Source organism: Nitrospirota bacterium (genome assembly GCA_016235245.1).
Taxonomy (GTDB): domain Bacteria; phylum Nitrospirota; class Thermodesulfovibrionia; order Thermodesulfovibrionales; family UBA6898; genus UBA6898.
Genome location: JACRLO010000009.1, coordinates 1 through 57,671, shown reverse-complemented (window position 1 = coordinate 57,671; position 57,671 = coordinate 1). Strand labels below are relative to the sequence as shown.

General features: G+C 46.1%; 51 protein-coding genes and 1 pseudogene (1 of these 52 running past the window's edge). 19 read left to right on the top strand and 33 right to left on the bottom strand.

All coding sequences use genetic code 11. The annotated features are described in order from the left end of the window. The 7 genes and pseudogenes from HZB31_04550 to HZB31_04520 form a co-directional block, all read right to left on the bottom strand. Positions 1–4,671, bottom strand: the start of a protein-coding gene (locus tag HZB31_04550) for an Ig-like domain-containing protein (protein ID MBI5847209.1). 5,601 nt of this gene lie to the left of the window's left edge; 4,671 of the gene's 10,272 nt are visible here — the first part of the coding sequence; it begins with the start codon at positions 4,669–4,671; the stop codon falls past the left edge of the window. 169 nt (positions 4,672–4,840) lie between these two features. Further along, positions 4,841–5,020, bottom strand: a pseudogene (locus HZB31_04545) (IS3 family transposase). A 329-nt stretch (positions 5,021–5,349) separates the two neighbouring features. Further along, positions 5,350–6,444 (bottom strand): site-specific integrase, encoded by a 1,095-nt coding sequence (locus tag HZB31_04540; GenBank protein MBI5847208.1) that lies wholly within the window; start codon positions 6,442–6,444, stop codon positions 5,350–5,352. Positions 6,445–6,446: 2 nt separating this feature from the next. Then, complete coding sequence (locus HZB31_04535) at positions 6,447–6,677, bottom strand: helix-turn-helix domain-containing protein (GenBank protein MBI5847207.1); 231 nt, start codon at positions 6,675–6,677, stop codon at positions 6,447–6,449. Positions 6,678–6,751: 74 nt separating this feature from the next. Then, positions 6,752–9,673 carry a hypothetical protein gene (locus HZB31_04530; GenBank protein MBI5847206.1) on the bottom strand — a complete coding sequence of 974 codons (2,922 nt, stop codon included), beginning with the start codon at positions 9,671–9,673 and terminating at the stop codon, positions 6,752–6,754. Between the two features lie 719 nt (positions 9,674–10,392). After that, positions 10,393–11,295 (bottom strand): hypothetical protein, encoded by a 903-nt coding sequence (locus HZB31_04525; protein MBI5847205.1) that lies wholly within the window; start codon positions 11,293–11,295, stop codon positions 10,393–10,395. A gap of 12 nt (positions 11,296–11,307) precedes the next feature. Further along, on the bottom strand, positions 11,308–13,131 hold the full coding sequence (locus tag HZB31_04520; GenBank protein MBI5847204.1) for a hypothetical protein: 1,824 nt from the start codon (positions 13,129–13,131) through the stop codon (positions 11,308–11,310). Positions 13,132–13,548: 417 nt separating this feature from the next. On the opposite strand from HZB31_04520, the gene HZB31_04515 reads away from it, so the two are divergent. The 6 genes from HZB31_04515 to HZB31_04490 all read left to right on the top strand — a co-directional run bounded on the left by HZB31_04515 (position 13,549) and on the right by HZB31_04490 (position 18,227). After that, entirely contained in the window at positions 13,549–14,280 is a 732-nt protein-coding gene (locus HZB31_04515; protein ID MBI5847203.1) for a helix-turn-helix domain-containing protein, read from the top strand. Between the two features lie 530 nt (positions 14,281–14,810). Next, positions 14,811–15,005 (top strand): hypothetical protein, encoded by a 195-nt coding sequence (locus HZB31_04510; GenBank protein ID MBI5847202.1) that lies wholly within the window; start codon positions 14,811–14,813, stop codon positions 15,003–15,005. Continuing rightward, positions 15,002–15,232 carry a hypothetical protein gene (locus HZB31_04505; GenBank protein ID MBI5847201.1) on the top strand — a complete coding sequence of 77 codons (231 nt, stop codon included), beginning with the start codon at positions 15,002–15,004 and terminating at the stop codon, positions 15,230–15,232. The genes HZB31_04510 and HZB31_04505 overlap by 4 nt, the downstream gene beginning before the upstream one ends. Before the next feature lie 117 nt (positions 15,233–15,349). Then, entirely contained in the window at positions 15,350–16,672 is a 1,323-nt protein-coding gene (locus HZB31_04500) for an ATP-binding protein (GenBank protein MBI5847200.1), read from the top strand. 52 nt (positions 16,673–16,724) lie between these two features. Next, complete coding sequence (locus tag HZB31_04495; protein ID MBI5847199.1) at positions 16,725–17,120, top strand: DUF3010 family protein; 396 nt, start codon at positions 16,725–16,727, stop codon at positions 17,118–17,120. Between the two features lie 3 nt (positions 17,121–17,123). Continuing rightward, complete coding sequence (locus tag HZB31_04490) at positions 17,124–18,227, top strand: protein kinase (GenBank protein MBI5847198.1); 1,104 nt, start codon at positions 17,124–17,126, stop codon at positions 18,225–18,227. A 39-nt stretch (positions 18,228–18,266) separates the two neighbouring features. On the opposite strand, the gene HZB31_04485 is transcribed toward HZB31_04490, so the two are convergent. The 8 genes from HZB31_04485 to HZB31_04450 all read right to left on the bottom strand — a co-directional run bounded on the left by HZB31_04485 (position 18,267) and on the right by HZB31_04450 (position 33,236). Beyond that, entirely contained in the window at positions 18,267–19,238 is a 972-nt protein-coding gene (locus tag HZB31_04485; protein ID MBI5847197.1) for a DUF3883 domain-containing protein, read from the bottom strand. A 74-nt stretch (positions 19,239–19,312) separates the two neighbouring features. Continuing rightward, positions 19,313–21,070, bottom strand: coding sequence for an AIPR family protein (locus HZB31_04480; protein MBI5847196.1), 1,758 nt, complete (start codon positions 21,068–21,070; stop codon positions 19,313–19,315). Between the two features lie 85 nt (positions 21,071–21,155). After that, positions 21,156–22,751, bottom strand: coding sequence for a hypothetical protein (locus HZB31_04475; GenBank protein MBI5847195.1), 1,596 nt, complete (start codon positions 22,749–22,751; stop codon positions 21,156–21,158). After that, positions 22,744–26,640: an N-6 DNA methylase gene (locus HZB31_04470; protein ID MBI5847194.1), complete on the bottom strand. Its 3,897-nt coding sequence runs from the start codon at positions 26,638–26,640 to the stop codon at positions 22,744–22,746. Before HZB31_04470 ends, HZB31_04475 begins: the two co-directional genes overlap by 8 nt. A 5-nt stretch (positions 26,641–26,645) precedes the next feature. Beyond that, a complete protein-coding gene (locus tag HZB31_04465) occupies positions 26,646–27,803 on the bottom strand; it encodes a restriction endonuclease subunit S (protein MBI5847193.1) in 1,158 nt (385 codons plus the stop codon). Next, a complete protein-coding gene (locus tag HZB31_04460) occupies positions 27,800–29,278 on the bottom strand; it encodes an SAM-dependent DNA methyltransferase (GenBank protein MBI5847192.1) in 1,479 nt (492 codons plus the stop codon). Before HZB31_04460 ends, HZB31_04465 begins: the two co-directional genes overlap by 4 nt. 19 nt (positions 29,279–29,297) lie before the next feature. Next, positions 29,298–31,670 (bottom strand): DEAD/DEAH box helicase family protein, encoded by a 2,373-nt coding sequence (locus HZB31_04455; GenBank protein MBI5847191.1) that lies wholly within the window; start codon positions 31,668–31,670, stop codon positions 29,298–29,300. Between the two features lie 48 nt (positions 31,671–31,718). After that, positions 31,719–33,236, bottom strand: a complete 1,518-nt coding sequence (locus tag HZB31_04450) for a sigma 54-interacting transcriptional regulator (protein ID MBI5847190.1) — start codon at positions 33,234–33,236, stop codon at positions 31,719–31,721. Between the two features lie 427 nt (positions 33,237–33,663). On the opposite strand from HZB31_04450, the gene HZB31_04445 reads away from it, so the two are divergent. The 13 genes from HZB31_04445 (at position 33,664) to HZB31_04385 (ending at position 41,864) form a co-directional block, all read left to right on the top strand. Then, complete coding sequence (locus tag HZB31_04445; GenBank protein MBI5847189.1) at positions 33,664–33,894, top strand: hypothetical protein; 231 nt, start codon at positions 33,664–33,666, stop codon at positions 33,892–33,894. Positions 33,895–33,907: 13 nt separating this feature from the next. After that, positions 33,908–35,170 (top strand): DUF2130 domain-containing protein, encoded by a 1,263-nt coding sequence (locus HZB31_04440; protein MBI5847188.1) that lies wholly within the window; start codon positions 33,908–33,910, stop codon positions 35,168–35,170. 18 nt (positions 35,171–35,188) lie between these two features. After that, a complete protein-coding gene (locus HZB31_04435) occupies positions 35,189–35,362 on the top strand; it encodes a hypothetical protein (protein ID MBI5847187.1) in 174 nt (57 codons plus the stop codon). Positions 35,363–35,579: 217 nt separating this feature from the next. After that, positions 35,580–35,981 carry a hypothetical protein gene (locus tag HZB31_04430; protein MBI5847186.1) on the top strand — a complete coding sequence of 134 codons (402 nt, stop codon included), beginning with the start codon at positions 35,580–35,582 and terminating at the stop codon, positions 35,979–35,981. Between the two features lie 312 nt (positions 35,982–36,293). After that, positions 36,294–36,461 (top strand): hypothetical protein, encoded by a 168-nt coding sequence (locus tag HZB31_04425; protein ID MBI5847185.1) that lies wholly within the window; start codon positions 36,294–36,296, stop codon positions 36,459–36,461. A gap of 8 nt (positions 36,462–36,469) precedes the next feature. Further along, on the top strand, positions 36,470–36,943 hold the full coding sequence (radC, locus tag HZB31_04420) for a DNA repair protein RadC (protein MBI5847184.1): 474 nt from the start codon (positions 36,470–36,472) through the stop codon (positions 36,941–36,943). A gap of 150 nt (positions 36,944–37,093) precedes the next feature. Further along, entirely contained in the window at positions 37,094–37,339 is a 246-nt protein-coding gene (locus tag HZB31_04415; GenBank protein ID MBI5847183.1) for a hypothetical protein, read from the top strand. Between the two features lie 15 nt (positions 37,340–37,354). Then, positions 37,355–38,068, top strand: a complete 714-nt coding sequence (locus HZB31_04410; protein MBI5847182.1) for a DUF932 domain-containing protein — start codon at positions 37,355–37,357, stop codon at positions 38,066–38,068. A gap of 7 nt (positions 38,069–38,075) precedes the next feature. Then, a complete protein-coding gene (locus HZB31_04405) occupies positions 38,076–38,291 on the top strand; it encodes a hypothetical protein (protein MBI5847181.1) in 216 nt (71 codons plus the stop codon). A gap of 9 nt (positions 38,292–38,300) precedes the next feature. Then, positions 38,301–38,468, top strand: coding sequence for a hypothetical protein (locus HZB31_04400; protein MBI5847180.1), 168 nt, complete (start codon positions 38,301–38,303; stop codon positions 38,466–38,468). 346 nt (positions 38,469–38,814) lie between these two features. Further along, on the top strand, positions 38,815–39,321 hold the full coding sequence (locus tag HZB31_04395) for a hypothetical protein (GenBank protein MBI5847179.1): 507 nt from the start codon (positions 38,815–38,817) through the stop codon (positions 39,319–39,321). Between the two features lie 433 nt (positions 39,322–39,754). After that, a complete protein-coding gene (locus tag HZB31_04390) occupies positions 39,755–40,534 on the top strand; it encodes a hypothetical protein (protein MBI5847178.1) in 780 nt (259 codons plus the stop codon). 61 nt (positions 40,535–40,595) lie between these two features. Further along, positions 40,596–41,864, top strand: coding sequence for a type IV secretion system DNA-binding domain-containing protein (locus tag HZB31_04385; GenBank protein MBI5847177.1), 1,269 nt, complete (start codon positions 40,596–40,598; stop codon positions 41,862–41,864). A 49-nt stretch (positions 41,865–41,913) separates the two neighbouring features. On the opposite strand, the gene HZB31_04380 is transcribed toward HZB31_04385, so the two are convergent. The 18 genes from HZB31_04380 to HZB31_04295 all read right to left on the bottom strand — a co-directional run bounded on the left by HZB31_04380 (position 41,914) and on the right by HZB31_04295 (position 57,549). Continuing rightward, positions 41,914–42,438, bottom strand: a complete 525-nt coding sequence (locus HZB31_04380) for a hypothetical protein (protein MBI5847176.1) — start codon at positions 42,436–42,438, stop codon at positions 41,914–41,916. 53 nt (positions 42,439–42,491) lie between these two features. Then, positions 42,492–42,863 (bottom strand): hypothetical protein, encoded by a 372-nt coding sequence (locus tag HZB31_04375; protein ID MBI5847175.1) that lies wholly within the window; start codon positions 42,861–42,863, stop codon positions 42,492–42,494. 93 nt (positions 42,864–42,956) lie between these two features. Then, a complete protein-coding gene (locus HZB31_04370) occupies positions 42,957–43,265 on the bottom strand; it encodes a hypothetical protein (GenBank protein MBI5847174.1) in 309 nt (102 codons plus the stop codon). A gap of 11 nt (positions 43,266–43,276) precedes the next feature. After that, positions 43,277–44,308, bottom strand: coding sequence for a hypothetical protein (locus HZB31_04365; protein MBI5847173.1), 1,032 nt, complete (start codon positions 44,306–44,308; stop codon positions 43,277–43,279). A 364-nt stretch (positions 44,309–44,672) separates the two neighbouring features. Continuing rightward, positions 44,673–45,080 (bottom strand): hypothetical protein, encoded by a 408-nt coding sequence (locus tag HZB31_04360; protein MBI5847172.1) that lies wholly within the window; start codon positions 45,078–45,080, stop codon positions 44,673–44,675. Then, positions 45,077–45,526 (bottom strand): hypothetical protein, encoded by a 450-nt coding sequence (locus HZB31_04355; protein ID MBI5847171.1) that lies wholly within the window; start codon positions 45,524–45,526, stop codon positions 45,077–45,079. The genes HZB31_04360 and HZB31_04355 overlap by 4 nt, the downstream gene beginning before the upstream one ends. 173 nt (positions 45,527–45,699) lie before the next feature. Then, a complete protein-coding gene (locus tag HZB31_04350; protein ID MBI5847170.1) occupies positions 45,700–46,509 on the bottom strand; it encodes a hypothetical protein in 810 nt (269 codons plus the stop codon). A 118-nt stretch (positions 46,510–46,627) separates the two neighbouring features. Next, positions 46,628–49,138: a type IV secretion system DNA-binding domain-containing protein gene (locus HZB31_04345; GenBank protein MBI5847169.1), complete on the bottom strand. Its 2,511-nt coding sequence runs from the start codon at positions 49,136–49,138 to the stop codon at positions 46,628–46,630. Positions 49,139–49,259: 121 nt separating this feature from the next. Further along, entirely contained in the window at positions 49,260–50,291 is a 1,032-nt protein-coding gene (locus HZB31_04340; GenBank protein ID MBI5847168.1) for a DUF932 domain-containing protein, read from the bottom strand. A gap of 99 nt (positions 50,292–50,390) precedes the next feature. Then, complete coding sequence (locus HZB31_04335; GenBank protein ID MBI5847167.1) at positions 50,391–51,755, bottom strand: hypothetical protein; 1,365 nt, start codon at positions 51,753–51,755, stop codon at positions 50,391–50,393. A 9-nt stretch (positions 51,756–51,764) separates the two neighbouring features. Then, positions 51,765–51,926, bottom strand: a complete 162-nt coding sequence (locus HZB31_04330) for a hypothetical protein (protein ID MBI5847166.1) — start codon at positions 51,924–51,926, stop codon at positions 51,765–51,767. Between the two features lie 292 nt (positions 51,927–52,218). Beyond that, positions 52,219–52,359 (bottom strand): hypothetical protein, encoded by a 141-nt coding sequence (locus tag HZB31_04325; protein ID MBI5847165.1) that lies wholly within the window; start codon positions 52,357–52,359, stop codon positions 52,219–52,221. 76 nt (positions 52,360–52,435) lie between these two features. After that, positions 52,436–53,533 (bottom strand): hypothetical protein, encoded by a 1,098-nt coding sequence (locus HZB31_04320; GenBank protein MBI5847164.1) that lies wholly within the window; start codon positions 53,531–53,533, stop codon positions 52,436–52,438. 149 nt (positions 53,534–53,682) lie between these two features. Continuing rightward, the gene (locus HZB31_04315) at positions 53,683–54,465 is read right to left on the bottom strand and encodes a hypothetical protein (protein MBI5847163.1); all 783 of its coding nucleotides are present in this window, start codon (positions 54,463–54,465) and stop codon (positions 53,683–53,685) included. 336 nt (positions 54,466–54,801) lie between these two features. Then, entirely contained in the window at positions 54,802–55,251 is a 450-nt protein-coding gene (locus HZB31_04310) for a zf-HC2 domain-containing protein (GenBank protein MBI5847162.1), read from the bottom strand. Between the two features lie 25 nt (positions 55,252–55,276). Beyond that, positions 55,277–55,984 (bottom strand): RNA polymerase sigma factor, encoded by a 708-nt coding sequence (locus HZB31_04305; GenBank protein MBI5847161.1) that lies wholly within the window; start codon positions 55,982–55,984, stop codon positions 55,277–55,279. 56 nt (positions 55,985–56,040) lie between these two features. Beyond that, positions 56,041–56,340 (bottom strand): hypothetical protein, encoded by a 300-nt coding sequence (locus tag HZB31_04300; protein MBI5847160.1) that lies wholly within the window; start codon positions 56,338–56,340, stop codon positions 56,041–56,043. A 30-nt stretch (positions 56,341–56,370) separates the two neighbouring features. Then, the gene (locus tag HZB31_04295) at positions 56,371–57,549 is read right to left on the bottom strand and encodes an IS256 family transposase (protein MBI5847159.1); all 1,179 of its coding nucleotides are present in this window, start codon (positions 57,547–57,549) and stop codon (positions 56,371–56,373) included. Between the last annotated feature and the right edge of the window lie 122 nt (positions 57,550–57,671).

Sequence of the window (57,671 nt, the reverse complement as noted above, 5' to 3'; positions counted from 1 at the left end):
GGCCGGCATCGGCGGAGCAGAAGGCAGAGAATCGGGCAGAAGCAAAAGATACTGTCCAAGCCGGTCCATGGTGACGGTAATGCTATCCGGAGAAACAACATGGGACGCTGCCATCCAGGACCGGCTGCCTTCATCCAGATACGCAACAACAAAACCTCCCGGTACAAGAGACCAGATATTCCTGATCGTAAGTTGGGCTGGGGGATTGAGCGCTGTCAATGACGGCGCAATATCCACGCCATAGATTGGAGACCAGCCAAGCGGGAGCCTCTGACCTATGCCCTGCTGGCTTAGCGCGGTGACTGAAATATCAGCATTCGAAGCAAGTGCCCCGGCAGGCAGCCAGAGGGCAGTGTCTCCTGCCCCAAGGGTCCCGCCCGAGGTGGCGGATATCGGATGGGTAATGACCGGCGTCAGACGGCCGTCAAAGATGGTCATCGATTTATTCGGCCAGAGATACGATTCTCTCAAGACCTTCGAAAATCCCGTTTTTTCGATAACTATCTGCGCAACGCCAGAGACACCCTCATAGCTGAGACTGAAACGGCCCATCGCATCGGATACTGCAGAGGGCACCGGCTCGGGCACAACGTCATTGATCCGTGTGATCTTCATCATTGCCCCTTCAAGGGGCAGGCCGGTGGTATCGTCGTACACCTCTCCTGCGATAAAGGCAGGTCCGCGAACCGTATTAAAGGAAGACGAGTAGATAGGAGACAGGGGATTACCGGCCGTGTCCTTGATACCTGGGCCGATTGTCAGGATATACGTCTTGTTTGCGGGAAACTCGGATAAAGGACTAAAGACAACCTCAGTCCCCTTCACCTCAAACGTCCCGTCAATAAGGCCTGAAGTCCCGTTTACCGTGATGTTGTTACTGTTGACGGTCTCAGGGTCAATAGGCTCTGAAAACGTCATTGCTATAGGGATAAGCAGGGTAATCTTCGGGTCTGCCTTGAGGGTATGCCCTGTCACATAGGGCGCAATCGAGTCCTGGATAATCGAGGCAGTCGCTGCCTCGCCTTCGTTGCCGACTGCATCGACCGCTATAACCGAAAAAGTGTTCGTCGTATCTGGCGTAAGTGCTACCGGCGCGCTAAACCGGCCGACTGCATCAGAAGTCGTTTCTGTGCCGTTGCTGATTCTTATCTTCGCATTGGGCTCCGAATATCCGGCAAGGGTCAAGCTCAAAAGATTCGTTATAACAGGAAGGGCATCCAAAACAGGCGCAGCAGGCGCCATATCGTCAAGCGTTACCGTAACTGTCGCGGTCCCAATGTTGCCGGCCTTATCTGTAGCCTTGACCGTTATGGTTTGACTGCCCTCCTGAAGGGTAATCTGCTGATTAAAAGCAGTAGAGGCAAGCGAAAGGGGCGCATCGTTAAGGGTTGCAGAGACGATGGGAGAGGCATCAATTGCTGAACCCGATACTGTCTGTACCCTGTTGGATGTCTTCAAGCCGTCAGCAGGCGCGGTTATAGTAACAACCGGCGCAATCGTATCGGAAATAACCGATATCCCGTCAGAGCCTTTATTGCCGGCAGCGTCTGTCGCTTCTGCCTGTATCGCATTGCTCCCTTCTGAAAGGGTCAACGACTGAAGAGTGAAGCTGTTGCCTGTGACTTGAGCCTCCTGTCCGTTGACTACGACCTTTGTCGAACTGGATTCGCTCACCGTGCCGCTGACTGTTACGCTGTGTGAACCTATATATGCGCCGGCAACAGGAGACGTGATTTTCAGAATCGGCGCCACTGCATCGGCAGTAATCGTCCGCATTGCCTCAGACGTATTGCCCGCGCTGTCCGTAGCCATGGCAGTGATGCTGTTTGTTCCAGCGGAAAGCACGACCGTTATTGCATAGGGCCCGCCTCCGGCCGGTATCGAGACAGTTGTTCCCTGAATCGTAATGGTCGAAGCGGTCTGGTCGTCTACCCTTCCCCTGATTTCGATCGAACTTTGATTGGTGTATTGGGGGGTAGGATCGATAGTAATCGCCGGAGCGATCGTGTCCGCTACTACGGTGACCGTATCCGACCCAATATTGCCCGCCGCATCAGTAGCGGTGGCAGTTATCGTATTGCTCCCCTCTGAAAGCGACAGAGAAGACAGACTGAACCCACTGTCCGCCACAATCGCATCGACACCGTTTATGATCACACTTGTTATCGTGGCATCAGCGATTTGGCCTGAGACGGCAGTTGTGCCTTTGTTTATATAAGAGCCTGTGGCCGGCGAACTGATTTTCACCAGCGGCAGCGTGGTGTCAAGGGTAATGCTGCGCTGCTCGTTCGAGGCATTGCCTGCGCTGTCAGTGGCCGAGACGCTGATACTGTTCTGTCCTTCGGTCAGTTCAACGGTTAGAGAGAATGTTCCGCCGCCTCCCGGCACAGAGACAGTTTTACCCAGTAGGGATATGATCGTCGCCGTCTGATCGACAACTGCACCTTTGATATCGATAGTCCTCTGTCTGGTAATACCCGGCAAGGTATCGATGGTGATGACAGGAGGGACGGTATCGGATATGATCGTGATCTCATCAGATGCGGTGTTGCCAGTGGCATCAGTTGCCGTGGCATTGATCGTATTTGTCCCTTCGCCAAGGGAAATATCAGGGACAGTGAAAACACCAGAGGAAACGCTTGCCTCCACGCCATTTACGATAACCCTGGTTACCGTGGCATCAGCAATTGTCCCGGAAACTGCTATCGTTTTTTTATCGGTATACGTATTGGATGCCGGATTATTGATCTTCACAACCGGCTTCATGGTATCGCTTGTTATATGCAGGGTTAATGCAGAGGAATTCCCTGCGCTGTCCATTGCGGTCAAGGACAGATCGTTCATCCCCTCGACCAAATCCGCAGTCAGGGAAAAAGTCCCGCCTCCTGCCGCTATTAAGACAGTCTTTCCCTGAATCGCAACAGTTGTAGCAGTCTGGTCTTCCACCCTTCCCTTGATCTCCAGTATATGATTCGGACTGAATTCAGGCGTCGGATCTATAGTGACAACAGGAGAGACGGTATCGGATATGATCGTGATCTCGCTGGTTCCGGTATGACCCGCAGCATCAGTTGCCGTAGCTGTGATTTGGTTTGGGCCTTCAATGAGAGGGACAGCACTAATAGTGAACCCCCCGGACGAGATAACAGCGGCAAGGCTATTGACCGTAACCGCGATTGCGGTCGCATCGGAAACAGTACCTTCAACCCCGGTGGAATTCCTATTGGTATATGAACCCGACAAAGGCGAGGTGATGGCGACAACAGGTGAGATTGAATCAAAGGTGATCGGCATCGGCAGCACGGTGCTGTTTCCCGCGGCGTCTGTCGCCGTCACGGTCAAAATATTCAGACCTTCTACCAGGTCTGCAATTATGGAAAACTGACCTCCGCCTGCCGGGACGGTTACGCTCTTGCCCTGAAGATTGACCGTTGTGGCAGTAACGTCATCCACATTTCCTTTTATCTCTATCGCAGGGCCTGTGGTGACTTCGGGAACAGGACTGAGCGATATGACGGGGCTCAGGTTGTCCATCACAACATTCACCTCAGCACTCACAGAGGCTGAAGTGGCATCAGTTGCACTGACCGTTATGGTATTGAAGCCATAGACAAGAGTTATTGGGGTCTGAAACGCACCATTTGAATTCGTCACCGGAATGCCGTTTACGGTGATCAGGGCCTGAGGATCTCCTACTGTCCCCGAGACAGTGCTGCCGGGTATTTTCGTGATTTCGCCGTCCGCAGGTGTGGATATGACAATTTTGATCAGCGACAGTTCAATCGTAATGGTCCCGTTAACAGTAGAGGTCTTGGCTATGACGCTCTCCCCTGTATTCCCTGTGTTGTGATCGTCACCATCGTGATCGTCATCGTCTCTTTCGTGGCCTTCACCATCTCTAACGATCAGCCGTTTGACGAGCTCCACATAAAAAATGAACGGATAAGCGCCGGCCGAAAAGCCTTTGCCGTCCCAATCAAGGGCCACAGACCAATCACGCAGATCGGAATAGGTAATATCCGTATCCGATTTCAGGAAGGTAGTTCCGATGTTCCAGTGCGATCTCAGAAAATATTTGTATCCCTGCTCTTTGTAAATGTTGTCCAGATGGAGGGCTGCCGTAGCGGTGGACTTATCCGCAATACCGTCGCTGTTGGGAGAAAATGGGTTCGGATCAACCGACCATGAGGAGATCGTGACAGACGTCTGGTCGTGATCTCCATCGTCATCTCCATCACTGTCGCCCGCTCCTCTTATTCTGATAATCACCTGAGAGCCCGGCTCACCGTTAAGCGTCACACTCAGGAGGTTCTTTGCCCTGAGTTCAATGGATTTTCTTACATTGGATATCTGCTGGTTCAGGTCTGAGGGGCCGACGACTATCGAACTGTTTATCGTTATATCAGCGCTTGAGCATCGCAACGATCCGTCGGGCAGTCCGTTTTTGACCGTGACACGGTATCTCCCGTCGGACACAGGGATATCAATCATCATTTTCTCGGTGACCGGTGCGCCTTTTGCGCGTTTAAAGGTGTGTTCGAAAAGTGCGGCTTCTGAAGCAAAGACAGAAGATGTTGCAAGGAGCGGAAGAAGAATCAACAGAAGAGATACTGTCAGGATAGACGTCGATAATCTATTAAAGTGCTCTTTGCCCCCATAAACGCTGTTCACTTACCCCTCCGCAAGTCAACGTAAGTCTTTTAATCTGTATTGAAAAGTAGATTCCCTTGAAAATGCTTGTGCAACTCTGCCGGTTGCTTGGGAATAACCCTACCCAAAAAAATATACTTCTGTCAAGAAGTTTTTTTCGATGTTGGAGTTCCCCTCGTTCAGTAGACACTCATAGACTACCACTGGCAGCCGCCTTTTCAAACTCACTGGGACTCACCTGACCGAGATCGCTATGACGCCTTGTCCTGTTGCAGAACACCTCGATGTAATCAAATATATCTGAACGGGCTTCTTCCCTGGTCCGATATATCCGCCTTCCGTTTCTTTCCTTCTTGAGACTGCTGAAATAGGTTATGTATTGGATTAATAGGGAAGAGAGATGCTCGTATACAATCTATATCCCGATGGTGATTCATGGTATAACCGATGAAATGGATTACCCATGGCTGAACCCGGAAAGGTCAGCTGCGATCAGGGACTGTCAGAAAAGTGTAAGAAAAATTGGACAGAAATGATCAAAATAGATAGTTCCATATCGAAACATCAATCTGCCTCAAACTCACTCCTGGAGCGCTTTTCAGTGGTATTTACAGGCTCTCTGAAAATCCCCTTTGAACGAATGGCATTCAAGAGGTCGTCGGTTCGATCCCGATCAGCTCCACCATATTTATCAATGACTTACAAGGTTGCAACTTTAGATTCAGTAGGCACTGTAGCCAAATTGTAGCCAGACATGCTTCGGTCATAGATTTCCACCGCCTTGACCTTGTGACTGGGGGCGAGATGCGCATACCGCAAAGTCATTTTTATATCGGCATGACCCAATAATTCTTTTACTGTTACCAGGTCTATACCGGCCATGACTAACTGAGATGCAAAGGTATGGCGAAGGTCATGAAAATGGAAATCCTGAATTTTGGCCCGTCGTAGCGCCGTTGCAAAACTCTTCTTAACCTCTTGATATGGTTTACCGCTTATTGGATCGAAAAAAACATACTTTACATCCAGCCTTCTTTGCATACTCTGCAAGGCATTCCTGAGCGTAGCATTAATCGGAATTTCTCTGCGCTCCCCATTCTTTGTGATAGATAGCAGAATAAAACCATGCTTGAGATCAACATTAGCATCCCACTTTAGACCCAGGATTTCCTGCTTTCTCATTCCTGTGTTGAGAGCGGTAATCACGATAGGTCTTAAATGAGGATCACAGGCTGCTATCAATTCCGAGCACTCTTCCTTGGAGAGATACCGAAGACGTTTGTTGTTTTCCTTGAGCATTTTGATTTTCGGGATATTGGCCCTGTCGATCATTTTCCAGTCAGCAGCCTTCGTGAACATGTGAGCAATAACAGCAAGAAATCGATTGATAGTTGCCGGCTTGTTTGGCACATTTTGAATTTTTCCATCTATCATTTTCTGATGTTTTCCCGCCTTCAATTTTTCTGACTGTAATTTTTCAAGCTCACGCACGCTTATCATCGACAAGCTATAATCCCTAAAACGCTCTTTGAGTTGACTGATCAAATAGACCTTGAAATTAGATCTATACCTGCCCTGCATCCAATTTTCATACTCTTCTGCCAATTCCTGAAAAGAGGGATCAGATTTTATCTCCTGTTCTTTGAACCATCTGCCCTCAACAACCTCAGTTTTGGCCTTGGCATAAATATTTTCTGCCAGTCTTTTATTGGCAGTTCCAGTTGATCGCTGGATGCGGCCTTCATTTGTGTTAATCTTGAACCAGTAAATTTTACCTCTCAGGTAAAGCCCCATACTTAATTGCCTCCTTTCCTGGGGCTACTGGCAACGGTTTTGGTAATTTGATTATAACCGCTACCATTGCTCTTTTTACAGCTGGCAAGCCATTTTTCTATATCATCAAGATCAAAGCGTAAGGCTCCATTGAGCTTCAGAAAAGGGATCTGCCTTAACTCAGCCCACTGGTACAGAGTCTTGGGTTTTACTTTGAGCAGTTCGGCGAGCTCTTGTATTGTTATGAGTTTCATATGCCATTCTGTCTTATTTCTGGTTTCTAAATAGGTATATATTTCTGCCCGAAATCGCAGAACATATTGATATTTCAAAAGAATCGGCAGAAATCATATAAGAGTCCCATTGATATCTTTGAAAGGTCTTCTTCAGTAAAGCGCACAGTGATCAGCTCTCCAAAAGCCTTCATCTTGCTCTCATCCAGGAAAAGGAATATGAGCTTTGAGTATCCTGCTGCCATGCACTTAATGGCATTGCTCAGTTCATACTCTGCCCTGTTGGTCACTGAGATCTCTACAGCAAGCCTATTGCCGTCTTTCCGAAGTCCGATATCAACTGACTCCTTGCTCCCACTGATTGACTCCTCAATCAGCGTATCGTAGCCTGCATTTTCGGCATAAAGCCTTATTACTGACTGCCAGTAACGATGCAGGGGGCCGCCTTTGCCGCTATCGAAATTCAGGCTCAATGCATCGAACCCCTTTGAAGTAAGGATAAGGAATTTGGCAAGCCTGGATCCTGAGCCCAGATGGGTTGTCATCTCTTCGACAAGTCTCTTTTCTTTCAGCATCCTTTTGAGCTTATCTCCCATGTAGGCACTCAGTTTCTGGTTTCTGTAGATAGCGGTCACAGAAAGCGTCGGATTCTGGAACAGGCACTCCAGAAAAGTCCTCTCAGAAACTGAGATATCTGTAGCAGCCTTTGACCTGACGCTCGCCGATTCCTTCGGCTGTGCAGACCTTGTCGTTTTATCTGTTTTCCCGGTCTCAGTTCTGGAAGAGTCTTTTGTAATGGTATATCTGGAACGGGAAAGGGCAATGATTTCGTTCGTATACTGAACAGATGGAGGCTCAGGCGCAAGCTCTGTCGTCATATTGAAGACAGACCCAACCATCTTCAGATACGTCTCACCCTTCCTGAGACGGCCGAACTCCTCTGCCTTGAAGCGGCGGGAGAGTGTTTTTTCGGCAAACAGCTGATCCGACGGAGAATCAGTTGCAAAAAAAATCAGGGTCGAGGCATTAAAAACGTGACGCATGATGTAGTCTGGAATGTCCCCGATCATCTGATTTGCAAGCCACAAATGAAGACCGTACTTTCGTGCGCCACTTAAGATATCGGCCATGCTGGGACAGATCATATGCTGGAATTCGTCGATATAGCAGTAGAAGTCTGGGCTCCTGCCATCGCCCTCACGCATCATTGCGGAAATCTGGAGCTTTGACACCAGCAACTTACCGAGCAGTTGACTGTTGCGTTTTCCTATATCTCCATGTGAAAGGTCGCAGAGTAACACTTTCCGTTTATTCATGACATCGAGAAAATCCACTTTGTTCTCACGGCTGGCAAGCATCGGTCCAATAGTACTGCCTGGTAGGATGAGCGGGCTGAGCTTGTTCGTAATAGTAGTTATGACTCCCCGCTTCTCCAATAGAGGGAATTCATGCTCCCAAAATGATTGAATACGCTCGTCATCAATATCTTCAAGAACCTTCTGCCTCCAATTCTTATCGATCATGAGCCTTTCCATGTCAGAGAGGGTAGAGTCTTTATAGTGAAGGAGTGTAATGATGATAAAATTTAGGGTGTGCTGAACATTTACGCCCAGCGATGTTCCAAAGAGGTCTTCAAAAAAGCTGAGGAGGTCTGTACGGATATGTTCCTTCTCAATCTTCGTCCCGTTATGTGCCAGAGGATTGACAGCCATGGGATGCTCAAAGTCTCCGGCATTGAAGTAGATCACATCTTCGACTCTCATTTTCGAAATTCTGGGCAGGATACCGTGCCTGATTAGGGCACCGTGGGGATCGAAAACACATACGCCGTCTCCATTGTTGATCCTCTGCATTACAGTCGTCAGGATTAGGTTAGACTTTCCAAAACCGGATTTTCCGGATTCATAGACGTGCTGGTTCGGAAGATGTCTGCTATGGCACACAGACTTTTTTGTGCCTCTATAGGTGTTTGTTCCGAGGACCGGTCCTCCTGAGAGGTATTCTTCGGGAACCGGATAGGACTTCACTGCCTGTTCAATAGCAGGCATCGATTCGAGAATCTCAGGTGCCGGTAAATGGACAAAATATGAAAGTTCTGCCGAGTTTAACAGAGACCCATGAACAAAGCTGTTACGTGCCTGAATGCTTTCGATCGGATAGATACCGGGAATACCCGTCAATCCGGTTTCAGCGTTATCAAACTGTCTCAAAAACTGCTCCATGGATACAAGGAGGGCCTTGTCAGAAGCCAGCATCCTGAGACTGACAGCAAAGAGCGGTTTGGTAGTCTTCTTGTCCACAATCTTGGGCAGACCCGGCAGGTCGACAAAGGGAGACTGCGCTGGGTCATAGGGACTTCTTGAGGCTCGTCTCATATTGTCCTTCCAATCATTGGCAACAGGGGCAAAGAGAACCTGAAGAATCCCTGCCCGGCCTTGGTCAAGCTCACTCAGAAGACCAAAGAGGCTCCGCAAAGGGTCGAGAGAGGAATCGGCAACTGAAGACAGGACAAAAAACGGTGAGGCTATAAGGCGATAGGCGCGTGCTACGGAACGTGATGATAAGCCAGAGACAAGATCTTTATCAATAGAGACATCTGCCTCTGGAAAATGAGATCTTATGTGAGAAACCGTCTGAGAACACTGATTTTCGGCAACAATGACCTGATAACTAACTTTCCTATTGGAACCGATGATTTCAAAGGCAATTGGACTTTCAGACGGCAGCGATATGAGAAACTGTTCGGCAGTATCTATGCTGTTTTTGTCTTCTCTTGAGGGCTTAATGCGTATGCAATTCAGGCGAGAAATGCGTGCCTGGGCTGGATTCGATCCAACTGGATGATCCTCAGATATGCGATTGAAAATGGATTCAAAAATAGAGGCCTTCCTCGCCTGCAGATTAAACGGCAAATATGGTGGCTCCAGTGACACAGGATGGGGAAAGATTATTGCTGAACCACGCCCTGCCTCCATCTCCCTTAGGATTTTCTTTCTTTTCTCTTCAATAATGCCCATCGCCTTTCACCCCATTCATATCAGGATTGATGTCTCACAGGCAGGACAGACAATCCACAAGAAAGATTGCCCGCATAATGGACAGGGACTGAAAATGTGTCTCTCTCTGGGAGAGATATAACCGCAACCGCAGCGGTACTGGTTCACAAGCTCCACTTCCTGTCCGCAGGCAAAGCAGACGGCCTCTGGTATGAGAGCTTCCTGTATCAGGCGCACTATCGGGATAACCCGGAACGTGAGCAGATGAAAAGCCAATAGGTAGAACATCAGATTAATGCCTGCGCTTATTCCAAGGAGACTGACTGTCAAAACCGCCAGATGGTATAAAAAAGAGATCATCTGCCTTCTGGTTCTGACGTTCCCGGTCAAAAACATGTTATGGCCTCCACCTTAGTCGCTGTGAGCGCACACTTGCTCCACCCTTTCGCTCCTTTTTTTGCCAAAGCACCGATGCCAATGATCTGACACTCCAGAGAGCTAAACTCTTCATTACGTTAAAGGCAAATGGGAACCATTTCTTCATAAGCATAAGAGCTAATATCAATATAATAATTGTCACAACTAAGAGCATCTCAGATTCCCTGAAGTGGAGATGCCGCATGAGGTATGTTATTGCCGCAAAAATAAGTATCCATTTTAGAGCTGTCCTCGCTATATTCATGGCATTGTTCGATAACCCCAGGACAAGACCGTTATTAACCTGGGGTTATCGACAGGTTTCAATCAGTCACAACAGCGGCTGCCATGACCGGGGCCAAACCCAGAAGACCTGCTGCCACAGAGCCCAGGAGTCGGCCTAAGTTTCTGCTCTCGCCAGCGTTGCCCTGAAGGAGATGGATGAGCGGCATATGAAACCTGACTGAGCGCCGTTTGCCAGCAGACTCAACAACAAAGAAGTCGACATTCTTATTGCCAATTGTCGCAACTGCATATTCGGAGCTGCCTTCGAGATTGTGGGGCAGATCTGCTTCCATGACCTGCTCCTTTACCTCTTTCCACTTCTCTCCAGAGGGTTTGTTCTGAATGAGAAGAGGATATTCCTTCTGCCCCCAAAGAATGTTCAACGGTCCGCCCTTAATGTCATCAGGCTCACGGTCCAGAAATCCAATCCTTCTGACCGTATGGTCGGATATCTTCTTTCTCATAATGTGCAGACCATCCGCATTGAGCGGGTTCATCCTTATCTGGCTGGAACTTTGAGGTCTAATGAACGAGCTCAGGACATCAATCAATCTCACCGATGATTCCCGGCTAACTGTGTCACCCTTAATCAAAGTGCCGGCAAGACCAATAACCGGGCCATGAGTTCCGATACCTCTGGCCAACAGCTGCCACTGGGTCGGCAAATCGGTTTTCCGAAGTACTGAAGACATAGGAGCAACCGTGTCTATGGCAAGGATGACCTCATCAGCCTCGATCTTTTCGATCGCAGATTCACAGGGCTCTTTATAACCAGTTGCGCCGACACCATGACTTCTCCAGTCGAGCATCAGACGGTCTGCTCTATCTTCTTTTGGGTCAGCGATTGCCACGTGGTTGTAGCGAGGCTCTGTCTTCAGAGCCTCCACGGTAATTGCCTGACCACCCCTGTGTGCTCCACCTATGAACAGAGACTTCTTCATAACCTTTTCCTCCTATTCCGTAGTTTTGAGGCTGCATGCCTCGGTGATGGTAGCCTTCACACCCCATTGTGTGAAGACGGCTCTCCAGAGTTTCAATAAGCGATCATAGTTATTAGTGGTCATACGACTTGTTTGATCAGGAGTATAGGGGTGGATGCCACAGGCAATGATACTTGTCGATGCCTTGAATGCAGGTTTGATAGAGCTTTTATCAAGCCAACGAAGAAACTCCTTGTCTGTAGGGACAGTCTTTTCGAAATTGAAGTCCTTATTCTGTTGGCGCATGTCGGAGAGGATATAAAGAAGATTCTCACCTCTATCCGGCATCCGAATTGACGCTCGATAGATCGCCTCGACAACAGCCGAGCCCTTGTTTGTGGGAAGTGACTTGGTGACATCGGTTAGCCTCTGTATAAAATCATTTCGCCATTTCTTTTTGTGCGAACTGACAGGGCCGGGGAATTTTTCAGGGTATTCAGCAGAAAAAAGGATTATAGCAGTGTCAAAGCCCTGGTCAATCAGAAACAGCTCGAATATTCCACCGCCGGCATCATCTGCCTTTCTTATCCAATAGGTTCCGGCATTATTGAGTGCATCGGCTGTGCAGGAGATCCCACCTGCCGAACTGCTCCTATCGCAGACGGCAAGGAGATTGAATTGGTCCTCGGCATGGGCTTTGTGACAACTCGAAAGGGTAACGATCAGAACAAGTAGGATTAGTGCGGTCGCCTGGAGACCACTCTTGAGCAGCTTTGGCATGGTCATGCCACGTGCGTTCCATCCAGTCCAGAAATTGTAAAAGTAGCGCATTTGCGAAACATATGCTTCAACGTGCCTCTGGTGGGCTTCCCAGTCCCTTTTTGATTGCTCCCGTTGCATAAGAGCCTTTTGGTAATGTGTAACATACTCGTTGGTAAGCTGATCAATCCGTTCGAGAGACTGGGTCCTGGCCTGATTGGCCTCTTCGATGCGAGTGGTATACTCTGCTGCCTGCTCATCAAGACGTCTCTGAACACTATCGGTACTGCCTGCTACCTGAGAGGCCTCCTCCCCGTTTCTACCATAGTAGGCTGCTGCGAGAGGTAGGATAATGCCGATGACGGTATAAAGGAGTGTCATGAACCACATGTTCATATCAGTTTCGAGATGGGCATTGGCCTGAATGGCCCTCATCTGCCCAACCAACACAGCTATCCCCAAAAGGCAGGCAGCCCAGAACTTTTTGTGATTTGAGATCAGCACCTGCTTTGCAATCCTCAATGTCGCAACAAAAAAACCTATTGTAAAAAAGAGCGTGGCAATAACGGATACTGGGTGCTTGGTTGCTTCCGAAGTTATTCTCCTCGGATCAATTCCAAAGAAGTCTGCGAAGAGTACAAACATGGCCCCTATCTCTCCCAGCCCCACAACATAGAAGATAAGCCTATTTCTGAAGGCTTCACTTTTGGCATAGTGATAGTCTGGGGTATTCTGAAGGAGTTCAACCCTTTTTTCTGCGTGTTCCTGGAGGGAATCGGACAGATCCCGAATCTGCATTTCATGGCGAGAGATCTCTTCAAGTGTAGTGGAAGCTTTCTGCTGATTGCGGTCGGCATATGAGTTACCCATTCTATCCCTCAATACCGGCTCATCCAAGAGCGCAGGCTCAGACTGATCAAGTTCGGTTCTGACTAATGCACCATCGTTCTGGACGGAGTGGGAGAAAGGTTTACGTTCTTCAGGAGCACGCGCATCGAGTATCGATAATTTTGTCTCGATTGCATCCTGTATTGGAACACCAGTTCTCTGTAACAGGTATGTTTCGACGAATATTTTGGCCTTGCTAAAAATGTTCATGCCATCATCCTCCTGATTAAGAATCTCTCTGCTAAAATTAAAAAAGCCCAAGGTGGCAACATTTAGTTACTACCTCGGGCTTTGGGCTCAATGGCCTCTCGCCTCAGAATCTACACTGTCCAGCTAAAGTCTTTTCAAATCAATTTTCGTTATATGTTTGCAACGATGACATTTAATGACAATTATTTTGTTTTCTGCAATTTCCGCAAGTTTATGCTTATTAGGACATCTAATCTCAAGTATGATTTTATGCCCATCAGAGTCCTTATCATGAGCTGCTTCTATCTCAATATACGGTGTTTTCATATCTGCTATATTATTTCTGAAGACCCGCCTTTTGTGAAGAGTGATTTTAGTAGATTAGTTCCTTCTATTTGCATTATTTGCAAATGATATGATTTAATTTCTGTGGGAGATATGAGAGAAAAAGTTACCGTAACCTATAGCTGGTTAAAGGAATTCCGCAAGAAGCGAGGGTTGTCACAAGAAAATCTCGCCGAACTGACAGGCTGGACCAATGATAAAATAGGCCGGATAGAACGAGGGAAACAAGAACTTTCTATTGACGAAATCAAATTAATCGGAAGGGCATTAGGCTTATCGGGAGAAGAAGTAGTAAGCATTTTACTCCAGATCGCTGGAGTCACTAGCTTCGATATTATGAAGTTCCTGCCTGAAGCAAGGGAGGACAAGAGATTTGAAATAGAAACACATGTAGCTGGCGTTTGCATAGAGCAAACAAAACAGGGTCTTAGAATTCTAATAGCAAAAAGGCTATCGACAAGAAAATTGTATCCTGACAAATGGGAATGTGGTGGGGGTCAAGTAAAGCCAGGCGAAGATTTTGAAGGGGCGATAAAGCGTCAAATGAGAGAGGAATTCGGTATTGATGTAAAGCCATTGGGACTAATAGAGACCTATCAAATACCTACTCCGGAACTGGCGCAGCGGATAATCCCAGGACTGCGTTTTCTCTGCTCGAAGGTTAACAATGAAATAATCAAGGATATTAAAATAAGTAAGAAGGAATTTTCTGAATATAAATGGATCAGTGAGGATGAAATTAGCAGCATAGATTTTATTAATGGGCTGAAGAACGCAATCTCAAAAGGAATAAAACAGTTCAAAAACAACATTAGTAAACAGTAGCGCCCGTGTTATACCTGGGGACAACTTGCCTTGACAGCTTTTGCAGGCCTGCTATTATGAAGACAGCTCAAACAATAACCAACGTGCAAGCAAAAGTATTAGGGGACAACTTTATGCATTTTACGATGGTGATAGCTTCGGCTTATCGCCAAGCAGTGGTTACCTAATAGCCACGTTTGCACAGTCACCATCGTATAGTGTGTAAGGTTCTTTTTGTTTGGCTCACAATGCAATAACGGCGGTTTTCAGGGCTTCCGTCTACAACCAAAAACTCTGCAACTTCGATTGCCCCGCCTTCAGCTGGATACTCTTTCGTTAAGGATGCGTTAATAGCGGACAGATCAAATTTCGGGCAACGCTGGCGAGCGACCCGACCTCCAATCTGTCCGGTAGGTCTATCCAAACCGCTGAAAAAAGTATTGCTCCAAAAATTTATATATTATCTTCCAATTTAATTTATAGATATTGGAGGATAAACGCGCCTATGGATAATTTCATGATAAACACAACAATGGAAGGAGGTGACATGTATGGGTCAAGGTAGAATCTGCCCGGAGTGCGGGTATTACATGTATGCCTTATTGGAGGACAAAGAACCGGGAGGAACCACGATTCTTTATGAATGCCGCAATGAGCACTGCAAGTTCAGGGAGAGGGTATATGAAGAACAGGAACTGACGTATCATCCTGTTGACGAGCAGCCAAGTAACAACCAAAGCATATGAAATCCCTAAAAGCAAACATAAAGGCCTTCCAAATTCAGACACCCTGCAGAGCCTACCGTGCAGGATGGGAGGTTCTGGCTGACGAGATGACCGGCTATTTCGGCGAGAATTGCTTCTGGCTTTTCCGGAAGAAGGAAGAATGGAAGATCCGAGACGCCTACAAAATCTGTCAGGGGAAACAGATCAGGTCGTTCCGGTATCTCATGGGCATTCTGAATAATGTATAGACACGATCAGCAGCAAAGGGTTACTTGGGCAGTTAAAAGTGCTTGATTTTCCTGTCCCCTTCATAGTAACTTTAATTACCGTAATGCACATTACGGAAGAGCCATGAGAGGGGTAACATGAAATTCTATAACCGGAAAAACGAACTGGCAGAACTGACCAAGCTTTACGATCAGGCCAACACATCTGCAAGATTGACCGTTATTACAGGACGCCGCCGGGTCGGGAAAACCATGCTTGCCCTGGAATTTGCACGGAAACAGAAACACCTCTATCTCTTTGTCTCGAAAAAGTCAGAGCATCTGCTCTGCATGGAATATCTTGAAGAGATCAGGAAAAACTTCTCCATTCCTGTAATCGGAGAAATCAAGACCTTCAAAGAGATCTTCATGCTGCTTATTGAATACGCCAGAAAGGAACGTTTCACACTGATCATTGATGAATTTCAGGAATTCTATAATATCAATCCCTCGGTCTATTCCGACATTCAGCATCTTTGGGATGTAAATAAAGCATCCTGCAGGCTCAACCTGATCTGTATCGGCTCGGTCTATTCCCTCATGCATAAGATCTTCGAGGAATCAAAAGAACCCCTTTTTGGCCGGGCCGACAGGATATTATTTCTCCGCCCCTTCTCTATCCGTGACATGTATGCTGTTCTTAAGGACCATGGCCACACAGACGGCCGGACGCTTTTCGACTGCTTTGCGATAACCGGAGGCATGCCTAAATATCTCGACATCCTTGCATCAAACGATGTCTTTCAGTTGGACAATATGGTGGACTTTATTCTTAAGGACAACTCACCTTTTCTCAATGAGGGCAGGAGCCTTCTTGTCGAAGAGTTCGGCAAGGAATACGGCACCTACTTTTCGATCCTGGAACTGATCGCCTCCGGCAAGACCGCCAGAACAGAGATTGAATCAGTGCTCGAAATACATGCTGGGGCATATCTGGCAAAGCTTGAGACCGATTACGCGCTGATCGCAAAGCTCAAACCCATAAATGCCAAACCCAACTCACGCCTTCAGAAGTATCGCATCGTAGATAACTTTTTAGGCTTCTGGTTCCGTTTCATATTCAAGAACCGCTCGGCGGTCGAGACAGGCAATTTCAGCTACATCAGAGAAATCATTAACCGGGACTATTCTACCTATGCAGGACGCATCCTTGAGAGTTTCTACCAGCAGATCTTTGCCGAGTCCGGAAGATATAACCGGATCGGCACGTACTGGGAAAGAGGAAATCAGAATGAGATTGACCTGGTAGCGGTGAATGACTTAAGAAAAGAAGTCGTCTTTGCTGATATCAAGCTTGACTCCTCCAGGATCAACCTGAAGGCTTTAAAAGGCAAGGCTTTAAAGCTGGAGGATGAATATATAGGCTATAAAAAAGAATGGCTGGGATTGCATATAGAAAATATCAGGGAGTTTCTTAAATAAGAACATAGCTCTAACACTATCTTAGGGGGGGAAAGAGATGATAGTTTGTGGTATGGAAATGGCAGCCTCAGAAGCGCGCCTCGTGATTTTAAACGGCACAAAAAATGGTTTTTCCCATATTGCAGTAAATCCGCCAAAGATCGTTCTGGCAAATGATGAAAATCCTGAAGAGGTTAAAGCCTTTCAGGATACGGCATATGCCTTCCTGAGAGAAAATGGTGTAGAGACTATCGCGATAAAGAAACGAAACAAGCGCGGTGAATTTTCGGGTGGACCTGTAAGTTTTAAGTTAGAAGGCGTAATTCAACTATATGCAGGCTGCCCCGTATCGCTGTTCTCACCCCAAACGATAGCTGCAGCACAACGAAATTACACTCCAGTCATTCCAACAGGCATTAGAAAATACCAGCAATTTGCTTTTGAAACTGCTTTCGCGGCACTTCCATAATGCATGCCACCACTTAACCTCGATACGCTGACAATCCCCGAACCCATAAGGGATAAATTGAGGGAACTTTCTGTTAGCATCTCGTTCGATAAGCAAAGCCGCAAGGGGAGTTGCGGCTGGCTATTCTTTGGCACTAACATTGTACACGAGCAACGCGTAGCGGTTAAGTTCTACGACTGGTCCGGCGATCCTTTATACCATGCCGAGCCGAGATACCTTAGTGGACTAAATTCTCCTAATGTCATCAATGTGATGCACGCAGCCATTGTCGACGGTGATTTCGCATACTTTGCGACGCCCTTTTATCACAGGGGCGATCTTGACGATGAAATGTGTCGTGGCATCCACGCAAACATTCGAGCAATCAATCTAAGCAGAGACATTTTGTCAGGATTAAGTCATTTGCACGCCGGAAGACTTCTTCACCGAGATTTGAAAGCTCAGAATATTTTACTATCAGATGATGATCGTGCTGTCATCGGTGATTTTGGTTCTGTGAAACGAATGCCTGACGGTCAGCACACAATTCCAGGCTCGGGGCATTCACTTATATACCGTCCACCTGAGTCCATCGGTTCAAGGATGTATGGGATTTCAAGCGATCTTTACCAGGTTGGTGTTGTAATGTTCCAGCTTCTTGGTGGTGCATTACCGTATGAGGAATCAGCGTGGCTCAATGCTCGTCAGTTGCGAGAATACCGTCTGCTACCAGATCCAATTGACAAACAAATATATGCGGCTAATGTTATAAAAAATCGTATCGTCCGTGGTCAAATAGTCGACATCAACTCCCTGCCGCCTTGGGTATGCGAACAGCTCAGGCGCACAATATCGAAGGCGTGCAGTATAGATCCGCAGAGACGTTATCAATCGTGTTCTGAGTTCTTGGCCAGGATCGGGGCAATTCGTTCTGATATTCACGACTGGCGAGTTGAGGATGGCTGTGCGACGCGTTATGGTCGAATTCTGCACCGGGTGGTTCATAACCAAGTTACGGGATTATATACTGTTCAGAAGCGTGGCTCAGGCAATTGGCGCAATGACAACTCATTCCAAAATGGCAATCTTGCAGATTTAGTCAGGGAGATAGAGGAAAGAAATTGCTAACAAGCGCGGACACATAGGCGCTAAAAATATATTTCGCGATTAAACATTCATTCTGACACTAATAATTTCAACGAGCTTTAATTGTCTTTGCTGTTCATCTTCCCATTTTCCGCTTTCAGGCGAAAATGAGAAAACTGACAGAGAAGCATGTTTGCTAAGTGCTTTTGTAACAACACATATTCTATAGCTGTCCTTGTGTTTTTTCATATTTACATATTCATTTGGTGTGAGCTCAATTATTAACTCCTCGCAAGACAATCCCTTAACTTCGAGTTTCAATTTTCTTTCATTGAGAGATGCTTCTAAGTCCCAGCCAACATTATCTTTTTCAACAGAATCTACAGAATAGCCCAAGTGTGTATAATAATTTATTGTTAGTTTAACAGCAGCTCTTTCCACTTCTTGCCTTTTAAATGGATCAGTCTGCCAAGGTTTTCCCTGAGCAGTCCTTTTTGTTTTGTAATCCTGGGGAAGCTTGTTTTGAGTAATATAATCCGTTACACTTTGTTTAAATCCAATATGTTCTTTTTGATCTGCGTACCAAACATTTGATTGTCCCATTCCTCCTTCCCCTCTTGGTATCTGAAATATCCTTTTGTCTAACGGCAACAACGTGCAATCATCCTCTCCTGCTTCAACAAAAAAACCGAGCTCTTCATTTTTATGTGTCCTATTTGAATTTCTCGGAGCATGTTGCCAATTTCTGTAAACTATTGCATTCTTATACCATCCAATTATATAAACCCCTCCTACAGGCGATCTTGAAACCCAAACAACAAGGACGTCATTGATAGATGCGTCTTGTTCTAATGCTCCAAGTCTTTCTATTCTTATCGTCTTTCCTACTGGTTGCACATAGCCATACAAGTGACCACTGTAAGACTGATAATTAAAAATCTCGTGTCCAAATCCATGCTCCTGAACAAAAGACCCGCCGCCAACAATCTGATCGTCTGTGATCCCTGTGTAGTATTTCATCCAACCGACGTTCAAAAATAGTATTTTCTGCAATCTAATCACCTCTTTTCTTTAATGGCCTCATCAACATCAGATCCAAAGCGATCTATTTTAATAAGGAGTCTATTTCAATCGGCTGCCCATCTGTATTCAAAATCTTCCACCGGTAGGGCAAGCGATTCTCTGAGATTTTTGCTCAGCTCTTTTCCTCCGGGCATTGAGGGGAGCATTGCGAAATACTGGCCGACGGCAGCATTTATTCCCGATAGGCAAGTTTTAGTTTTTATCCAGTTTTGAGGGCTAAAGACTCGATTTTGAGGCAAGGGCTCATTAGCCGCAGCTTCAAGTGCAGTATTGAGACATGTTCCCGCAATTTGCACTATTTGCTCAACCAGGCCCTTGCTTTGTACTCGCTCCCAGCATGCAAATGGATTAGGCACTCGATCAATCTGGTTATTCGATTTTGAAAAACATATAGAGGTCGCATAGAGCTGATGGAACGGCGCATACGCCTTCATGGCCAACAACGATTCATTCAATCCCAATGGATTGGCGGGGACCCATCCTTTCATAATCTCAGTCATCCAAAAATTAAGTGCCTGTGCCTTTTCAGGTTTATACTCTTCATTCCGTTTGAATAACTGCTCAAAATACTTATCAAATATTTTGGCTTCGCTATAGGCGATATTGGGCCGTTGTGAATGCCATGATATAAGGTATTTTCCAAAGTCAGAAAGATCCAGAACATAATTCCTGTCTTTTTCCGCGGGCGGGGCTTCTCCCCTTTTTGTTATGAAATACCCAGCTGCATATTTCTGTTCAAAGACCCTTTTCAGATTGAGCACTCTCTTGTCATTGCTTCGCAAATCACGAGGCTTAACAGCGCTCTGGGAGTTAGTGGAAATACTGATTCTATCAGCCCTGTCTCTTTGCGGGATCTCATAAAATCTGAACATTATGTATGTATCTAATACAGTCTTTACGCGTTCACTACATGACAGGATAGTGTTTAGGGACTGGCAACCATTCACGACGCTTAACCCTTGGAGCTCAAGGTTGTTCTCAGCATTGAACGTCATTTTATTGCAGATAGCTGTTATCCCATTATGAAAAAAGAAGAAATCACGGTGCTTGTCTCCATATATCGTGTTCTTAATACCCTTATTGACAGCGTTATTAAGACCAAGAGACTGACGCACATTCTTTTGGAACAATGTTCCATCTTTAACTCCCGGAAAACTTAGGCAGTCTTTCAATTGAATAGCAGCCAGAACTGCCTGTGTTCCTCCAACGTCCATTTTCAGGTATTTATTCGGTTCGAGTTTTATCGTATGCCTAATACTGGGGTTGTCCTTTTCAAGTGCCATATCATAACGACGCCTTAGTTCATCCTGGTCCACAAGATGGATAGTCGCCGCAAGGTCTTCTGCATTTGCAAGTTGCTCCTGAAAAGTCGCTAAATCTGTTTTAGCAGCATCGGTAAGTGAAGAAGTAGTTATAAGCTCAAATGAGACATCGTAATCATCCTCAAGAGCAGTCGCTACTTCAGCCAGCTTTCTTTTAAGCTTAATATTCCCCACTTCCTGAAGTCTCACGAGATCTTTAAGCTGTATCCAGGAAGAAAGCACCTCTCGTAACGGAGCAGCATCGACTTTGTCTGACCCTATAAACTTACCCTGAATCACAAATACTGTGGCCTTATCGTCATCTATAACGATTGCGTCTATCTGTTTATCGTCTGGTCCATCAGTAATACAATCTTTGGTCTCATTCTTATCCCTCAGATGGATATTCATTAAATACCAAGCGACAAATCTCTGCCCCTCGTTCGGGAAGTTTTGCTTGTAATAATCCTGTTTTATTTCTTCTTTAATTTTGTCGTACATGTAACAGCCCCTCCAATAAGATTAAATTATTAAACAAAAATGTTAAGCCACACAATATTGAAATTGCCTGACGATAAAGAATAAGTCATGGTGCCAACTCCCTCTCCAAGCACGACAAGAGCTCCAAGCAGGTCGTGATCGCAGCTACGGCGACGCCGACATGCATGTCCTGCCCCTCGGAGTGTTGATTTCGATTACGAAAGCTGTGCAACGCATTGATTAAGACATACGTATCCTTCGTTACATGTTGAGCTCGATAATCGACTCCCTGTTTACTTCCTGTTAAGAGTTGCAAAATGCCGCACTGGAGCCAGCGATCAGGGGGCACGGATGTAACAGCCTGCTCTTTTAGGCGCTGCGCGGTTTTGTCTGAAGGTGCAGCATAAGCCCAAAAATCGATAAGATTTTGGGGTATCGTTTTTGTCGACCCAAATTCACGTTGCCATATCAGATCAAGGGCACGTTCTTCAATGCTTGTTAGATGATTGAGACAAACGTCGGGGAGGTCTGGGATATCTTGAATCGCGCGGGCAACGAAAACATACAAGCGATCATCAAAACGTGCTATTTGGGCAAGTCGACGTTCCAACAGACTTCGGATATTTGACCTGTAATCATCCCAAGTTCCGAACAGTCGAGCCATGCTTCCTGTGTCGGAACCAGAACCCACAACATATTGTTGTAACATTCGGCTTGAGAATGCGAGCTTGTTGCCAGACTCCTTTGCAAAACCTTTTTCAATTAAACAAGCCCGGGCATCCTTCCCGATATCTTTTAATGGCAGGTCGCCACGCTCCACTAAGTGAACATAGATATCTTTAGCAGAAGCTGGGCAATCCACCCAAAGCGCACTAATCATAGGAGATAAAGTTTCTGCAGCTTTTGATGCCGCACTATTCACACATGCATTGTCAATAGATCCGTTAGGCTTGTCAGCAATTATATGATTCAGCAAGCCAAGAAAAAAAGGAGGAAAACCAGAAGACCAGTTAATTAGCTCGGTTTTAGCGCCTGGCTGGAAAGAATGACTATGTAGTGTGTTTATAATTGTTTCACAATCAGCATCATCGAAGGCTTCGACACGTACAAGATTCATATCAAAGATATTCCAGAATGGGCTATCAAGAGCGTCCTCACTTCGAATGAGCTCGCTTAAAGGCTTTCGCGTTGCAGTAACTATTTTGTGCTGCGTTCCGTAGAATATTCCTCGCATCTGGTTCCAGAGGTCGCCGGATATATTCCCTTGACCTAATGGTTTGTCTAAACAATCCCAAATCATGAGAATAGGCTTAGCATCATAAGTAAGTAAGTCAGTAACCTCCTTAAGGTGGTTATACGAGTGCTTACCAAGGTATGCTTCATGTTCAGCATATTTATTATCAATAGACGCCAGTTTTTTTTGAAGCAAATCGCAAAGTTGAGTAATAAAGTCACTATCAGATCTTGGAGTATCATGGCCAAGATGCCAGTAAAGCACAAACTCATAGGGTGAGTCTTCGCGTTCTGCTCGTTGCGATAGGGCATTCATAATTACGGTTTTGCCAACGAACCTTGGACCGATTATGGACAGGTTGCTGGGTGTGGCTTTCGTCAGGTCACTCCAAAGTCTCTGCATAATCTTGGTCCGGCCAAGCATTGGCGGAATGTCTGTCCCCAGGATTGGAAATGTTAAATCACTCATGTAGATCCTCCGTTTCAGACCTTGCCTTACTCATAAGGACAGCAAAGTCCTGTTGTCTTTCAATCCACGTTCCCATTAACGAAATGGAGAGAACGTAAGATTCCCCTACAAGGTCGATCAACTCTAATTCTCGGAGAAACTCGAGATCAGCTATAATCCTCTCGTCCTCCACCTCAATTCCACAATTCACCAGCTGTTCCTGAATAACGCCCAAACGGAAGGAGTCAGGACTCTTCCCCTCTCGCTGGCAGAGAGCAAGAATAAAGCGGCGGCGATCTGAGCCGGCATAATCCCATAAGCTTGCAAAGTGCTCATTATCCTCAACCAATGCATCTCCGGCGCGTTCGACCAAATCAAGTGTAATAGAACGAGTCTTGAGCTGTGCGGCCATATCGAATATTCGATTACAGAGGCACTGTAAAAGGTATGGCTGCCTATCAGTCAGCGTTATAGCGCGATCAACAGCTTCCTTTGAATAGGTTAGCCGCCCCTTTACAGGCTCCGTCACAAGATGCCCTGCCGAATCAGGTGGCAGAGAGGTGACTCCAAAACGTGTCCCAAGTCCAAATAATGCAGACCAATATTCTTCTCGTAAACGTTTCAGTCGTCGTGAGCCTGTGAGTATTGCAGAGAAATGCGGATAGGTCTGAACGAGAAACCGTATGTTCTCAGGAACTTGAGGGGATGTGATACCGCTATCAATACCTTCCTGAAGCTTGTCGAACTCATCCAGCATTAACAGCAGCCCAAGTTTTTTCTGTGCGAGCGTTTCAAGAACAATCTCGATATACTCACGAAAATACGAGAATGGGGAGGTCTCCTTGATTCCAGCAATACAAGCATCGGTAATGCCGAGTCTTTTCCCTGGGGGAAGAATAGACCCATCCGGCAACGGTGTCTCAGCTCCAAGCCTTTGTAAGCTTGTCGCAATGCTAATCGCGATACCTCGAAAAACCTCTACCGTAGGTACGCCCGCACCTTCCCGACTTCCCTCCGTACCTTGAAGGCTGCAGTATACACCCAGCCAGCCAGGAACGGCTTCTATCCCCTCAAGGTGACGTAATATGGAAGATTTGCCAGCCCTTCGGTTCCCTTCAAGTAAAACTACATTTCCACTCAGCATGATCTGCCGGCGTATCTGATCCAATAATTCCTCACGACCGAAAAATACGTCATTGCGATCCGGTTTGACCGGGTCTCCGCAAACATACGGACTGCCGCCCATATCTATGACAGGTTCAGCAGATAAAGTAATTGCTTCTCTGATCTCAAATGCAAGCTCACGTGAGCCCGTCACTCGTTGCCCGTCAAGAGTTAGGGCAGACCAATCTGCTACAATTGTGAAAGTTCCGGTCACCTTTGGGCCGACACCAGACAGATTAACTGCAATCTTCGAATTTTCTGCAAGAAAATTAAACTCACCGTGGCCGAAATCAGGCGAGGTAGTTATGAGCACCTCTCGAAGCGGCAAAGGACCCTGGTTATCGACCTGGAGTGAAATATCCAGCATTTCCCCCGCTCTCAACGATCCTGTTTCCGTGCTCAAGATTAGCTTTACATCGTTTAACAAAGCTGAGCTCACCATAACTAACCATTCTTGAACAAGTTTGGTCAGGGTTTGAGCCATGTGTTCTTCACGCTGCTGCCCTCTAACCATCTGCATCACATTATCCATTTGACGAGTCGACTCTTGCAATACGCTGAGTAACCCGGAACCGCGAGGAATACTCTTCACTCCACGCAGGCCAGCCAGAGCCTCATTGAATTTGAGTAGCCATGCCACGAGGTGTGCATCCCCTCGACCAAATCGGTCATGTGCGGTCGCATTGCGAATGGAACGAACTTCGTCGGATAGGCGATCCAAGAGAGTAAGATCGCGCGGATCATTAAAAGAATCCGTAATAGCTGGGAAGTTTGTATAGAACTTATCAAGCCACTCAACAATAGGATCGCTTTCGCCTTCGGTCATCAGCTTGCTCAGGAACGTCAGCGCGTCGACCTTATTGTCCCGGTATTCTTCAGCAACGCGATGCTGCATCTGCAATGGCGGCACAGGGACTGGCAGTTCATCGAGAACGTTTTTAGAAAGGTTTTGTATAGTGGCTCCTCGCGCCTTCGAAGCAAACCATGCGCGGCACTCTGAGCTTTCAAAGTATGCAAGGAGAAAATAGGGATCTATCCGGTCCTGATCAGGTCGGATGACAAATAGGCCAGAGGCGGCGATAGCGCCGACAGCGCCATTTCGTACTACTCCCGTCTTTCCGATAGTGCCGGATTTAGAGAGTAAAACATCACCAGCACGGAGCTTCCAGTTGGCCTCCACAGAAGAAGCCGCTTCCGGAGATAACCAGGAAGAACCCTTTGTTGCCTGCCCGCGCTGCACATCTTTGATACGGACATATGGAATTAATATGTTGACCCAATCTTTGTTAACGATATTATCTATAAGATCTGTTGACTTCACGGCTCGCCCGACAACGATATTACAGCATTCCCTGAGTAGCTGCACTTCTACTTTTGATCGAAGCGCATCTAATACGCCAGACAATCCGGCTTTATCACGACGGCGGGGAGAAAAGTCCCATTCAGCCTCAGCAAGCGCTGCGATATCCACATCCCAGCTATTTTCAGTGGCTTGAAGCGAACGCAGATCCTCCGCAAGCTGTAATACCTTGTCGTCAGATATAGTTGCAGGCTGCCTTCCTTTTCCTTTTTTGAAATAGGAATCAGCATTCAACATCCGAATCTGTTTTGTTTGACCTCCTCGCTTGAGCACAAGGATACTCGCTTTTATCGATGTGTATGGCATAAAAGCTGCCGTCGGCAGGGAAACCACCGCTTCAACAGCATGCTGTTCCAAAAGCATTCTTCGCAGTCGTTGTTCCGCACCGCCCCTAAAAAGAAAACCTTCAGGGACAATGATTACAGCCCGCCCCTGGGGCCGCAACTGTGAAAGAGAATGTTGGATGAACAAACCTGTAGAGTCTGAGGTCCGCACAGGGAAGTGGTCTAATCCCGATGGATGTTGCCGCCCTCCCCAAGGAGGATTAAGTATTACCAGATCAAAGCCATCGCGCTGTGGATTACTAAAAGGCAGACGCTCAAGACTATTTCCCATCTCAAGCTGAGGATCATCAACGCCGGCGAGTACAAGACGGGTTAGACCGATTAAATATGCGTTAGAGTTTATTTCAACGCCCGCTATCCTAAGCAGTGGATCGCCATTACGGTTAAATCCATTACTCTTCTTGCCCGTTACGTAGTCATATGCCGCTGTAAGAAATCCCGATGTACCAAAGCATGGGTCATACACACTCTCGCCAGAGTTTGGTGAGGCTATTTCAATAAGCAGTCGCGTGATATGGGCAGGCGTATGAAACTCACCGAAGAACCGATTATTCGCATACTGATTATTTGCAAGTAGCATCTGCAACAATGAGTCAAAAACATCCAGCAAGGCCCGGCGGTTGCTCTGAGTCTCAAAGGGCTGGTCAGCAAGCCAACGGATCATCACATCAAGCGAACTTGGGGATAGCTGACCCAGAAGTCTCACAGCTGAGGCAATACGGTGCAGATGAGTCGCCAAATGGTTATAGCGGGAATTATTCAGGCCTTCTAACATCTGGGGGAGACGTCCTCTGAAAAGTTCATGAACCTCTTTTGGCGAAAACATATGCCAGGTCCGCCAGTGCAATAAAACGGGCAAGACAGGCTCATACTCAACATCGTCAAAGGCGGCAATAGCCTCCTGCTCAGACTCCTGAAAGTCGGCCCAGCGCAGATAGATAAGCGCGGCAAGAGCCACGCCCATTTCATGTGCAGGTATCTTATCTTCTCGAATACGAAATATTAATTGCGAGATCACATTTACTGACGGTGGATAAGCCATAATGGTTACAATTCTCCTGCAAAAGCTTTACGCAGAATGGATTGTCGAAGAGCCGATGACTCCAAGGCACTGGCACGCATATCACTGCAAAGCTCTCCGATGGCGGAGGCTGCTGAATCCATTACTTGAGTTAGCCGAACCTGTTGCTCCACTGGAGGTAATATAAAATTGTAGGCAAAAAGATGTTCACGATTCACCTTTGGCATACCCGCTCGGTTTGATCCACCAATCGCATACTGTGTAAAGTTTCGAGACAACAGCAAGTAAAATAAGTAGTCTCTCGTAAGCCTATCCTGGTTTGGTGCCAAAGGGTACATATCTGCACTGCATAGCCCCTTGAAGTCAGGACGCGCCACCTTCATAAGGTAAGGTCGTATCTTGTTATAGAGCACCATTGTTTCATCGAAAACGAACTTGCTCGACTTTAATTTTTCGCCACGCGATGTTTTGATGTCGAGCAGCCATCCAGTCTTTGACTCTATGTTCGCTCCCCCAACGTGCGGCAGATCGAGATATGCGCCCTTTCGTGGATCAACAAGGATCGACGTGATAGAACAGACTTCGCTCAAAGATACCGGCTCTCCATCGACTTGCTGGAACTCAGCCTCGATTAAAGACTCCAATAAGAAGTCATGCTCCTGCGTAGTCGTAGCACGTAAGCTCTCTATCTCCTCTATCCGTTCCAGGCACTCCTTAATGCGAGCAACAATGCGGCGCTGCACTACGAGCTGTGGCACGGGAAGTCGGATTGCCTCCAATTTACTTTTCGTGATATGTTGAAGACCAACACCACCATGAGATTGGCGAATCATCTCTTCCAATTTACTATTAACGGCATAAATGAAGAAATCACCATCTATTATTTCCTCATTAACGATCACCTTAAAGATGTGCTGATTTAATATCGCAGGGCCTCGCATCCATCGGAAGCATCCGAAAGATGTCCCGGGAGTACCGGACCATGAAAGCAAGATTGCATCATTATCGATAAGATGCTTCTCGACAAATTTGCCCTTATAAAGGTTAAAAGGTTTTGAATGGTCATTAAGGTTTTGAATCCGAACAATAGGCAATCCTGATACACCCCAATCTGAGGGCTTAAAGGCACGCCCATTGATCAAGTTGCACAGATTGCCTATCGGCTTTGAAGGCCATGCCGTCACTGCTTAGCCTCCAGGATTGCTTCCAATTCATCAAGAAGCTCCATGATTCGGTTTTCCTTGGCTTTAATAGATTGCACCAACTCCAGTGCTGGCCGGTGCTCGTAATCGTCCTTCCGATTCGGGTTCTTAGCTGAAAGATCGTAACCACGCTCAATGATCTGCTCCACGGGAACTGTCCAGGAGTTCTCTCCCTCAATTCGTTTCTCCCACTTGGAAAGGAAATCTGGGATCTGATTGCCTTCAATAGATTTACGAGTCTGCTTTAACTCAAATCCATCGTTGGTAAGTTCATAGAACCAGACGTTCTTTGTTCCCGATCCGTCCTTAGGCCGGTCGAAGAAAATGACATTGGTTTTTACGCCTGTATATGGCAAGAAACATCCTGCAGGAAGCGAGAGGATAGCATGGACATTGAATTGCTCGATCAATTCCTTGCGGACTTTCTGATCCGGCCCACCACGGAATAGCACCCCTTCCGGAATGACCACGCCAGCGCGGCCGCCTTTGGCCAGGTTGGCCATGATGTGTTGGACAAAGAGGCATTCCGTCGCAGCGGACTTAACACGGAAATTAGTCTGCATAGTCTGATCCATTTTGCCACCGTAGGGAGGATTTGCAAGAATTACACTATATTTATCCTTCTCTCCGACATTCTGGCTGTGGATTTCCAATGTATTGGTCAGCTCCAGATTAGCACCCTCGATCCCGTGGAGTATCATGTTCATGGTACCGAGCAGGTAAGTGAGTGGCTTAATCTCCATACCGTAAAAAGTGTTCTTCTGGAGATTATCAAGGTCCTTACCGCTAAGCGAGCCATTCTTGCGGATGAAGTCTGCAGCCTCTCCAAGAAATCCGGCTGTACCAAAACAGGGGTCGTATACCCGGTCACCTGACTTCGGTCGAACAACCGCCACCATTGCACGAATAACATGCCGCTGGGTATAGAACTCACCTGCATACCCAGCCGAGTCAGCTGCAACGCGCTTCAGGAGGTCCTCATAAATCTCTGACAGCACATGCACATCTGTGTCATCGGCAAAGTGCAGCTTATCGACCTGTTGGACGACCTTTGCAAAAGATACGCCTCGCCGGCAATAGTTACGCACATTATCGAAAATGCGGCGGAACCGCTGGGCTAACAGATCATCGCCCAAACCTTTCTTCGGATCAGGACTGGTGAGCTTCGTCCAGAGCTTGCCCGTAACAAATTCCAACATCTCGTCAGGATGGTCTGTATCCCTAGCCCAAGCCGACCAAGCGTAATTACCTGATAGCCGACGTTCATACGGCTTATCATCAAAGGATGCTTCTTCCTCGCGACGCGCTTCAGCCTCATCAAATGCCTTTAGGAAAAACAGCCAGGCCAGCTGCTCCACATAATTGCGTGCATCCACGCCTTCTGCATTAAGCTGGTCGCAGGCATTCTTGACGATTTGCTGGACTTCCTGACGACGATGATCTATCTTCTTGGTCATTATTTTGAGCCTTCCTTAATTATGCCTTCATTGGGACATAGAGATGTTTTTTTACTGCCTCTAAGTCTGTTTTTAATAATTGAGCACCGCCGTAATGGCGGGTCAGTGACTGAAAGCTGCCGAACTGATCGACAAACTGGGGTGCGCCGTAGGTGCGCGCTTGCTCCAGGTCGTCTATTCCGAAAAGTGCATAATGGTCCAACGCGGTTTCCCAGAATTCAAGTTTATGCTGACCATCTGTTTTGTAGATTGCCGGAGCTTCGGCAGCCAAAGGAAGAGAAACCGGATTCGGTTTTGGAAAAGGAATGATCTCTGCTGTTTTAGGAAGTGCCATCCCAAAGTGGGAAAGCAGCCATGCTTTATCCTTCTGCCAGAACCTGTCTACCCTCTGATGGCGGGTAGGAACACGGACCAGGTCAAATCCAATCTTGGCAAGAATATCGACATCATCAGTCTGCGGCAATTCCAGGTAATGACGAAAAGCCGATGGATATATATCATGATCGCGTAACTCTTCACGAAGCTCCTGACGACTTTTCTTGTCAATCCAGATGGATAACAATTCATCGATGCTTTTAGTAGACACATCCAAGATGAACTCTCGGGACTGCTCAGTGTATTCCTCAAAGGGAATCTTACGGCCATCTGCAAGGCAGATGTATCGATTTGTAGCCGAAATGATGACTGAGACACCTTCCCCCACCGGCTTAGGAGCTGAGTCTTCACTCTTCTTTTTGGGTTTGGACTTTGGCAGCGTTCCCTTTTGTTGGTTGGCAGGATGTCCATCGAACTCGGCATCTTCAAGTTGACTTGCACCCGAATAGTCAAAAATAGTGAAGTAGCGCTTATTAATGTCCTCGCAAAGGCGGGTGCCGCGTCCCTTCATCTGTTTGTAGAGAATTGAACTGCGCAGCGGTCTCGCAAAGACAATGTTTTTTACATCAGGGGCATCATAACCGGTAGTCAAAAGATCCACAGTAACTGCAACACGCGGATTACTGGGACCAACAATCGCAAAATTGCGCTCAAGCTGATGGCTATTTCGTTCAGCCCGAGTGATACGAGCTGCGTAGTCATTATCGCCGGAGAGGCGGCGTAACTCCTGGGCCATGAATGCTGCGTGAGTGTCGTCGACACAGAATATAATTGTTTTATCATCGCGCAGCCCATACTTTCCAGAAATTTCCCAAAGATCTTCAGCGATCGCCTTTGTCCGGTCAGGCATACGAATATCGCGTTCAAAGTTTGCAGTTGTATAGTGCTTGCCGTCAGGACCGGTGTAGCCAGCCTCATCAACATTAGTAATACGTTCTTCCAGTAGATAAGGAACAAGATAGCCATCCTCAATAGCCTGTTTCAGGCTGTAGATATAAATAGGCTCACCAAAGTAATCATAAGTGTCTCGCCGTTTTTCTTCAGCGGTCAGCGGCCGGCTGGCTTCTTCCAGTTCTCGCGGCGTAGCAGTCAGTCCGAGCTGAAGTGCACCGCTGAAATGCTCCAGCACGCCAAACCAGTCACCGAAACCCGACCGATGGCACTCATCAATTACGACAAGATCGAAGAAATCCTGATCGTAGTATTCATAGAGCTTTTTGCCATTTAACTCCTCATCGAGATTCTGATAGTTGGCGAAGAAAATCTTGCCGACAAGATGCTGGCCCTGAGATATAGTTTCCTTATCAATAGTGACCCGTTCGTCCGCCGAAAAAGCAGCAAATGCCCGATAGGCCTGATCTTTAAGACTGTTCCGGTCGGTAAGGAATAGGATATGCTGACGTTTAAGAGCATTGCTGTTCAGCATCTTCCAAATGAGCTGAAATACAGTGAATGTCTTGCCTGTGCCTGTTGCCATCAACAAAAGGGCACGTGGATTGCCCTGCGCAAATTGCCATAGTGTTTTTGCAATCGCCATTTCCTGATATGGGCGGACCTTTTTGCGAGAAACCTGGTCAACATGAAGGCCAGCAATAAAGGAACTTGCCCACCGGTCCCAGTCTATGTTGACACCCATTCGCCCAACTATGTCTTCAGGTGTAGGTGGGGTTGTTAGCGTTTCGTATTTTCCGGTATCGTTATCAGTAAGAATCCAATGATGTCCGTTAGAGGCAAGCGAGAAACGAATTAATAAGCGGTGCGCGTAGCGTGATGCCTGTTGCATGCCGTCGGCCGCGTCTTCAGACTTTGCCTTAGCTTCCAAAATGGCGAGAGGGATACCACGATATCGAAGGAGATAGTCTGCAATAATTGCCTGCGTCTCATCGTACATTGAAGTAAGTGTTTCGCCAGTGAGATTGACGCGACCCGGACCTATGCGTAGCTGTGCTTCTAAATCCCAGCCAGCATTCTGCAGTGCCGGTTCAATTATCTGCTTGCACGTCTCTTTTTCATTCATTGATGACTGTTCTCCATGATAATTGATTATAAAGCAATCGTCGTGCCATCACTCCTCGATCCCATATTTCTTTAACCAGTTACTTGCCGTCTGGTAGTTTGATAAGCCTAACAGCGAGGCAATCTTTGTCTTATTTCCTTTGCTTTCCACAACCGCTCTTTTCAAATAGTGACGCGCCACATCTGAAAGCATGTCAGGCAGGCTGAAACCGTTGCCCAGATTGCGATTTAGCATTTTTTCTTGGTTATTTTGAGAACTGCTCACAGGGAATAATGCCTCACGGATATCGTCAGTTTCTATTGTCTCACCTGCGATCAGGATAGCAGCCCGCGAAAGAGTATTATAGAGTTCCCTGACATTGCCTGGCCAAGGGTGTTGGTGCATAAGATTTCTTGCGCCTGCAGAAATATTCTTATGTTTCCAGCCTGGCCTATCCTCGAACTTTCGGTTAATACTTTCAAGGATGTGCTCGATAGCTGGGTTAAGATCTCCGTGACGGTCTCTAAGTGGCGGTAGATACAGTACGCCAACGGCAATACGGTGAAATAAGTCTTCCCTGAATCTCCCTGATGCAACCTCTTCTATAAGGTTTCGGTTGGTCGCTGCGATGATTCTTACATTAATAGACTCCGTCTTACTGGAGCCGACCTTAGTGATCATGCCTTCTTGTATTGCTCTCAAAAGCTTTACCTGTGCAGGAAGGGGCAACTCTCCGATTTCATCAAGGAAAAGGGTGCCTCCATCAGCGGCAGAAAAATAGCCCTTCCTATCGGAAATCGCCCCCGTAAAGCCACCTTTTGTGTGACCAAAAAACTCAGACTCTACGAGCTCAGGCGGTATTGATCCACAGTTGACTGCAACAAAGGGATTAGCCATCCTTGGACTTGTCGTATGAATAGCACGAGCGAAAAGCTCCTTGCCAGTGCCGGATTCTCCCTGTATAAGAACAGGGACATCATGGACAGCAAGCCTTCGTGCTTGAGCGATAACTCGCTTCATCTCTTTGCAGCGATGAATGATTGCCCCAAACTCAGGAGACTCAGGAGGTAGGCCTTGGGTAAGCTTAAGAATTTCATCGTCAGCGGGCTTCAGAATATCGGGAACATAATCAGCCGATATCTCGAAAGGTAGGGATACGGTCTTTACTCCCTTCTCCTGTGAAGATTCTATAAGTTCAGCGGGGTGTGATGTCTTTGAGAGAAGTATCCATACCGCAGCCATAGCTGGTGTGCCGGGGCTTAGGTGATAAGTTGGCTGCATTTCTTTTGACCCGAGTCTCATTTTTACTTCATTTATAGTATTTGTAGCAGACTCGTAAATCTCTTTAAAGTCTGTAGGGCTGGATAATTCCACATGATGTCTAAGGACAAGAGCAGATGTCTTCGTTTTAAGCCAATCTATAAAATGCTTTTCTTCTTCCTTTTTGTAATTTGAGATAAGGGCAATACAGGAAAAAGAGCGCTTGCTGACAGCCTGGCCGATTGGTCCAAGCCCATCCCCCAGTTCCCCCAGCGAGGCTCGCAGGTCGGTTTTGCCTATCCAAGCAAATAAGACTTTATTAATCATGCTGAATATTACACAAATAATCTTGTTAATTACAATAATTATTATCATAAACATCATATTAAAGAACATGGCCAAGAATCCCAGACTCAAAACGTTCCAGCGAAAACTCTTATAAATGAATAGGTTATTTTCGTTAAATGCCAAACATTGGCTGTTTTTCGATCCTGGCATTACCTTTGCAATGCATATGGCATGATCGACTTAACCTTATCAACAACGAAGGGAACTAAAAATACCAGCGATATCAGATGCAGCTCCTGTGGGAGTGACATCTTTCCGGAAGAGATCTATTACACACTCTGCGTTCATATGGAGAAGAGAGAGACTACCACTGACAAAATCAATATATTGGAAATCAGGCCCCTAGCATTCCATTGCAGACTGTGCGAAGAAAGAGGAATACGCGTGTACTGATGAGGAGGTCAGGATGGAAGAGTTAGATTTCTCCGAAGAAGCTTGTATTGAGAGGTATGTAAGTTATGCCTATTTTAACGAAGATGTCGAGGATCATTTGCATATTGAAGGTATTGAGGCTGATGACCGAATTATCAGCTGCCTTCAGACGTATGGACGCATTGCAGCAGACTGGGTCATTTATGGAACAAAGAAACCTGATGATGTTGAAGAGGTTATGCCCCCACTGAAGATGGCGGCATAGGAGGATGAATAAAGTGGAACAGACAATTCTATGTCCCCATTGCAACAAAGAAATACCGCTGACAGAAACACTCTCTCACCAGATTAGGGAGGGGCTGCAGAAAGAGTTTGAGATTGAAGCGCGTGAGCGAGAACTCGCCATCACTAAAAGGGAGAAGCAGGTTGCAGGACAGCTCAGAGAAATCGAGGTCGCAAGAAACACGGTAGCTCAGCAGGTGGCGGAGCAGCTGAAGATTGAAGAGACAAAGCTGAGGCAAACCGCGAAGGCAGAGGCTGAATCTGCCATGAAGTTGGAACTCAAGGATCTTCAAGGGCAAATTGCATCAAAAGACCAGAGACTGAAAGAATCTCAGAATAACGAACTGGAACTCAGGAAGAAGGCAAGAGAACTCGATGATCGTCAGAAAAGTCTTGAGCTGGAGGTGGCCAGGAAGATAGATGAGGAACGAGAGAAGATTCGAGATAAGGCTGTAGAGCAGTTTACCGAGAATCACAGGATGAAGGATCTTGAAAAAGACAAACAGCTTGATGACATGCGAAAAACAATAGATGATCTCAAGAGGAAGGCTGAACAAGGTTCAATGCAGACACAGGGCGAGGTGCTGGAACTGGACATTGAGGTGCTGCTGAAAACCTGCTTTCCATTCGATTGTGTCGAGCCGGTGTCAAAAGGCATGAGAGGCGCCGACATCCTTCAAAGGGTGATAAGTTCCGCAGGTCAGAATTGCGGAACCATCATATGGGAGACAAAGAGGACAAAGGCTTGGAGCGACGGATGGATCGAAAAGCTGAAAAACGATCAGAGAGAAGTGAGAGCGGAGATCGCTGTCATCGTTACGGAGGCACTCCCAAAAGGTATGCATACCTTTGGCGAAGTCGAAGGAATATGGGTAACCACCCCGGCCATCGCCACCCATGTAGCAGCACTCCTTAGGTCTACCTTGATACAGGTCAATCAGGCGACGTTATCGATTACAAATAAGGACGAAAAAATGGAACTTCTTTACAACTATCTATCAGGTCCGTCCTTCAGACATAAAGTCGAGGCCATTGTTGAGGCGTTCGTTACCATAAAAGCGGACCTTGATAAGGAAAAACGGGCGACAACAAAAATGTGGGCGAAACGAGAGCGTCAGATTGAAAAGGTAATCATGAGCACTTCAGGGATGTACGGAGATATGCAGGGTATCATCGGTTCATCCCTTCCGGAGATCAAGATGCTCGATCTGGAAGCCAGCAGTGAAGACGTAGATGCAGGCGACGAAGAAATCATATAAAAAAGGAGGTGCTAATCAATGGCAAAAAACAAACCCTATGGGGACGGTCATCGTATCGGTGCTGTAAAAGATCGTAGTCAGACGCACAATCCGCAGAACGACCGCTGGATAAAGCGTGATAGCGACACCGGCCGCTTTGCAGACCAGAAGGCTGATGATAAGCCATTCAAGGGCGTCAGAAAAGAAAAGTAGATATTGCATCCTCAAAGCTTGGCCGAGGCTCACTGAAGCTCGGCCTTCTTTTTATTCATTCTCCTCCTCAATTCATTCTCCTCCTCTTGACAGATTCTGCCAGTGTGCTACTGTCCATAGTTAATCATTAATCCCAAATGTTATGTCTCAGGAACAACCCCCTAAGACAAAAACAGAAACAAAAACAAAACAAACACTGCCGGTAGCCGAAAGGCTTATGTTCTTTAACAAGCAGCACCCCAATGGCTGCATCTGGACCGAACAGGTCGAGATGCTCGGATGGCCATTCTACCGGGCAACAGTCACCCCGGACGTTGCAAATCCAGCCCGTTTCTTCACTGGGCATGCTCCAGCACTTTCGGAGAGTCGATTTATCTTTCGGAAGACTTATGTTCTGGAAGGAGCAGAAGAGACAGCAGTAGCCCAGGCCCTTTCACTGGCATTTGCCGGTGAAGAGAAACACGCCGATCATAATGAGCCTTATATGCCTAAAACAGGTGTCTGCCAGGAGTGCGGACTGATCTGGAATAAAACAGAAGATCAGGGTAGCAACATACTGGGCACCTGTCCAGAATGCCGGATCAAGAAGCGGCTCTTCTCAAAAATTAAGGTTCATTAGGATTGCCAGACGGGGCGGAGGAAAAGTATGTCACTTCTTCTCCGCCCCTTGGCGCTTTAATAAGCCCGAAAATCCTGTCAAGACCCCAAATGAAAAAAAGTGAAATATAATCCCGCCTTGCCTGTATGAACTAAGACGTATTCAAATCTTCTTCTATAACCCTCCTCTAATACCCTGATTGCCGGGGCCAATTGATCGGTCTTGACAGTCAAGGAAATCTATTTTCTGATTCCACGCCAGTCGCACGTTTGCGCCTTTCCTTCATATTGTCTCCGGCAATCAGGGTATTAAAACCAAAAGGAGGTGAAAACCATGAGCAAAGAGATTGCAAGCAGTGATCTGGCCTTGCTTCTGTCAGGCAACAGAATCAGGCTCGATTGCGGACATTTCTGCACCGTCGGCCATAACCTGGCCAACACACTCATCATCGTATCAATAGGCGGAGGGAGAATCCAGACCTATTGCCACAGCTGCTATTAGGAGGAGGTATGCCGAAAGTTCTTTTAGAAAACAGCCGCACTACACACTTCAAAGTAATCAAGGCAGTCTATGAAAAACTGACCATCCAGGAGGGAACTGAGCAATACGTTTCAAAAATCATCAGTGATGCTCAAACAGTTTTTAGCCTGTTCAGTTTTTTGCAACAGGAGACAAAGGAGCACTTTATTGCTCTGCATTTGGACGTAAAAAACAGAATACTCTGCATAGACAGGGTATCAGCAGGGACCATGACCGGCTCTCTTATCCATCCAAGGGAAGTATTCAAAACCGCATTGCTCTCTTCAGCAGCTTCCTTGTTGCTGATTCACAACCACCCATCAGGAGATCCGACACCAAGCCGCGATGATATTTCGATAACTGAAAACCTCAAAGGGGCCGGAGAGATTATCGGGATTGCAGTATTGGACCACGTGATCATAGGAGATGGCTATGTATCACTCAAAGAAAAGGGATATCTATAAATTCCCAAATAGAAAGCGAGGTGAAAATGTATAGCCCCAAAATATCAGAGCAGTACATCCCGGTTCTCTACAGAAGGTCTAAGGAAATGAAGATCCCTATGACAAGGTTAGTCAACCAGATCATTCACAAAGCATTGGAGGATGCAGTCGATGACACGAACAGAGCTGTCGCGGTTGGTGCGCAAGTTGTACCACCGGCGAAGGCTTGCCGGTGAACTGCCCGATCTTGAGTTCAGTATAGCGACGTATCTTGAAGCAAACAACATCTCAAGGCTATCTGTCTCAGGTTATCGGATAGAGGTAAAGGAGGAGGGGCTTCTTATAACAGAGGCCCCCGGAATTGATGAAAACCAGCTTTCCCTAATCCCAGACTATTTCTGTCTGGAAATCCACTGATAGGAGGTTTACAACATGTCATTACTTGTTCACAGAGGAGGACAGATCGTAACAAGGGACGATCTTGCACTTGTCCCGGTACCAGAGGCCACGGACAGTTATATCCCGGTGCCTCACAACAACCTTGCGGATACGCTTTCGACCATCGGAAGAGATATTCTCAAAGGCTTCACGCTCTCAAATGAGCAGTATGCCCTTGCGAGGGACGGGCAGCAGATGTTCGGAGTCCTGGCATTCAGGAACGACCATACAGAGCTTGGGCTCTCCATAGGATTCAGGAATTCCTATGACAAGAGCATGGCAATTGGTATTGCCATCGGCGCACAGGTATTCGTTTGCGATAACCTTGCCCTTACAGGAGACATCACGATCATGCGAAAGCATACCGCGAACGTCTGGCAGGGACTTGAAGACGCAGCAATTTCGACGCTGTACCGGAGCCAGCAGAATTTCCGGAAGATCGTCGAGGATTCAGAGACCATGAAGGGAAGGATGATCGACAACACCGAGGCTTTCAAGATGATAGGTCTGATGTTCGGACACGGTATCCTTACACCTCGACAGTTGCCGGTCGTAAAGAAGGAATGGCTCACGCCCTCCTATGACGATTTCAGACCCCGGACAATGTGGAGCTTTTACAACGCCTGCACCGAGGCATTGAAATCCTGCCCGCCGATCGTGATTATGGAGAAGCATATATCGCTTCATGCCGCGATCACAGAAAACTGAGGTTTCCATGAATATCTATATCAGATACCTAAAGTTTATCGGGCAGACAAAGAAAAGTGAAAGAATGGTCAAGGTTGGCCTCTCAAATGGTGCAATCGTCAAGATCGTGCCGTGCTATGAAGGCTGGCAGCAGTATAACGCCACCATCGACGAAAAGAAGGTGACAATGCCGATAGCCGAACGCTTTAATGACTGGCTCCACGGAGAACCATTGCCCTATTAGGAGGTGACGATGGGCTGGCAATACGACAATCTGAAGAACGAGGAACTGCAGCGGATCGCAATCGCCCGTTTCGGATGCGAACTGAGGCCTTTGAGGGAGATCGGCAGACAGGCAGTTATCGAAGAACTGAAGGCCGATGACAAATCTTCGGAACTAAAACAGACCGGAAACACGTAGAACATTTCAAGGGGAAGGCAATGACTTTCCCCTTCCTTTTTAAAATAAGCAACCTTTAGATAGGGGTATATTCAGACCTTACCGTAATACCTCACACTATTTTAATTTTCAGAACATCAAGCATGCCCGGTCACAGTAATATGGGCCGGCAATAAGCCATTTCTAATAGGGACAGAGGGAGACCTGGCGAGTGAACTCTCGATGTTCAACTCCCCAGCTCGGAACTTTAGACGCAGGACATCATAAACTTCCGAGCTGGGGAGTTGCCCCAGGCCCCCTCGTCCCGTATATTTTTCTATGTATTACGACCAGCGGGGCTGCAGTCATCAGAACCGAGCTCGAAAAGATGACCAGAACCAAGAGGGTAATGCGTCTAAAGAAACTGCATGATCAGGGTAACCATGCAGTTTATGGCAGTCCCTGCACAAAGAAGAAGGATGTGGGAAACCATCACTTCCTTCATGACAACCAACTGAGGGACTGCCTTGCCAAGTTTCTGCATGACAGAAACCTTGGTGGTATTGAACAACTGTCTGTCAGATGGATCAGGGAAAACCCTGATGCTCATATGGAAAATCTCTATTTCGAGTTTGACAATGGACATATGAACGACGACCAGTTGATCGAGAAGATCCAAAAGAATTATTCAGGACATGGAGCGTACCGGGTGATCTTCTTTATGCGACATCGCTATGACAGCCCGGAGGGCGAAAAAGCCCGACTTGAGAAACTATTCGAAATAGTGAGAAAGACCTTACGAAGGAAGCCAAACAGAATTGTGGGGGCAACCTATTCCGGTTTTTTACAAAACGGAAAGATTTTTAATCATAAAGGCTTTGAAGTTCAGATATAAGACTTTTCTGTCTATTAAAAAGTGGTAGGAGCCCAGAGCAGATCAGGACTGTTCTGGTTTATTTTGGGGTCCTACCAATGCTTACGGTCACCATGCCGGAAGCGCCGGTCATCATTGATGTCCAAGAGATAGGGACAGAAACTCTTCTACCTTAGGGTAGATAGCTTAACTGTGATAGGGACTGCACAACGTGATGACGGTTGATGTCTGAGCTGGTGCAGAGCAAAACATCAACCTAAAGGACCGACACTCTTTAACCCTGGCCGCCCAAAGAGGCGGCTGGGGTTATCCCGAAATTCCGCTCGTTAAATATATACGCACAAAGTTCTTTCCCCAGACCTTTCAGATTATTTCCATCGTTCAATCTGTTCCTTGCAGGGACCGTATTACGCGGTCCTTAGTAATAACAATCAACCCAACCAAAGGAGGAGACATGAAGTATCTCGAGACGTTGCAGGCAATTGATACCATGAAGGCGCTTACCGTTATCGGAGTTGAAGGAGGGCAATCAGGGGCTTATGTCCACTACCCCTGCACCAAATGTGAGGAAGGAAAGGCTGTAATCAGGGCTTACGGAGACAAGAAAAATGTCTGGTACTGTCCTGGTTGTAAAGGGTCAGGACAGATAATATCTCTGCTCATGGAGACAAAGGTCATGAGCTGGGACGAAGCCAAGGCACTTTTGATCGAGAAAGCAGTTGCATATCCTGCTTCCAGGATTGAAAAGCCGATCAGCATTTCTTATGACCTCGAATACGACAGGTATCTTGAGCTTCAGGGGATATCTGCGGAGACGGCAAGTTCTTTGGGAATCGGCAGGCCAAAGGGAAAGACTATGCTGTCAGGGTGCGTCGCCTTTACTGTATTTGATGAACTCGGCAGCAAAATAGCCTACTACGGGATCAGGATAAAGGACGGAAGACAGGTCTTCCATAATTCCTTTAACCCTGAGCTGTATCTCTACAACTTCAGCCGTATCGATACGGAACAGGAAGTCCAGTTCACCACTGATATGCTGGACTGCGTGAAACTCATCTCCCGCGGGCAGCAGGCAGTATGCAATTTCGGACTGCCTTATCTTTCTGCGGCCCATTTTGCACTACTCAACAAGTGCAAATATGTATCGTTCTCTTCTGAGAGCAAGAACCTTGACGAAATAGCCATGCAGGCAGTAAAGAACCTGCAGACCTTTATCAGGATCTTGAAGGTCTGAAACTCATGAGGGCATCCCTAACAGGTATGCCCTCTATTTTTAACCAATTAATCATATCGCCATGGCAGAAATTACCTTTTTTGCAAAAACAAACTTCAGAAACGAGCAAAAGAAGTTCGGCATTAAGCAGGATGACAGGAGAAGGCATATGTATATTATCGGCAAAACAGGCATGGGAAAGACGAATCTTTTAGAGACTATGGCCATTCAGGATATCAGGAAAGGCCATGGGGTGGCTTATATTGATCCTCATGGGGATACTGCCGAAAAACTGTTAAAAGCAATTCCATCAAGCCGAATCAATGACGTTATTTACTTCAATCCTTCCGATCAGGACTATCCGATAGCCTTTAATCCTATGGAGAACATCGGCCCTGAAATGAGACATTTGACCGCTTCAGGCCTTATCGGAGTTTTTAAGAAGATCTGGCATGACAGCTGGGGACCACGACTGGAAGATACCTTACGCAACACTCTCCTGGCCTTGCTGGAGACATCCAATTCCACTCTTTTGGGAGTTCAGCGCATGTTGCGGGACGAAGCTTTCAGAAAACAGGTCGCCTCAGAGCTTGAAGATCCGGTAGTCAGAGCCTTTTGGCAGAAAACCTTTGACAAGTGGAATGATCGTTATCGTGAGGAAGCGATAGCACCAGTCCAGAACAAGGTCGGACAGTTCCTGTCCAGCCACCTAATCAGGAATATCTTCGGCCAACCAAAGAGCTCCTTTAATGTGAGAGAGATTATGGACAGCCAGAAAATACTGATAATGAATCTCTCCAAAGGAAGGATCGGGGAAGACAATTCAGCCCTGCTCGGGGCGATGATGATAACGAAAATACAGTTGGCAGCCATGGGGAGAGTGGATACTCCGGAAGAAGAGCGAAAAGACTTCTATGTGTATACTGACGAATTTCAAAACTTTGCGACTGAATCCTTTGCCAATATCTTAAGTGAGGCCAGGAAATACCGGCTGAATCTTATTCTGGCAAATCAGTACATCGAGCAGGTCGAGGATAAAGTGAAAAATGCCATATTCGGCAATTGTGGAACGATTATCTCTTTCAGGGTAGGGGCAGAGGATGCAGAACGGTTGGAAAAGGAACTGGGGACTTTCGTAGAAGACGACTTCTGTAACTTGCCCAAATATCATGTCTATCTCAGACTGATGATCGATGGAATCGCAGGGAATGCTTTTTCGGCAATAACGCTGCCCCCGGATAGCCTGCGAGATACTGAGAAGAATGCTGCAACCATTATCAGGGTATCAAGGGAACGATATGCGACGAAACGGAGTATCTTGGAGGAGAAGATCAGGAAATGTAACCTCTAACGCCTGAAAGGTAATGCATTTTCTCCGTCTTCATGTTTCCTTGACACCCCTACCTCCATCCCATGCTTTCTGCAAGGGCCTTTATATGCAAATACTGCTGTTGATCTGGCAAATAGATCTCTATGCCGATTTTGCTTCCGTTCCGGGTAGCGCTTTCATATCCATCCGTCATTGAGAGAAAGGCGGCCTGTGGTTTCAGTCGCCATCCGCCGCTCATTACGGCCGATGCAACTTTGCTTACATTGTATTCTGCAGCTCTTGTTAGCGCCTCCTCAAATGCAGTCCTGACGATACCCTTGAGATAATATTCTGTAAGATTTCCCATATGAACTAATGTCGAGGCAATCAACAGAAGCTTAAATGGACATTCAGATACAGGCTCATAATCAAATACCTGCCCCAAGGGCAGCGGATATGATATTTCATCCTCAAGCTCTGCCCAAACCTCTGGCCATTTCCTTGAAAACTGACGCGCAATATTCCCTTCCATCCCTTTGCGAGCACCGTCAATAGTTAGGATCAGTGCATCCGCCTGCGCCTCAAGAACATTGCCGTTAATAATGGAAACAGCCATTTCTTCTCCCCCTAAATCCAAAAAATAACCGGCCTCTCTTATTTGCATGCATGCTAATTGCACGCGATAGACGCATCATTCAGCACAAGCAAAACACAGGCATTAATTTTTCTCATTGCCTTTCTTTCCTCTTCAGTAAACGCATGGCCCAATACTTTATGGACAGCAATTTGAATATCGAGAATAATAATCGAATTATATCTTTCAAGATCTTCTGTATCGACTGCATCCTGAAAAAACTTGTCGACGTCTACATCGTTATCTAATCTTCTCAACTGCTCGATAAAACTCCGATAATAATGGCGAGATCTAAGACCAGAAAATGATTTTAAAAGCACTCGGCTCATTCTTTCATTAATCGAGCCTTCTGCTAATGCAGCTTGAAGATATTTTGAAATATTGATGTCGTAGAGAACTCCACCCATCTGAATATCTCCTTTACTATAAATTCAATATTATTCAACAAAATTCATTACAGAGAAATCTCTAAAAGGGCTTTTCTCTTGTAGTTAAACAGCCTAATCCGCGACCTTTCTGACCTCTTCTTCAAAGGGATCATACTCTCTGACAATGCCAATCTCATAAACACCCTTGTCAAGGCTGACAGGCTTATGCTCTTCGTGCTTAACTGTCACCGGCCTGTCGGCCTTCAGGTAGAGAATACCGTTCATTTCGTACATCTCTATCTCTTCTTCAATGACATGGGCATGCCCTGTGGCCTCACCTTCTGCCAAAATAAAGCCGCGCCTCTGTCTTACTACTCTCTTTGCATATGCCGGTATCTCTTTTATACTCCTGATAATAACGTCACCCTGCTGTTTCTTCATTTCAATTCCTCCTATGTAATTTGTATTGGACGTATATACTCTTCTTCGCCATCTCTCCAGGCCAAAGCTTGTATACAGTTATTAACTGTGGGGGGAACCCCTTCGACATGCCATTCACCTGTAGATGGATTTCTCATCTTTAAATATGTCGGCCTCGTGTTCATGCTTGGAATTTCGAGCACAATAAGCTCGTAGCTGCCAACCTTGTCAATGGTCTTGGAACCGAGGGTCCTGATAACATTCTTTACACCAAGCTTTTTGATAATTTCCTTGCGTGCTTCCGCGTTCCGCTCCTTCAGAATAAGGCGTGGATCAATGTCGCGCGCCGGCATAAAAAATACCTCTGAGGAGAGTCTGCCATTCAAATAATAGAGTCTGAAATCATCTTCCCAGGCAACTGCGGGGCCGTAAGAACAATGCAGTTCCTGTTTTTCATTGAATCTGGCATATATGGGATGTGGACAGATAATTGCGACAGATGTTTCGTAGATACTCATAAATATTCCGCTGTCATGGATAAATTCCCGATACCGCCTAAAGTCCTCTAATGTCAGCAGTTTCAAATCCCGAAGAAAATCGTAGTAGCAGCACCATTCGTTCGCAAAGATTCCGTCAGAGCTAAACCGCTCCAGATCCTGTTCATACATGATTCGAAAATAATGCTCAAGCCCAAATCTCACGAACCGATTGCTTCCGACTCCTGCCCATATATCCTGCTTCGCCGCAGTCGATAATTTGTAAGCAGTCATTCGATTGGCCTGCCTTTCGATCTCAATCTGTGCCTGAAGTCCGTAAATATTATTCCAGAGTGCCTCTTTTGCCTTTGCTTCTTCTCTGAGACTTGCAGCGATCTTCTGGCATTCGTCAGGACTTTTTGCATATATGATTGTAGGTGAAGGCAGCCTGTAGAGCCCGTATATCCACGCGAGTGATGCTTCAATCAAGGGCTTATCAAAATCTTTTCGATAAAAAGCGTTTTCGAACCACTTTATAGATAGAGTTTTGATCTCGTATTGTTGCTTATTTGAGAGTCTTTTAATCATGCACTGAAATCACTCCCTCCAGATAATGTAGGTCCCAATATATAGATAACTCCATGAGGTAGATATTTCTTTCAGTAGTATCTCCTAAAAATTGACATCTTTCCCCTTATGCTCGGATCGTGCAAATTGCTTCATCTTATCGCAGCCGTCCCTTTTTGCAGTAGTTTCTCCATTCCGCCACATATCCTCTAAGCTATCAGGCCTGTTGCAATACCAGCACTCCAACCCGTTCAGCCCCATCGACAGCCAGATACAGGTATCTGCTCCTTCACCCGGTCGGCACAACTCTCTCACTTCGTCGTTTGTAGGGTAACATTCCAAAGATTTTCCATTAATTATCGCTTTCATGATCCTCCTGGTTCATTCACAGAATCTGTATCTGATACCCTGCCATATTCCCCGAAGCTTTTATTCGGTCTTTCAACTTATTTGAGTCAAATCTTCCGTATGTGCCAGAGGTATCGAACAGTACAAGCCGTTTCTCCCGAGTATCTATGTGCCACTTGCCGCCTCCAACTACTTCCCACTCAGGATCGTCTATTTCATAGCTGTCCATTCTTTTGCTGGTATATCTACCTTTCAGCTTCTGCATCAAGCAGAATCGCTCGACAATATTCGCATGAAAACTGGAAAGCTCCTTTGGTGAGAAAACAAGATATTCGCCGTCACTGTTACGCAGTTGCACAAACTTGCCTCCTCTTTTATGAGGCACAGGCGTCTTCTGTATGCGTATGAAGTAGACTTCACTCAGATCAAGGAGCATAAAGTTCATTCCTCTCTGTCCTCCCACAGTTCCATTACCTCCTCCAGCCATACAGCCATTTTGTCTTTTGTCATGAGGCTCATAGGGATTCGGCTCACAGGAAATCCCTCACCTTCGAGCCAGCTGACCATGGTCTGCGAGTGCGTGAAGTTCATTGAGTGAACAAGCACCGGCACATTAGATGTGACATTCTGGACTATACTCCTTGTGACATCCCTGCCGTCGAGACTGCTGTCTGTGAAGTTGACGGCATGGCATACAAGATCATGGTCCAGAAGGATGCCTGCGTAGGTATCTCGTCCCCCATTCTTTCTGGAGCTGTCTCTTTCGAGCAGGCCTATTGCCCTGCCAGCACTCACAGCCGCTACAGGCCTTGTCCATTCTGGCAACATTGCCTTCAGTCTGGCAAGCCGGTCGTTGTCATCCTCGATTATCAGTATTCTGATTGGCCTCAAGAAATCCCTCCTTTCTTTATAATTTACTGCATCCATATACGGATAACGCCGGAGAGCTTATATTTCTTTCATCTATAAAACGAGAGTTTATTGAATTTAGTTGAGCAGTAAATATTATGCAGAGCTGCTATAGTCGTCCTACAGCAGCTCTGCATAACTGAAAACTGCTACAACTATTTCTGGTTTTGCACGGTCTGGAGCATGGCCTTGTCATGCTGAAGGGCCTGGTAATCTTGTGGAGCATATACTGGGTACAAATTCACGGCAATCTGGAGATATTTCTCGGCATTTTGCAGGTCTCCCTTCTTGAAATAGCCCATACCAAGGGTGCCGTTGTTGTGGGGAGAGTCTGAGAATACCTCAACAGCCTGCTGTGCCATTTTTACTCCTCTATCAACATCTATTCCAAGATCAATACAGTGCCAGGCAAGGGTGTTTAAAGCCCGGTGATTTCGAGAATTCAGGCTTATTGAATTTTCGAGAAGCTTGACTGCCTCATCAGTTCTTTTCTCGGCAAAGGCAACCGTTGCCTTGAGATAAAGGGCCTCGGATTCGTCATGACCATTTAGATCACTGTCATGATAATAGAAATCCCTGACTATTCCTGTAGCCATCTCGACATAGACGCTCAGGTCCTGCCACTCCATGTTAATTCTGTCCTTGCCGCGGTCTCTCTGCAACTCTACACCAGCCTGAACCAATCCGACTCCCGGCACTGCCCCCAGTAGCGCACTTCCTACACCCGACGTTTTAAACGACTGCTTTGAATACGAATACGTCATAACTTCATACTTGCCGAGAATTTTGCTTGCGCTCGGCTGCCCGTATGTCTCGAAAACATCCCGTTTCAAAGACTTGCCTATTACAATCCCCATCTCCTTTTTCATATCAAATCTTTTGCCGTTCTCGCTCAGTGTCTGAGTCGAGGAACAGGCAGAAACCATCACCAACAACAGCATTACTATTACAGCTTTCATCTTCATAATTTACTTCTCCTTTGTATTGAATTAAGGATTCGATGAATCCTTCTGTCTATTCGAAACGTATTTGGAGTAATACAGATTGGGTGGGTCGCCGGTAAATAAGCGGCAAGAAAAGAGGCTAATCGTCTTCGGTTAAGACTTTTTCGAGTGGACTGCTTTCTAATCTCGCTGACATGATCTCGCTCTCCACATCCTGTGTCGGTCTTGCGTATCTCTTCCGTGATGAGTATCTCAGCATCTCAACGTTGGCTGCGTCTTCAACCTTTCTCATCGGCATAGTCTTAAAGACAAAGGGCTTTGTTGGAGTGTTGTTAGAAAGCAACCGCCCTACAACATGGAAGTCAGGGAGTTCCTGCAGATCCTGCTGCAGAAGAGCAGGCTTGGTATATGTCTCCATCTTCGCTGCATCGATAGAGCCTGTCCTCATTAACATAAGGCTGCCCACATTCCCGAGAACTGAATCAAGAATATTATTGCCCCGTGAAGTATTCAACTGCGCCAGATTCTGATTTGCCAAGGTCAAGAATAGTGAGTACTTCCGGGCCTCGGACAAAATATGCGTAATTCCTTCTGTTGCGAAGTTTTGGAACTCGTCAATATAGAAGAACATCGGCTTTCTGTCCTCATGCTTCTGATTGGCGCGGCTGAGTGCAGCACCAAAGAGCTTGCCTATAAGCAGCATGCCCAGGAGCCTTGAGTCAAAATTGCCAAGCATGCCTTTTGAGAGATTGATCAGCAGTATCCTTCTTTTATCCATCACCTCCCTAAAGTTTATGGTACTCTTCTTCTGCCCGATGATCGGTCGGATAATGGCATTGTGGGTAAACTGGTTAAGTTTTGAGGTTATATAAGGTGCTACGTTGCTCAATTGTGCATCTCCGCTTGCCCGTTCCGCCATTTTTGTCCAGAAGTCTATTACAAGCCTGTTTTTACAGTTTCTGAGCAGATGTCTTCTATAACCTCTGTCCTCAAATACCGAAGGAAGATCCACAAGCGTCCCCTGTTCTCCGAGATCATTGTCGAGTATCAGGGCCAGGGAGTTGCGCATATACTGTTCAAAGATAGGCCCCCCTGTTTCTCGAAGATCATAAAGGCGATCAAAGATCATGATAAGCTCATTGATAACGTAGTTCATCTGTACCGGCTTATAGAAATCAGTGCATTCGAGGAAGTTGAGTCCCACAGAATAATTGAAGTCAGTAGGATCGAAGATGATCAGATCGTCTGCCCGTTCTTTCGGAATTGAGCTGAGGACTTGGGTAAAGAGATCGCCATGGGGATCGATAAGGGTCACGCCTTCTCCGTTTTCAATGTCCTGCATAATCATGTTATAAAGCAGTGTGCTCTTGCCCACGCCGGTTGCTCCAAGGCAGTAGGCGTGTCTGCTTCTGTCAGGACGTGAGAATCTCACGTCCTTGATAAGAGATCTGTCAACAGTTTCGCCGAGAAGCAGACCACTTCTGACCGGAATATTCAGCGCAGTCTGGTAGATCTTATCAGTGCCGCATATGGTCAAGGCATTAACTGTCGGGATCATCGACGGCATATCATTGGAGCTATTGCAGCATCCCTGAAGATCGAGCACATTACTTTTGTTTTTTTCTGACGTTTTCAAACTGTCAGCGGCAACCTTTTGTCTGCCTGTTGATGAGGTTCTGATCATTACAGGACAGTTAAATAGCCCAGCGCTCATACTCATAAGTGATGCCGGTATCGGCCTGTCGGAGCTTACTGTGCAACTGATCCTGTAACCATAGGGGTTCTTGATCCAGTTGTTAAGCGTATGCTCAAGGCCGGTCATGATATCCTTGTCGTCCAGACCGGTATTTGTTTCCTGAGGGTACAGCAGCTTCTTGGCCTCGCCGTTTTGGAGCCAGTCAAGGGCAGAGCCGACATGCTTAAGTTCGTCTGTTGACAAGAGAACAGGATTTATCGAAATTCTGATCTTCATATCAGCAAGACAGCTTGTTGCTGCTACAGCAACGGAGTCGATAGGGTTAATTGTATTCTGCTTCCTGTAGGGCACGGCAATAACACTGTTTGCCTGAGACTGCAGAAGCTCTGTTGTCCCAAAACCGATTCTTCCCCTCTCCGCAGCACTGATATCGATGCCAAGAGGGCTGACTGTTCCAATCCACTGATCTTTCTTGTCCATCGCCGCCAGATCCTGCTGTTCTGTGACCGGGCCGAACTGATAACGGTCTTGGATGGTCGCCAGAACCAGCACCATATTCTGATATAGCTCCCTTGCATCCGTTGCAGCTGAATCGGCAGTCTGCCCATTCACCCTTCCTCTGATCTTCCAGTCAATCACTCCTGCCCCGCTGTCGCTCTTGCTGAAGGAGTAGATAAAGTCCAGGCACTGACCCATCGAGAGACCAGATAGCAGATTACCGATGACCTGCGCCTCATCAGCATGTGATGTCTTGTCTGCTGTGGCATCTATCATTGACCATCTGCTCTGCTTCTCTGCAACGCCCTTCAGTTCGAGGGCAAAGTCGGCGTCGAATCTCACTGCTTCTATGTTCTTTCTGATGCGGATTGCAGGCTCTATGAGTTTTTCTGGATTAATAATGGTTTCCCATACTGCCTTGTCCTTGTTCGGAACTTCGACGTTCAGTTGTTTCATTCTTCCCCCTATTTATCGATTTGTTTGATATATAGCGTCAGATGAGCAATATTTATTTCATTTGGGCAACAAAAAGGGGGCTCAAGGCCCCCCTTAGTTCTGTAGCGTTATGTGCCTACTCTCAATTGAATGACATAGCCGGGATCATCTGTATCAGCGAGCCACCAAAGTTCTCGAGGGCCCTACGGGTCGAAAAGGGAAAGCCCTTTACAGCATGGGTTATGGAGTTATAGAAGTCATAGGCGTTAATCCCTGCGGGATATCTACTGTCTCTGCCATTTTCCACTCTATTTTTCAGCTCAATACGCTGATCTCTGCTGATATTGCTCACATTATCTGCCTGCTCTGTGCCAATCATGCCTGCAAGCCTGCCATGAAGTTCAAGGAATTCAGCTGCGTTTAGTTCTCTCTCGGTTAACCTCCTGTATCTGCCGCTAAAGGCGTCATAGTTAAAGCTCGCCTTTCCCATCTTGTCGAAGAATTCCGGCAGTGACTTTTCCTTGCTTACCCTATAGTCAAAAAGTGACTCATAGCCTCCCCATGCCTTCTTCACTATAGCTCCATTACTGCATACAAGCCTCATCAGGAATAATGACGCCTTTGTCTTCAGCAGGCCCATTTCCGACGTAACGATGTTCAGACCGACCGATGTAACATCCCCTTTGATAGGTTCGAGGTTTCTGCGAGGGTCAAGAATATCGATCTGCATGCCACGGTCAGAGATCCTTACATCGTGCAGCTTCATTCCTGTCCGTTCAGCCCGGTCAGTAGCTTCAGTTAGAATCTCCGCATTTCTTATAGGCTCAGGCATGATGTCTCCGACACTAACGACAGTTCCCTTTGTGATGCAGATATGTAAGCGGCGGTTGAGCTTTGCCTTCAGGGCATCGAAATTGTAAATAAATAGGTCTACGGGAATCTTTCTTCCAAAATCCGAGGGCATCCTGATGCTTCTGCAGAGCCCGTCAAAGGCACTGCTGGTGATAGGATAACTGCCTGCCGCTAAATCAAGATGACCTTCTTCGGTAAGTGTGAGATTCCTGAGTTGGTCACCATAATGCTCGACCTGAAAGTCGCCTTTGATCGCATCCATTGCCTGGTCAAAGGACTTAACGCTTTCTTCCCTCTCTGCTGCAAACATTTTTGTGATCATTTTCATCCTCCTTGAATTTGGGTTATCTATGGATAACGCCTGAGGGCTGAGAATTCTTTCACGAATTGCTGATGTAAACAGGCAGAAGAAAACGAGGTCTTATTGAGGCATCTGTTTTCTGAGGCCTATATCTGCTATCCATAACTCCGAACCGGCCTGATGATGATTGGCACCGCACCAAATAAGTATTGCAATCTTTTTAACTAAAGCCATGTCCATACCGTGCAGGTGATCCTCAATCTCGCTTTTGAGCTGAAATCTGAAATCCTGCCGGAACTTTTGATCGTTAATCTCTATATAGTGCTTTTTGTAAGAATCTCCCTCTCTTTTGGGCACGCCGATGAGGCCGGTGTCAGCAAAAGGATTTTTCTGATAGTTAAGAAGCACTGTTTCTCCAAGCGCATTGCCCTCTGCATCCAGATAAAAGAGCCCTATCTGTGCTATGCCGGTTCCGGTAAATCCCATGATCATGCCCTCATGGGACTTCATCTGAAAGGAAGCCGAAAAGGTCATATCAATACTTTCTATATCAAGGACCTGGGAAAACTGAATAAAGCCATTGCCTTCATGCTTAAGATGAAGCGCCCTGCCTGATTTGCTCGACGGCAGCGAGATGATCTCTGCGGTGCTCGCACCTTGGCTCACATCGCCGATCTTCTTTTCCCAATTGTCGTGCCGGTTTGCAAAGTCTCCGTTTTTTACGAAATTGCGTTCAGCAATCTTTCTTTTTTCCTCTGCAATCCTTCTTTCCTCTGCCTGTCTTTTCTCTTCTGCTTCAACTTTCTTCTTCCAGTCTGCGTATATCTGCTTTGTAATCGGGGAAAGGGCCTCTCCATTAACTGGGTGGTAACCAGGTTTATTGAAGAATTGATAGCGCCCGTCTTCATGCCTGAAATACCAGACCTGAGGGTCACCGGTTACCGGATTAAAGAGATTGGCCTGAGTTGGATCAACAGCCTTGAACTCACCTTTTTGGAGCAGTCTAAGATTCTTTATGGAATCCGGTGTTACAGGCTTAAGAGCAATGCCGTATAACGGATCTACTCCTGCCTTATCGAAAAACTTCACCCCTTCCGGAGTAATGGCATAATATTTAAGAGCCTTCCCGGCTGATCTCGAAAAATTTATGTCCCTGCTGAAGTAGTAGGTAGCGAAAAAGAAAAGGCTGAAATAGAGAATCACTGCTGCCCGCGCCTCTTTCTTATGATTGCCCCTGATAAGATTGGGAATCACCCAGAGAAGCGGAATGAGCGCGATCAAAACAGACGCCTTCAGCAGATTCTGGTTCAGTCCGGATACATCGCCTATCTTTTCGACAACATAGTCATAAATCCAGTAGATGATGTAGATGTCAAACGGAATAGACAGCAGATAGAGAATGAACAGAATACCTGCGGCGCAGAGAAGAACAGCACCTCCTGTCTTTATAATATGTGTCAGCGTTTCTTTCATCTTGTCGTCCATTGTTCCTCCTTATCGGGTGATATTTCTTTCGTTTATGCGCCTCAGTTCCATAACTATCTCGTCCAGTCGCCCTACGATCTCATTGATCTTCCAATACCAGAGCATAACGCTGCGAAGAACCAGTAAACAGAGCAGAACTACTGCAAATACTGCAATTACCGCCTTAGCCATAATCCACCTCCTTGATTCAAAGTGATTACTGAATAGTGTCTTAGCATATAAACGGTTCAATAAGGCATTTTCTTGCAGGATTTGATCTGGTGACATAGTCAGTATTAAATATATGGGGCTTTGTGATACAACTTTTTTCATTATCGAGGGTTATTGCAATTGCGGACACTTATCTGAATTTCTCTGAAATGTTCGAAGACGATTACATTAGATCTCTTTCTGAAATGGGGCCAAGTGGGAAAAGTATTTTAAGGCAGTTTTGAAACTTCTCCAGTAATCTGCCTTTGTCTGATTAATGGGTCATCTCCCCCTGTAGGCACCGCTCCAATACTGCCTTCGTCAACTGCTTTAAAAGTCCATGCTCACCAAGTATCTTTTCAGGGCTCTGATACCCCTTGATCAGCTCATCTATGAACTCCGCTTTGATCTCCATTTTCTCTCCTTCTTAATGATAGGTTTTTTATCCTACCCTCTGAAGGCTATTTGCACAAAATATTTTATACCCCCGATTAATAACCTCTTTCACTCCTGCCCCTCTTTTCATACACAATTGGGCGGTCATGCTCACTGCTTCCCATTCGATTATCTTCTAAAAGCGCCTTTCTATCCTTACCGCAAACTGGCTCGACTAATTTATCACGACCCGTATCTACACTATTTCCGGTTGTTTCTATAGTCTCTTTTGCAGGCGATTCCTTAAATATCATTTCCTTGATTTCTTTTCCAACCAAGGCAATAGTAAGAATACAAACAATAATCGTTATGAAGAGCGTTACCCTGATGACCTTGAACGAATATACATTTGATGTCTTTCCACCCATAGTATCTATCATATAAGCCCAGAGATCTTGCAAATCTTGCTCGTCAATTTTATAGGGATCTTTGATAGATTTCACAACACTTGCTCCCATTTCAACCAAGCGTTTCTTTCTCCCATAAAGCGCATGCTGGTATATTGCATTTATAAAATCCCTGACCAATGTCTTATCCTTATCAACCTGAATATGTCCATATATAACCGCACAGGGAATACTTATCCTGACCAGCATTCTTTCCGGGAAAAAATAGGTCGGCTTGATTATATCAAAGCATAGAGATGTTGTCTGAAATGAAAAAGGTATCTGAAATGAGTCAAGAATATCTGTACTCTTTTCTGCAACAATTAACTGATACTCAAAAAAACCTTTGATTTTGCCATCAGCTTGAAGATTTCTGATATTATTTATTTCTTCTTTGCATTTCTCCACGATAGTATTGCTGTATTGTCGCAGGATATCTCTAATTTTACGTATTTGCACATTTATATCATTATGAGAATTTTTTAGTTTAAAGTGAGAAATAAATCTGTGATGGTAATATCCGATTTTCGCTTCTACCAATTCCATAAGTTGAGTATTGCGGGAAGCCAAGCTTTGATTAAGGCCCTCTATGTTTAGCGTGTGAGTATCAAACTCAGCATCGCAACTGTCCAAGCGATGACCATATTCTTTAATGATCTTCTGCACAGACTTTTTAATTTCTAATGATTGATCATTTGTAAAGACCACCCTACCGTCTTCAAAATCCAGCAAATAGAGCATATACACATGAATGTTGTGCCTACCCATTTTATCCCTCCTTCGCCCATACGCCCTATCCTGCTATGCGTCGTGAGCCTTCATATTTAGCAAATGCAATTATAGAGTCTGCCGAACAACCTTTCAATTATCCATTTATTCTTAATCTCAAATTCGCATGCCTGAGATAATTCTCAAATTTACATATACTGCGGAATGTTTTTTACAATAAAGAAGCTAATAATAGCCGCGAAATATACCAGCATAGAAGCAATTGTATTTTTTACAACCCGGTCATATATCTGGTCCTGACGATTAAAAAAAACAAAAAGAAGAGAACTTGTCGGCAGGACAGTAAATATAAGTAAGGTGGGAATCCAACTTGCCGTGACAAAATAATACAGAAGAAGCAGTAATCCCACAATACCTATTCGTGCGCTTATGAACCATGCAAAATCAGCATCGAGCAGAACCCGTGGCCTGTTCTCTTTTAGCCATTGGATTATCTGAATAATCGTATAAATCACAATCGCATAAAGAATACCGCTCTTAACTTCTGAACACCAATAGCAGGGTAGTTGATTCTTATTAATATAAATACCGCCGATAACTGCGATAATAGTCAGTGACACAAGGAGAAGATTTTTCTTTTCCAAATGTTTTCTCCTGAACAGCATGGGATAGATCAATAGCAGCGAAATGTAGTTGCCAAGATCAATTATCATAAACTCAAGAAGTTTGTTTGGCATAAAAAAAGAAACAAGAAATACTCCTCTATTGCCACCACCATAGGTGCCTGCAATAAAAAGATTCTCAGTTATCTTCGGGGTTGCTATAACCTTACCAATGAGCACTGGGAGAGCATTTAGCACGACACCTATAAAAAAAAGATACATATACTCAAAGCGAAATTCCGATGTAGCAATAACGATAAAGAGGAGAACGCTAATAGATACACTTAGTAAAATATCTTTCACTTTCATTGTCAGCCCTCCTTTCGTTGAGGAACTATAGACTCCACTATTATGCCGAAAGTTTCAAGGCAGCGTCTCTGACATTTTGTTCCAGATAACGTTCCGGCAACTTAGTCCTCAAGTAAAGCATGCGACTACTTCTTGATGCACTCGATATCCAGCGATACATTCTCCACTGAATCTGAGATTAGCGCCCTGATTTATTATTTTTAGCAGAAATATCTACTTCTGAGATATCCCTATAGGGAAAACTTTCGGACTTTTCGTTCAAATATATCATATGATATATGCAAGAAATTTACTAAATGGGAGGCTATTCGTAAGCTCCATATCTTTTGTCACAAATCAACTTTTGCTTTGATCAGCTGCAGTTGTGTCCTTTTTATTAATCTCAATCCTCTTCTTTTCAGACTCAGCATCCTCACTCTCTCCAAGACTGTTGTTGGGCAAATTGTAAGCGGAAACATCGAAGGTCTTGAGATTTAATTCGGTTTCTAATGTCTTCTCCTCTTTTTCTTCAACCAGCTTGTGATACTTCTGCTCACAGGCGTAGCATATAAGCAGGTGATTGTTAACAAAAGTCATTTCATCAGGCTGCAGTTCACCTTCAAGATAATCCGCAAAGAGCTCTTCTGCCTTATTACAGGCCTCCTTCTTCTTAGCATATCCATGGGAGACCTTCAGAAGACATTCCGGGCAGGTGGAAATATGACTTTCGATCGCCCCTATTGTCTCTACAGGCAACAGACATGAGACGTATTTGAGAATATCTGATTTTTTAATATGCGTATTCATTTTCTTCTGTCTTCAGGATGTTTTGTCATACTGCCTGGGTATTCTTCAATGAGTCGGGGTCCAGGTAGTCAGCTTCTATTCCTTTCTTTATATACAGCTCCCTCAGTTCAAGGGTGCTTCTGTGGAGCACACTCTGGATAGAGTCAAAGTTCTCGCTCATTATCTCCGCAATTTCATTTGTCTTAAAACCATATATGAACTTTAGGATAAGAGCAATCTTCTTGCGCGGCTCTTTAACGCTGCCGATTACCGCTATCACCTCTTTTACTGCAATATTCCAGAGCGGGTTATCCTTGAATGAATAATTGTCATAGGCATTACTGCTGAGCATATCGATCAGACTGCCGGTATTCTTCTCCATAAGGGAACTGTCTTCATCGTCAAATCCAAGCGCTGCGGAAAGTTCAGAAAAGCTCAGTTCCCTCTTTTTTCTGTCTCTGTAATCAAGATATGTATTTCGATTAATTGTCTTAATCCATGACCTGAAATTGCTCTCGATATTCCCCTTGCCTTTGCTGGAATTAAAGGTCGATAGTCCCTTACGGATCTTTTCAATAGAGACAGACACAAGATCTTTTGTATCTTCATCATTTTTTACGTAGTCATAGAAATATGAATAGCACCATTTTCTCGTCCGCAGATAGGCCTTTTCCTCGCCTTTTTTCAATGATTCTAAGAAGTTAGTGTCTATTTCAGACATCTCGGTCTGTTTCTGTTCATAGGATGATTTCATATCTTGTTCATATAACGTTTTAACATTAAGTTTTCTTTCAGTCCTGGGCAGTTCATTTATCTGTCAGCTTCCCTGATCCCACCCCAGCGGGAGACAATTTCATCGTCATATTTGTCACTGGTCGATAGTATAGCAAAAAGAGATGCCTCAAACTCTGCCTTTTGACAGGTATTGCCCAGGATAGTGTGCTCAAGAAAGATATTGTTTTCGTCATCCAGCCCAAATGCTCCCAGATTCAGTTTATCGTTTTCATGCAGAAGAAATGCCAGTAAGCCCTCCGTCATTTCAGTGCCATATACCACATATGATCTGACATTGATGATCGTCTCAGATAGTGTCAAGAATCTTTCGCACATTTAATTTGGTGTCCTCATCTGGTTTTCCCTCTATGCTGCCAATTCCCTTGCCTGCTCCTCAAGCCGGTCCATCTTCAGATACTGTTTTAGTCCCCATTTTGTCCCTGCGATATGTCTGAGCCTGGCCGCAACCAGCATAAGCGCTGAATTGCCGTCTGGGAACGCCCCTACCACCCTCGTCCTTCTTCTGATTTCTTTCATGATTCTCTCAAGGGGGTTATTTGTCCGAATCCGCCGATGATGCTCCTCAGGGAAGGCATAGTAGCTCAACGTCTCCTGTATTCCCTCACTCAGGAGCTTGGCCGCCTTACCCAGTTTCATTACCTCAAGCTTCTTTGCCACGCTGCCAGCCTTCCTGATAGCTTCCTCCCGATCCTCCTGTGCATGGATCGCTTTGAGCATTGCGGCAACTTCTTTTACTTTTCCCTTCGGCACCAAGGTAAAAACATTGCGGTAGAAATGTACCATGCACCGCTGCCATTTCGCCTCTGGATAGAAATCTCCCAGGATTTCAATGAGCCCCAGACTCTTATCCGAGATGATCAGTTCAACCCCCTTCAAGCCTCGCCCCTTGAGATACCGCAGAAAAGCTGTCCAGCTTGCCTTATCCTCTTTTGCCCCTTCCGCAACTCCCAGCACCTCCCGATACCCTTCCCTGTTTACCCCTATGGCTACCAATATGGAAACGTTTTTCACTTCTCCTGACCAACTCCGCTTCATCGAGATGCCATCAAGGTATACATAGGGATGCTCCCCTTCAATCGGGTTCATCCGCCACTTCTCAATCGTCTCGTAGATCTTGCCGTTGAGCCTCGATACGGTGCCGGGGCTGACCTTGGTCCCCCAGAGTGCTTCGGTAATGTCCTCTACTCTCCTTACCGATACGCCAGCCAAATACATCTCTACCAACGCTTCCTCTACGGAGGTCTCTCTTCTGCGATATCGCTCTATGATCGCTGTTTCAAAGGGCAATGCTCTTAGTTTTGGCACGGTGATCTCTACTTCCCCAGCCCTCGTATGCAGCTTCCTCCGGTATGAGCCTGCACGGGTGTCTTTTCTGTCTGCGCTTCGTTCATACCGCTGTGCGTTACACAGATGGTCCGCCTCTGCATCAAGCATTGCATTAAGGGTATCCTGGACCGTCCCCTTGACGATCTGCCCAAGGTGGTCTTTTACCCCTTCTTCGTCAATCTGGATTATTTTGCCCATCTTTTTGCTACAATTCTTCTGAGTCATGGTGTGCCTCCTCTGGCTATGTTTTTCTCGACAAATTACATTACCAGTTTTGAGGTCACCATGATTCAATTGTGCGAAAAATATGATACGTTATC

Excerpts from the sequence above, each read along its gene's own strand:
- HZB31_04540 (MBI5847208.1), bottom strand. The coding sequence starts at position 6,444 with ATGGGGCTTTACCTGAGAGGTAAAATTTACTGGTTCAAGATTAACACA.
- HZB31_04535 (MBI5847207.1), bottom strand. The coding sequence starts at position 6,677 with ATGAAACTCATAACAATACAAGAGCTCGCCGAACTGCTCAAAGTAAAA.
- HZB31_04530 (MBI5847206.1), bottom strand. The coding sequence starts at position 9,673 with ATGGGCATTATTGAAGAGAAAAGAAAGAAAATCCTAAGGGAGATGGAG.
- HZB31_04525 (MBI5847205.1), bottom strand. The coding sequence starts at position 11,295 with ATGAAGAAGTCTCTGTTCATAGGTGGAGCACACAGGGGTGGTCAGGCA.
- HZB31_04520 (MBI5847204.1), bottom strand. The coding sequence starts at position 13,131 with ATGAACATTTTTAGCAAGGCCAAAATATTCGTCGAAACATACCTGTTA.
- HZB31_04515 (MBI5847203.1), top strand. The coding sequence starts at position 13,549 with ATGAGAGAAAAAGTTACCGTAACCTATAGCTGGTTAAAGGAATTCCGC.
- HZB31_04510 (MBI5847202.1), top strand. The coding sequence starts at position 14,811 with ATGGGTCAAGGTAGAATCTGCCCGGAGTGCGGGTATTACATGTATGCC.
- HZB31_04505 (MBI5847201.1), top strand. The coding sequence starts at position 15,002 with ATGAAATCCCTAAAAGCAAACATAAAGGCCTTCCAAATTCAGACACCC.
- HZB31_04500 (MBI5847200.1), top strand. The coding sequence starts at position 15,350 with ATGAAATTCTATAACCGGAAAAACGAACTGGCAGAACTGACCAAGCTT.
- HZB31_04495 (MBI5847199.1), top strand. The coding sequence starts at position 16,725 with ATGGAAATGGCAGCCTCAGAAGCGCGCCTCGTGATTTTAAACGGCACA.
- HZB31_04490 (MBI5847198.1), top strand. The coding sequence starts at position 17,124 with ATGCCACCACTTAACCTCGATACGCTGACAATCCCCGAACCCATAAGG.
- HZB31_04480 (MBI5847196.1), bottom strand. The coding sequence starts at position 21,070 with ATGTACGACAAAATTAAAGAAGAAATAAAACAGGATTATTACAAGCAA.
- HZB31_04475 (MBI5847195.1), bottom strand. The coding sequence starts at position 22,751 with ATGAGTGATTTAACATTTCCAATCCTGGGGACAGACATTCCGCCAATG.
- HZB31_04470 (MBI5847194.1), bottom strand. The coding sequence starts at position 26,640 with ATGGCTTATCCACCGTCAGTAAATGTGATCTCGCAATTAATATTTCGT.
- HZB31_04460 (MBI5847192.1), bottom strand. The coding sequence starts at position 29,278 with ATGACCAAGAAGATAGATCATCGTCGTCAGGAAGTCCAGCAAATCGTC.
- HZB31_04455 (MBI5847191.1), bottom strand. The coding sequence starts at position 31,670 with ATGAATGAAAAAGAGACGTGCAAGCAGATAATTGAACCGGCACTGCAG.
- HZB31_04450 (MBI5847190.1), bottom strand. The coding sequence starts at position 33,236 with ATGATTAATAAAGTCTTATTTGCTTGGATAGGCAAAACCGACCTGCGA.
- HZB31_04445 (MBI5847189.1), top strand. The coding sequence starts at position 33,664 with ATGGAAGAGTTAGATTTCTCCGAAGAAGCTTGTATTGAGAGGTATGTA.
- HZB31_04435 (MBI5847187.1), top strand. The coding sequence starts at position 35,189 with ATGGCAAAAAACAAACCCTATGGGGACGGTCATCGTATCGGTGCTGTA.
- HZB31_04430 (MBI5847186.1), top strand. The coding sequence starts at position 35,580 with ATGTTCTTTAACAAGCAGCACCCCAATGGCTGCATCTGGACCGAACAG.
- HZB31_04425 (MBI5847185.1), top strand. The coding sequence starts at position 36,294 with ATGAGCAAAGAGATTGCAAGCAGTGATCTGGCCTTGCTTCTGTCAGGC.
- radC (MBI5847184.1), top strand. The coding sequence starts at position 36,470 with ATGCCGAAAGTTCTTTTAGAAAACAGCCGCACTACACACTTCAAAGTA.
- HZB31_04415 (MBI5847183.1), top strand. The coding sequence starts at position 37,094 with ATGACACGAACAGAGCTGTCGCGGTTGGTGCGCAAGTTGTACCACCGG.
- HZB31_04410 (MBI5847182.1), top strand. The coding sequence starts at position 37,355 with ATGTCATTACTTGTTCACAGAGGAGGACAGATCGTAACAAGGGACGAT.
- HZB31_04405 (MBI5847181.1), top strand. The coding sequence starts at position 38,076 with ATGAATATCTATATCAGATACCTAAAGTTTATCGGGCAGACAAAGAAA.
- HZB31_04400 (MBI5847180.1), top strand. The coding sequence starts at position 38,301 with ATGGGCTGGCAATACGACAATCTGAAGAACGAGGAACTGCAGCGGATC.
- HZB31_04395 (MBI5847179.1), top strand. The coding sequence starts at position 38,815 with ATGACCAGAACCAAGAGGGTAATGCGTCTAAAGAAACTGCATGATCAG.
- HZB31_04390 (MBI5847178.1), top strand. The coding sequence starts at position 39,755 with ATGAAGTATCTCGAGACGTTGCAGGCAATTGATACCATGAAGGCGCTT.
- HZB31_04385 (MBI5847177.1), top strand. The coding sequence starts at position 40,596 with ATGGCAGAAATTACCTTTTTTGCAAAAACAAACTTCAGAAACGAGCAA.
- HZB31_04380 (MBI5847176.1), bottom strand. The coding sequence starts at position 42,438 with ATGGCTGTTTCCATTATTAACGGCAATGTTCTTGAGGCGCAGGCGGAT.
- HZB31_04375 (MBI5847175.1), bottom strand. The coding sequence starts at position 42,863 with ATGGGTGGAGTTCTCTACGACATCAATATTTCAAAATATCTTCAAGCT.
- HZB31_04370 (MBI5847174.1), bottom strand. The coding sequence starts at position 43,265 with ATGAAGAAACAGCAGGGTGACGTTATTATCAGGAGTATAAAAGAGATA.
- HZB31_04365 (MBI5847173.1), bottom strand. The coding sequence starts at position 44,308 with ATGATTAAAAGACTCTCAAATAAGCAACAATACGAGATCAAAACTCTA.
- HZB31_04360 (MBI5847172.1), bottom strand. The coding sequence starts at position 45,080 with ATGAACTTTATGCTCCTTGATCTGAGTGAAGTCTACTTCATACGCATA.
- HZB31_04350 (MBI5847170.1), bottom strand. The coding sequence starts at position 46,509 with ATGAAGATGAAAGCTGTAATAGTAATGCTGTTGTTGGTGATGGTTTCT.
- HZB31_04345 (MBI5847169.1), bottom strand. The coding sequence starts at position 49,138 with ATGAAACAACTGAACGTCGAAGTTCCGAACAAGGACAAGGCAGTATGG.
- HZB31_04340 (MBI5847168.1), bottom strand. The coding sequence starts at position 50,291 with ATGATCACAAAAATGTTTGCAGCAGAGAGGGAAGAAAGCGTTAAGTCC.
- HZB31_04335 (MBI5847167.1), bottom strand. The coding sequence starts at position 51,755 with ATGGACGACAAGATGAAAGAAACGCTGACACATATTATAAAGACAGGA.
- HZB31_04330 (MBI5847166.1), bottom strand. The coding sequence starts at position 51,926 with ATGGCTAAGGCGGTAATTGCAGTATTTGCAGTAGTTCTGCTCTGTTTA.
- HZB31_04325 (MBI5847165.1), bottom strand. The coding sequence starts at position 52,359 with ATGGAGATCAAAGCGGAGTTCATAGATGAGCTGATCAAGGGGTATCAG.
- HZB31_04320 (MBI5847164.1), bottom strand. The coding sequence starts at position 53,533 with ATGGGTAGGCACAACATTCATGTGTATATGCTCTATTTGCTGGATTTT.
- HZB31_04315 (MBI5847163.1), bottom strand. The coding sequence starts at position 54,465 with ATGAAAGTGAAAGATATTTTACTAAGTGTATCTATTAGCGTTCTCCTC.
- HZB31_04310 (MBI5847162.1), bottom strand. The coding sequence starts at position 55,251 with ATGAATACGCATATTAAAAAATCAGATATTCTCAAATACGTCTCATGT.
- HZB31_04305 (MBI5847161.1), bottom strand. The coding sequence starts at position 55,984 with ATGAAATCATCCTATGAACAGAAACAGACCGAGATGTCTGAAATAGAC.
- HZB31_04300 (MBI5847160.1), bottom strand. The coding sequence starts at position 56,340 with ATGTGCGAAAGATTCTTGACACTATCTGAGACGATCATCAATGTCAGA.
- HZB31_04295 (MBI5847159.1), bottom strand. The coding sequence starts at position 57,549 with ATGGGCAAAATAATCCAGATTGACGAAGAAGGGGTAAAAGACCACCTT.